At 71.4% G+C, this 56,186-nt stretch carries 55 protein-coding genes and 1 riboswitch (2 of these 56 only partly in view); of the genes, 7 read left to right on the top strand and 48 right to left on the bottom strand.

The window, feature by feature from the left end; all coding sequences use genetic code 11:
* The 4 genes from ACZ7L1_RS23720 to ACZ7L1_RS23705 all read right to left on the bottom strand — a co-directional run.
* Positions 1-267: the 5' end (the start) of a bifunctional 3,4-dihydroxy-2-butanone-4-phosphate synthase/GTP cyclohydrolase II gene (locus ACZ7L1_RS23720; RefSeq protein WP_471439897.1), read on the bottom strand. The gene continues 1,026 nt to the left of window position 1, outside the view; only the first 267 of its 1,293 coding nucleotides appear in the window; its start codon is at positions 265-267; its stop codon lies beyond the left edge, outside the window.
* The gene (locus ACZ7L1_RS23715) at positions 264-908 is read right to left on the bottom strand and encodes a nicotinamide mononucleotide transporter family protein (RefSeq protein ID WP_471439895.1); all 645 of its coding nucleotides are present in this window, start codon (positions 906-908) and stop codon (positions 264-266) included. The genes ACZ7L1_RS23720 and ACZ7L1_RS23715 overlap by 4 nt, the downstream gene beginning before the upstream one ends.
* On the bottom strand, positions 905-1,507 hold the full coding sequence (locus ACZ7L1_RS23710; RefSeq protein ID WP_471439893.1) for a riboflavin synthase: 603 nt from the start codon (positions 1,505-1,507) through the stop codon (positions 905-907). The genes ACZ7L1_RS23715 and ACZ7L1_RS23710 overlap by 4 nt, the downstream gene beginning before the upstream one ends.
* Before the next feature lie 146 nt (positions 1,508-1,653).
* A riboswitch (FMN riboswitch) is annotated at positions 1,654-1,784 on the bottom strand.
* A gap of 312 nt (positions 1,785-2,096) precedes the next feature.
* Positions 2,097-3,323 carry an ROK family transcriptional regulator gene (locus ACZ7L1_RS23705; RefSeq protein WP_471439891.1) on the bottom strand — a complete coding sequence of 409 codons (1,227 nt, stop codon included), beginning with the start codon at positions 3,321-3,323 and terminating at the stop codon, positions 2,097-2,099.
* A gap of 135 nt (positions 3,324-3,458) precedes the next feature.
* Between ACZ7L1_RS23705 and ACZ7L1_RS23700 the strand changes: the two genes are divergently transcribed.
* The gene (locus ACZ7L1_RS23700; RefSeq protein ID WP_471439889.1) at positions 3,459-4,664 is read left to right on the top strand and encodes an MFS transporter; all 1,206 of its coding nucleotides are present in this window, start codon (positions 3,459-3,461) and stop codon (positions 4,662-4,664) included.
* Here the strand turns inward: ACZ7L1_RS23700 and ACZ7L1_RS23695 are convergent.
* Positions 4,624-5,082, bottom strand: a complete 459-nt coding sequence (locus tag ACZ7L1_RS23695; protein ID WP_471439995.1) for an acyl-CoA thioesterase — start codon at positions 5,080-5,082, stop codon at positions 4,624-4,626. The genes ACZ7L1_RS23700 and ACZ7L1_RS23695 overlap by 41 nt on opposite strands.
* Before the next feature lie 126 nt (positions 5,083-5,208).
* Positions 5,209-6,474: an alginate lyase family protein gene (locus ACZ7L1_RS23690; protein ID WP_471439887.1), complete on the bottom strand. Its 1,266-nt coding sequence runs from the start codon at positions 6,472-6,474 to the stop codon at positions 5,209-5,211.
* 122 nt (positions 6,475-6,596) lie between these two features.
* Between ACZ7L1_RS23690 and ACZ7L1_RS23685 the strand changes: the two genes are divergently transcribed.
* The 3 genes from ACZ7L1_RS23685 to ACZ7L1_RS23675 all read left to right on the top strand — a co-directional run bounded on the left by ACZ7L1_RS23685 (position 6,597) and on the right by ACZ7L1_RS23675 (position 9,921).
* Positions 6,597-8,012: a uracil-xanthine permease family protein gene (locus ACZ7L1_RS23685; protein ID WP_471439885.1), complete on the top strand. Its 1,416-nt coding sequence runs from the start codon at positions 6,597-6,599 to the stop codon at positions 8,010-8,012.
* A 216-nt stretch (positions 8,013-8,228) separates the two neighbouring features.
* Positions 8,229-8,933: a DUF5995 family protein gene (locus ACZ7L1_RS23680; protein WP_471439883.1), complete on the top strand. Its 705-nt coding sequence runs from the start codon at positions 8,229-8,231 to the stop codon at positions 8,931-8,933.
* Between the two features lie 58 nt (positions 8,934-8,991).
* On the top strand, positions 8,992-9,921 hold the full coding sequence (locus ACZ7L1_RS23675) for an LLM class F420-dependent oxidoreductase (RefSeq protein WP_471439881.1): 930 nt from the start codon (positions 8,992-8,994) through the stop codon (positions 9,919-9,921).
* 16 nt (positions 9,922-9,937) lie between these two features.
* Here ACZ7L1_RS23675 and ACZ7L1_RS23670 read toward each other — a convergent pair whose 3' ends face one another.
* The 9 genes from ACZ7L1_RS23670 to ACZ7L1_RS23630 form a co-directional block, all read right to left on the bottom strand.
* The gene (locus tag ACZ7L1_RS23670) at positions 9,938-11,635 is read right to left on the bottom strand and encodes a flavin monoamine oxidase family protein (protein ID WP_471439880.1); all 1,698 of its coding nucleotides are present in this window, start codon (positions 11,633-11,635) and stop codon (positions 9,938-9,940) included.
* 57 nt (positions 11,636-11,692) lie between these two features.
* Positions 11,693-12,481 carry a carbon-nitrogen hydrolase family protein gene (locus ACZ7L1_RS23665; RefSeq protein ID WP_471439878.1) on the bottom strand — a complete coding sequence of 263 codons (789 nt, stop codon included), beginning with the start codon at positions 12,479-12,481 and terminating at the stop codon, positions 11,693-11,695.
* Positions 12,482-12,693: 212 nt separating this feature from the next.
* Positions 12,694-13,452 carry a DUF2182 domain-containing protein gene (locus ACZ7L1_RS23660; RefSeq protein ID WP_471439876.1) on the bottom strand — a complete coding sequence of 253 codons (759 nt, stop codon included), beginning with the start codon at positions 13,450-13,452 and terminating at the stop codon, positions 12,694-12,696.
* On the bottom strand, positions 13,449-14,063 hold the full coding sequence (locus tag ACZ7L1_RS23655; protein ID WP_471439874.1) for a DUF1326 domain-containing protein: 615 nt from the start codon (positions 14,061-14,063) through the stop codon (positions 13,449-13,451). Before ACZ7L1_RS23655 ends, ACZ7L1_RS23660 begins: the two co-directional genes overlap by 4 nt.
* Positions 14,064-14,169: 106 nt before the next feature.
* Positions 14,170-15,636 (bottom strand): HAD-IA family hydrolase, encoded by a 1,467-nt coding sequence (locus ACZ7L1_RS23650; RefSeq protein WP_471439873.1) that lies wholly within the window; start codon positions 15,634-15,636, stop codon positions 14,170-14,172.
* A 47-nt stretch (positions 15,637-15,683) separates the two neighbouring features.
* Complete coding sequence (locus tag ACZ7L1_RS23645) at positions 15,684-16,754, bottom strand: ABC transporter ATP-binding protein (RefSeq protein ID WP_471439993.1); 1,071 nt, start codon at positions 16,752-16,754, stop codon at positions 15,684-15,686.
* 5 nt (positions 16,755-16,759) lie between these two features.
* Positions 16,760-17,569, bottom strand: a complete 810-nt coding sequence (locus ACZ7L1_RS23640) for an ABC transporter permease (RefSeq protein ID WP_471439871.1) — start codon at positions 17,567-17,569, stop codon at positions 16,760-16,762.
* Entirely contained in the window at positions 17,557-18,456 is a 900-nt protein-coding gene (locus ACZ7L1_RS23635; RefSeq protein ID WP_471439869.1) for an ABC transporter permease, read from the bottom strand. Before ACZ7L1_RS23635 ends, ACZ7L1_RS23640 begins: the two co-directional genes overlap by 13 nt.
* On the bottom strand, positions 18,453-19,610 hold the full coding sequence (locus tag ACZ7L1_RS23630) for an ABC transporter substrate-binding protein (protein WP_471439868.1): 1,158 nt from the start codon (positions 19,608-19,610) through the stop codon (positions 18,453-18,455). Before ACZ7L1_RS23630 ends, ACZ7L1_RS23635 begins: the two co-directional genes overlap by 4 nt.
* A 215-nt stretch (positions 19,611-19,825) precedes the next feature.
* On the opposite strand from ACZ7L1_RS23630, the gene ACZ7L1_RS23625 reads away from it, so the two are divergent.
* Complete coding sequence (locus tag ACZ7L1_RS23625) at positions 19,826-20,566, top strand: GntR family transcriptional regulator (RefSeq protein ID WP_471439866.1); 741 nt, start codon at positions 19,826-19,828, stop codon at positions 20,564-20,566.
* 13 nt (positions 20,567-20,579) lie between these two features.
* Here ACZ7L1_RS23625 and ACZ7L1_RS23620 read toward each other — a convergent pair whose 3' ends face one another.
* The 10 genes from ACZ7L1_RS23620 to fmt all read right to left on the bottom strand — a co-directional run bounded on the left by ACZ7L1_RS23620 (position 20,580) and on the right by fmt (position 30,275).
* Positions 20,580-21,032: an Lrp/AsnC family transcriptional regulator gene (locus ACZ7L1_RS23620; protein WP_471439864.1), complete on the bottom strand. Its 453-nt coding sequence runs from the start codon at positions 21,030-21,032 to the stop codon at positions 20,580-20,582.
* Between the two features lie 10 nt (positions 21,033-21,042).
* Positions 21,043-22,536, bottom strand: coding sequence for an amino acid permease (locus ACZ7L1_RS23615; RefSeq protein ID WP_471439862.1), 1,494 nt, complete (start codon positions 22,534-22,536; stop codon positions 21,043-21,045).
* 185 nt (positions 22,537-22,721) lie between these two features.
* Positions 22,722-23,276 (bottom strand): GNAT family N-acetyltransferase, encoded by a 555-nt coding sequence (locus ACZ7L1_RS23610; RefSeq protein WP_471439861.1) that lies wholly within the window; start codon positions 23,274-23,276, stop codon positions 22,722-22,724.
* Between the two features lie 117 nt (positions 23,277-23,393).
* The gene (locus ACZ7L1_RS23605; RefSeq protein ID WP_471439860.1) at positions 23,394-24,836 is read right to left on the bottom strand and encodes a GuaB1 family IMP dehydrogenase-related protein; all 1,443 of its coding nucleotides are present in this window, start codon (positions 24,834-24,836) and stop codon (positions 23,394-23,396) included.
* Between the two features lie 140 nt (positions 24,837-24,976).
* A complete protein-coding gene (locus ACZ7L1_RS23600) occupies positions 24,977-25,297 on the bottom strand; it encodes a barstar family protein (RefSeq protein ID WP_471439858.1) in 321 nt (106 codons plus the stop codon).
* Positions 25,294-25,692, bottom strand: a complete 399-nt coding sequence (locus ACZ7L1_RS23595) for a guanyl-specific ribonuclease (protein ID WP_471439856.1) — start codon at positions 25,690-25,692, stop codon at positions 25,294-25,296. Before ACZ7L1_RS23595 ends, ACZ7L1_RS23600 begins: the two co-directional genes overlap by 4 nt.
* Before the next feature lie 40 nt (positions 25,693-25,732).
* Positions 25,733-26,776 carry a sugar-binding transcriptional regulator gene (locus ACZ7L1_RS23590; RefSeq protein ID WP_471439991.1) on the bottom strand — a complete coding sequence of 348 codons (1,044 nt, stop codon included), beginning with the start codon at positions 26,774-26,776 and terminating at the stop codon, positions 25,733-25,735.
* 78 nt (positions 26,777-26,854) lie between these two features.
* Positions 26,855-27,541 carry a ribulose-phosphate 3-epimerase gene (rpe, locus tag ACZ7L1_RS23585; RefSeq protein WP_471439855.1) on the bottom strand — a complete coding sequence of 229 codons (687 nt, stop codon included), beginning with the start codon at positions 27,539-27,541 and terminating at the stop codon, positions 26,855-26,857.
* A 244-nt stretch (positions 27,542-27,785) separates the two neighbouring features.
* The gene (locus ACZ7L1_RS23580) at positions 27,786-29,204 is read right to left on the bottom strand and encodes an RsmB/NOP family class I SAM-dependent RNA methyltransferase (RefSeq protein WP_471439853.1); all 1,419 of its coding nucleotides are present in this window, start codon (positions 29,202-29,204) and stop codon (positions 27,786-27,788) included.
* A 135-nt stretch (positions 29,205-29,339) separates the two neighbouring features.
* Positions 29,340-30,275, bottom strand: coding sequence for a methionyl-tRNA formyltransferase (gene fmt / locus ACZ7L1_RS23575; protein ID WP_471439852.1), 936 nt, complete (start codon positions 30,273-30,275; stop codon positions 29,340-29,342).
* 280 nt (positions 30,276-30,555) lie between these two features.
* On the opposite strand from fmt, the gene ACZ7L1_RS23570 reads away from it, so the two are divergent.
* The gene (locus ACZ7L1_RS23570; RefSeq protein ID WP_471439851.1) at positions 30,556-31,089 is read left to right on the top strand and encodes a hypothetical protein; all 534 of its coding nucleotides are present in this window, start codon (positions 30,556-30,558) and stop codon (positions 31,087-31,089) included.
* 105 nt (positions 31,090-31,194) lie between these two features.
* Here ACZ7L1_RS23570 and ACZ7L1_RS23565 read toward each other — a convergent pair whose 3' ends face one another.
* From ACZ7L1_RS23565 to pyrR, 14 genes are all read right to left on the bottom strand, one after another.
* Positions 31,195-33,345: a primosomal protein N' gene (locus ACZ7L1_RS23565; protein ID WP_471439849.1), complete on the bottom strand. Its 2,151-nt coding sequence runs from the start codon at positions 33,343-33,345 to the stop codon at positions 31,195-31,197.
* Between the two features lie 192 nt (positions 33,346-33,537).
* Entirely contained in the window at positions 33,538-34,746 is a 1,209-nt protein-coding gene (gene metK / locus ACZ7L1_RS23560; RefSeq protein WP_471439848.1) for a methionine adenosyltransferase, read from the bottom strand.
* A 239-nt stretch (positions 34,747-34,985) separates the two neighbouring features.
* Positions 34,986-36,188: a bifunctional phosphopantothenoylcysteine decarboxylase/phosphopantothenate--cysteine ligase CoaBC gene (coaBC, locus tag ACZ7L1_RS23555; RefSeq protein ID WP_471439847.1), complete on the bottom strand. Its 1,203-nt coding sequence runs from the start codon at positions 36,186-36,188 to the stop codon at positions 34,986-34,988.
* Positions 36,189-36,331: 143 nt separating this feature from the next.
* On the bottom strand, positions 36,332-36,604 hold the full coding sequence (rpoZ, locus tag ACZ7L1_RS23550) for a DNA-directed RNA polymerase subunit omega (protein ID WP_200421180.1): 273 nt from the start codon (positions 36,602-36,604) through the stop codon (positions 36,332-36,334).
* A gap of 51 nt (positions 36,605-36,655) precedes the next feature.
* Positions 36,656-37,213, bottom strand: coding sequence for a guanylate kinase (gene gmk, locus ACZ7L1_RS23545; protein WP_471439846.1), 558 nt, complete (start codon positions 37,211-37,213; stop codon positions 36,656-36,658).
* Between the two features lie 37 nt (positions 37,214-37,250).
* Positions 37,251-37,574, bottom strand: coding sequence for an integration host factor (locus ACZ7L1_RS23540; RefSeq protein WP_055492888.1), 324 nt, complete (start codon positions 37,572-37,574; stop codon positions 37,251-37,253).
* Positions 37,575-37,884: 310 nt separating this feature from the next.
* On the bottom strand, positions 37,885-38,730 hold the full coding sequence (gene pyrF, locus ACZ7L1_RS23535; RefSeq protein WP_471439844.1) for an orotidine-5'-phosphate decarboxylase: 846 nt from the start codon (positions 38,728-38,730) through the stop codon (positions 37,885-37,887).
* Complete coding sequence (locus tag ACZ7L1_RS23530) at positions 38,727-39,833, bottom strand: quinone-dependent dihydroorotate dehydrogenase (protein ID WP_471439989.1); 1,107 nt, start codon at positions 39,831-39,833, stop codon at positions 38,727-38,729. Before ACZ7L1_RS23530 ends, pyrF begins: the two co-directional genes overlap by 4 nt.
* An 83-nt stretch (positions 39,834-39,916) precedes the next feature.
* Positions 39,917-43,225 (bottom strand): carbamoyl-phosphate synthase large subunit, encoded by a 3,309-nt coding sequence (gene carB, locus ACZ7L1_RS23525; protein ID WP_471439842.1) that lies wholly within the window; start codon positions 43,223-43,225, stop codon positions 39,917-39,919.
* Complete coding sequence (gene carA / locus ACZ7L1_RS23520) at positions 43,218-44,360, bottom strand: glutamine-hydrolyzing carbamoyl-phosphate synthase small subunit (protein WP_471439841.1); 1,143 nt, start codon at positions 44,358-44,360, stop codon at positions 43,218-43,220. The genes carB and carA overlap by 8 nt, the downstream gene beginning before the upstream one ends.
* On the bottom strand, positions 44,357-44,917 hold the full coding sequence (locus ACZ7L1_RS23515; RefSeq protein WP_471439839.1) for a PH-like domain-containing protein: 561 nt from the start codon (positions 44,915-44,917) through the stop codon (positions 44,357-44,359). Before ACZ7L1_RS23515 ends, carA begins: the two co-directional genes overlap by 4 nt.
* Entirely contained in the window at positions 44,914-46,200 is a 1,287-nt protein-coding gene (locus ACZ7L1_RS23510; RefSeq protein ID WP_471439838.1) for a dihydroorotase, read from the bottom strand. The genes ACZ7L1_RS23515 and ACZ7L1_RS23510 overlap by 4 nt, the downstream gene beginning before the upstream one ends.
* Entirely contained in the window at positions 46,197-47,258 is a 1,062-nt protein-coding gene (locus ACZ7L1_RS23505; protein WP_471439837.1) for an aspartate carbamoyltransferase catalytic subunit, read from the bottom strand. Before ACZ7L1_RS23505 ends, ACZ7L1_RS23510 begins: the two co-directional genes overlap by 4 nt.
* A 103-nt stretch (positions 47,259-47,361) precedes the next feature.
* Positions 47,362-47,934, bottom strand: coding sequence for a bifunctional pyr operon transcriptional regulator/uracil phosphoribosyltransferase PyrR (gene pyrR / locus ACZ7L1_RS23500; RefSeq protein WP_389001069.1), 573 nt, complete (start codon positions 47,932-47,934; stop codon positions 47,362-47,364).
* Positions 47,935-48,199: 265 nt separating this feature from the next.
* Here pyrR and bldD point away from each other — a divergent pair, with 265 nt between their 5' ends.
* Positions 48,200-48,703 (top strand): transcriptional regulator BldD, encoded by a 504-nt coding sequence (bldD, locus tag ACZ7L1_RS23495; protein ID WP_103844821.1) that lies wholly within the window; start codon positions 48,200-48,202, stop codon positions 48,701-48,703.
* A gap of 166 nt (positions 48,704-48,869) precedes the next feature.
* Here bldD and nusB read toward each other — a convergent pair whose 3' ends face one another.
* The 9 genes from nusB to mltG form a co-directional block, all read right to left on the bottom strand.
* Positions 48,870-49,304, bottom strand: a complete 435-nt coding sequence (gene nusB, locus ACZ7L1_RS23490) for a transcription antitermination factor NusB (RefSeq protein WP_103844820.1) — start codon at positions 49,302-49,304, stop codon at positions 48,870-48,872.
* 2 nt (positions 49,305-49,306) lie between these two features.
* On the bottom strand, positions 49,307-49,873 hold the full coding sequence (gene efp / locus ACZ7L1_RS23485; RefSeq protein ID WP_388999383.1) for an elongation factor P: 567 nt from the start codon (positions 49,871-49,873) through the stop codon (positions 49,307-49,309).
* Positions 49,874-49,918: 45 nt separating this feature from the next.
* Positions 49,919-51,025 (bottom strand): M24 family metallopeptidase, encoded by a 1,107-nt coding sequence (locus ACZ7L1_RS23480; protein ID WP_471439835.1) that lies wholly within the window; start codon positions 51,023-51,025, stop codon positions 49,919-49,921.
* Positions 51,026-51,127: 102 nt separating this feature from the next.
* The gene (locus tag ACZ7L1_RS23475; protein WP_471439834.1) at positions 51,128-51,994 is read right to left on the bottom strand and encodes a Pro-rich N-terminal domain-containing protein; all 867 of its coding nucleotides are present in this window, start codon (positions 51,992-51,994) and stop codon (positions 51,128-51,130) included.
* 235 nt (positions 51,995-52,229) lie between these two features.
* The gene (aroB, locus tag ACZ7L1_RS23470; RefSeq protein WP_471439832.1) at positions 52,230-53,321 is read right to left on the bottom strand and encodes a 3-dehydroquinate synthase; all 1,092 of its coding nucleotides are present in this window, start codon (positions 53,319-53,321) and stop codon (positions 52,230-52,232) included.
* Complete coding sequence (locus ACZ7L1_RS23465; protein WP_453240278.1) at positions 53,318-53,836, bottom strand: shikimate kinase; 519 nt, start codon at positions 53,834-53,836, stop codon at positions 53,318-53,320. Before ACZ7L1_RS23465 ends, aroB begins: the two co-directional genes overlap by 4 nt.
* Entirely contained in the window at positions 53,833-55,017 is a 1,185-nt protein-coding gene (gene aroC, locus ACZ7L1_RS23460; protein ID WP_471439831.1) for a chorismate synthase, read from the bottom strand. The genes ACZ7L1_RS23465 and aroC overlap by 4 nt, the downstream gene beginning before the upstream one ends.
* Positions 55,018-55,186: 169 nt before the next feature.
* Complete coding sequence (locus ACZ7L1_RS23455) at positions 55,187-56,023, bottom strand: shikimate dehydrogenase (protein ID WP_471439829.1); 837 nt, start codon at positions 56,021-56,023, stop codon at positions 55,187-55,189.
* A 5-nt stretch (positions 56,024-56,028) separates the two neighbouring features.
* Positions 56,029-56,186, bottom strand: partial view of an endolytic transglycosylase MltG gene (gene mltG / locus ACZ7L1_RS23450; protein ID WP_471439827.1) — the 3' portion only. The gene runs 1,642 nt beyond the window's last position; 158 of the gene's 1,800 nt are visible here — the last part of the coding sequence; its start codon lies beyond the right edge, outside the window — the gene reads right to left on this strand; the stop codon is at positions 56,029-56,031.

Raw genomic sequence — 56,186 nt, 5'->3', positions numbered from 1 at the left:
GACCATCTGCGGCAGCCCCAGCCGGTCCAGCTCCTCGCCCTCCATGGGGGCGCAGATCAGGCCGCGGCACTCGCTCATCATGAAGGCGACGACCTCGGGGGTGACCTTCTCGGCGGCGATCACGAGGTCGCCCTCGTTCTCGCGGTCCTCGTCGTCGACGACCACGACCGGGCGGCCGGCCGCGATGTCGGCTATGGCCTGCTCGACCGGGTCGAGCGCGAAGTCCTCGATGGTGTCCGTGCTGTACAGAATCGGCGCCGTGCTCATACGGCGGCTCCTTCCAGGACGGGCCGCGCGGCCCTGCGGGAGCGCAGCCACCAGTCGCGCATGCCCCACAGGACGAGTGCGCCGTAGATGACGTAGACGAATCCGGAGAAGGCGAAGCCGTTGGCGAAGTTGAGCGGGACGCCGACGGCGTCGACGAGCAGCCAGGCGAACCAGAACTCGACCATGCCGCGCGCCTGGGCGTACATGGCGACGATCGTGCCGACGAAGATGTACGCGTCCGGCCACGGGTCCCACGACAGTGTCGGGAAGGCGGTGAACAGGCCGGCCACGGCGAGGGTGCCCACGGCCGCGGCGCCGGCCAGGATGCCGCGCTCCCGCCAGGTGGCGAAGCGCGGTGCGATGTGGCCGTCCTCCGCCCCACCCTTGCCGCGGTTCCACTGCCACCAGCCGTAGACGGCGACCACCATGACGACGACCTGCTTGCCGGCGCTGCCGGAGAGGTGGGCCGTGGCGAAGGCGGCGAAGAGGATCAGGCCGGACAGGAACTGCACCGGCCAGCTCCATATGGAGCGCCGCCAGCCGAAGGCGAGGCCGAGCAGACCGATCACGTTGCCGATCATGTCGGACCACTTGATGTGCTGGCCGAGCAGCGTGAACGCCTCGGAGTTCAGCCAGTTCACTTGGTGGCCCCCTGACCGGCGAGCAGACTCTCGACGTACTTGGCGATGATGTCGACCTCGAGGTTGACCGGGTCGCCGGGCTGCTTGAGGCCGAGGGTGGTCAGCGCGAGGGTGGTCGGGATCAGGCTCACGGAGAAGTGGTCGCCTCCGACCTCGACGACCGTGAGGCTGATGCCGTCGACCGTGATGGAGCCCTTCTCGACGACGTAGCGGGACAGGTCCGCCGGGAGCGAGATCTTCACGATCTCCCAGTGCTCGGAGGGCCGGCGCTCCAGGACCGTGCCGGTGCCGTCGACATGGCCCTGCACGATGTGTCCGCCGAGACGGGTACCGACGGCGGTGGGGCGTTCGAGGTTGACACGGGAGCCGACCGTGAGGGCGCCGAGGCTGGAGCGGTTCAGGGTCTCCGCCATGACGTCGGCGGTGAACTCGTCGCCCTCGTGCTCCACGACGGTGAGACAGACGCCGTTGACCGCGATGGAGTCGCCGTGGCGCGCGCCTTCGGTGACGACGGGTCCACGAAGCCGGAAGCGGGAGGAGTCGCCGAGATTCTCGACGGCGGTGACCTCACCCAGCTCTTCGACGATTCCGGTGAACACTTCCCGGGTCCTCCTGCCTCGATGGGGCACGGACTCCGGGGCCTGTCGATAGACGACAGCAGATACGAGCGACACCGGGGACGACGCCGGACGGGCCTCGTCCGCATGGACGAGCCGAGACGGCGGCGCGCACGAATGCCCGCCCGCCGCGCACTGCCTCCCATCCGGACTTTAACCGTCGGTCCAGGAATTCCACCTGGTCAACCGGCCGCTGGAAGCGACCGGGTCGCGGACTGTAACCGCCGGTTCGGACTTTCACCGACCCCGGAGTGCGCTGCTTCTGGTACAGGCTCAGTGTGCCACGACTGATCGCCGGTCAACCGGGTGAAGTACTGTGTGGTGCCTCACATGTTCACATGCTGGACATCTCCGGCGGCGGGCGCCTGCCCGCCCTTGTCGCCCCGACGACAACGCGCGCACCACGAGAGCTACTTGAGATTGGTCCATACCTATTGACCGGCCTGATCCCGCCCGCCTAGGGTCGGCCCTCGCGGCGCGGTGCGTCGCCCTCGAACGGCCCGGCGGCGGTGACGAAGGCCCTTGCCCGCCGCCGGGCCTGGGGATGGCATGGGCACGGCAGTACGGCCGCCTACCGCAGTACGGCCGCCTCGGGCGGCGCGAACAGCTCCTCCTGGGCTCCGTCCCGTGCCGTCAGCAGTGCTCCCCGCAGGACCGCGCCGCCGCCCAGGATGCTCGCGCGCACCTCGGTGGGCAGCGGTGACACGCGGGCCATCCGCTCCGCGACCCGCGCGGCGAGGACGTCCCCGCCGGCCTGCCCGATCTCACCCCCGAGCACGACACAGCCGGGGTCGAGGATGGCGGCGACGGAGGCGGCACCGATGGCGAGCCGGTCGGCGAGGGCGTCGAGGAATCGGCCGGCCCGCTCGGCCGGGGGCGCGTCCGTCACCCCACTGCCGCCGCCCGCCGCGACCGCCCTCCGCACCAGGGCCGCCGCCGACAGCTCGCGCGCTGCCCGCACCGCCGACAGGCCGTGCTCTTCCGCCAGTTCCACGATCGCCGCGGCCCCCGCCAGGGAGTGGAATCCGCCCTCGCAGTCCGACGCCGACGGCAGGGTGGCGGTGCCCGGGACCGGCAGGAAGCCGATCTCGCCCGTGCCGCCCGAAGCGCCGCGGCGCAGCGCGCCGTCCAGGACCACCGCCGCGCCCGTGCCGTGGCCCAGCCACAGCAGGACGAAGGTGTCGCGGTCCCGCGCCACGCCCTCGCGCTGCTCGGCCAGAGCCGCGAGGTTGGTCTCGTTCTCGACGATCACCCGGGCGGGCAGCCGTTCCTGGAGCGCGGCGACCAGGCGGCGGTGCCACTGCGGCAGGCCGGCGGAGTCGCGGAGTTCGCCGGTGGCGGGGTCGATGAGGCCGGGCGCCCCGATCCCGACCGTGTGCAGCCTGTCGGCGCCGGCCTCCTTCGCGGCACGCTCCACCAGCAGCACCGCCTGCTCGACCGCCGGCCCGGTGCCGATGTCGCCGCCGATCGGCACGGAAGCCTCCGCGAGCACCCCGCCCAGCAGATCGGACACCAGCACGGAAACGCTCTCGGTGCGCACGTCCAGGGCGGCGAGGTGGGCGCGGTCGGCGACGATCCCGTACAGCCGCGCGTTCGGACCGCGTCGCTGCTCGCCCGACTCCCCCACCACCGCGATCAGTCCGGCGGCCGTGAGCCGTTCGACGAGGTCGGCGACCGTGGGCCGGGACAGTCCGGTCAGCTGCTTCAACTGCCCTGCCGTCAAAGGGCCTTCCTGCTGCAGCAGGCGCAGGGCGAGCCGGTCGTTGATGGCCCGGGCGGTGCTCGGGGATGCGGGCATGCCGGGATCCTTCCAGATCGGCCACCGCGCTGCTCCGGCGCGGCCTCCGGTTCCCTATCTATCAGGCAGGGTTCCTGATAGTTTACGTCGGCGCGCAGGGAGGACAACGCCGGGAGGGGCCCGAGAATGAGCGAGATGAGCGAAGCGAGCCGACAAGAGGTGAGGCGCGCCCGGTACGCGGTGGCGGCGGTGTTCGCCGTGCACGGCGCCGTCACCGGCTCGTTCGCCACCCGCGTGCCCTGGATCCAGGACCACGCGCACGTCAGCGCCGGCCAGCTGGGCATCGCCTTGGCGTTCCCCGCGCTCGGCGCGTCCCTGGCGATGCCGCTGGCAGGCCGGATCAGCCACCGATTCGGCGCCCGGACGGCGCTGCGCGGACTGCTCTCCCTGTGGACGCTGTCCCTGGTTCTGCCCTCCCTCTCCCCTGATCTGCTCACCCTGTGCGTGGCCCTGTTCGTCTACGGCGCCTCGGCCGGCATGGCGGACGTCGCGATGAACGCGCTCGGCGTGGAGGTGGAGAACCGTCTCGGCAGGTCGATCATGTCCGGACTGCACGGCCTGTGGAGCGCCGGCGCCCTGGTCGGCTCGGCGGCCGGCACGCTCGCCGCCCACCTCGGCTCGGACGCCCGGCTGCACCACACCCTGGCCGCCGCGGTGCTGACCGTGCTGGGTGTCGTCGCCTGCACCTGGGTCCTCGACCTGCAGCCCGCCGAGGACGAGGAGCCGCCGCCCCGGTTCGCGCTGCCGCCCAGGTCGGCACTGCTCATCGGTGCGGTCGGCTTCTGCGCGGTGTTCGCGGAGGGCGCGAGCCTTGACTGGTCGGCGGTCTATCTGCGCGACCAGCTGGACAGTTCCGCGGGACTGGCCGCCGCCTGCACCACCGGTTTCACGCTCACCATGGCACTCGCGCGGATCGCGGGCGACAAGGTGGTCGACCGCTACGGGGCGGTGCGCACCGTACGGGTGGGCGGCGTCCTCGCCGCGCTCGGCGGGCTGCTCATCGTGGTGGCGAACCATCCGGCTCTCGCCATGGGCGGGTTCGCGCTGATGGGTCTGGGCATCGCGGTCGTCGTCCCGCTGTGCTTCGCGGCGGCGGGCCGCAGCGGCCCCAACCCGAGCCAGGCCATCGCGGGCGTGGCCACCATCACGTACACCTCGGGCCTGGTCGCGCCGGGCGCGATCGGCACACTGGCCCAGGCCACGAGCCTGGTCGCGTCGTTCGGCCTGGTGACCGTGCTGGCCTGCGGGCTCGCGGGGTTCGCGGGCGTCCTTCGGGCGGGCGACCGCGACCGCCCGAAGGTCAGTCCGCCGAACGCAGCAGTTCCCGGCCCGCGGCCCTGAACCGCTCGCTCCACGACGTCGGCCGCAGGGTCGCCGCGTCCAGCCGGACCAGGACCCGGGTACCGTGCGCGTACGTCGCCGCCCCGTCGGCCGAGCAGAACCGGAACCCGTACGTGAGCCCGGTGTTCCCGAGCCGCTCCAGCCACAGGTGCACGGCGTACGCGCCCGGCTTGGTGACCGGGGCCTCGTAGCTGATGCGCAGCTCCTTGACGGCGTTGCAGAAGTCGCCCGCCGCCTCCCAGTCGCCCTCGAAGCGGAAGCCGCGCTCCTGCCACAGGGTGGACCAGGCACGCTCGACCATGACCGGATAGCGTCCGTTGTGGAGCAGTCCCAGGGCGTCCAGGTCGTCGAAGTGGACGGTGACGGGGATCAGCCGGCCGTACGACAGGGCGGGCCCTGGCCGGGTCTCGGCGGTCACGGACGCGGAATCGGCTTCGACGGTCACGGGCGGGGCTCCTCGATCTGACCTGGTGAGGCGCTCGCGACGGTGCGGCGCTTGATCCCAGCCATGGTAAGCGCTCGCTCAGGACGCCCCGCCCACGGGTCAGCCGGCGATCGAGTCCAGCTGCTCGGCGGCCGGCCTCAGCGCCCACAGGTCACCGCCGGGCGGTGCCTGAAGCAGGGGTACCGCCTTCTGCGCCTGCGTGTCCCCCGCGTCCGCCGCCGCGTGCACCACGTCGGTCGCCGCGTACCGGTGAAACTCCAGCTCCGGGTGCGTCCAGGGCGCGGCGCCGGTCGCGGCGGGCAGCAGGTAGTCGACCGCCTTGAACAGGCTCTGTCCTTGGGACCCCTGATACGCCCACAGGTTCACGCCGACATGGCGTCCGATGGCCGCGAGTCGTGTGTAGGCCACCAGGTCGAAGGTCGAGTAGTGCCAGCTGCGCGTGCGGGCGAGCTCCTGGGGCTGGCCGCCGTCACCGGCGATCTGCACGTCGATGCGCTTGGCACGGGCGTCCAGGACGGTCTGCCGGGCGAGCTGTTCGTCGCCGGTCGCGTAGGCGAGGGCGGCGAGCTGCATGTCGTAGAAGGTGCCGTGGTTGTTCTTGGCCGCGCCCTCCTCCTTGCCGAAGCCGCTGTCCGTCAGCCAGTCGCGGTAGGCGACGTTCCAGTCGTGCATGCGGGTCCGGTCCCCCTTGCTCCAGCCGGGGGCGCCGGTGTTCAGGATGGCGATCGCGTCGAGGACGCTGGTGTAGGACTGCGAGAAGTCGATGATGCCGATGGCACGGCCGTCGTACTTGCAGGGGATGAACTGCCCGTGGTTCAGGTTGGGGTTCATCTTCGTGGCCGGGTCGAGGAACCAGGTGCGCAGGATCCGGGCGGCCTTCTCGGCGTAACTCCTCCGGCCCGTGTAGTACCAGGCGAGCGAGAGGTCGTAGGTCGAGTCGAAGACCTTCTCCACGTCCTGGCGGTCGGTGCCGGTGTCGACCTCGGGGTTGCGCTGTCCGTCGCGCTGCTCGTAGGGGCAGCCCCAGGGGTTGTCGGCGGTCCTGGGCTGGGTGGGCCACCAGTAGGGGGCCTGGCTGAGGTAGTCGTGGACGTCCCCGCCGGGGGCGGGCTTCGGCTTGTCGACGACCGTCCAGGGGCCCTGGTCGAGCCAGGCGTCGGCTCGCGCGGTCAGGTCCTCGACCGCGCCGCGCAGCCGGGCGTCTCCGTGGTCGAGCCGGATTCTGTTCTGCTGGAGCCGGGTGCCGTCGAGGACGGCGGTCCGGGGGACCTTCGGTGCCTCGTGGGCGGAGGCGGCGGGAGTCAGGACGGCCGCGAAGGCGGTCGCAGCGGCCAGCAGGGTGGCCAGGCGGGGACGTGCACTCATCAAGGCTCCGATCATCCATGTGAACGCAGTTCATGAGTGGAACCGTGTGAGCGTAGGACCGCCTGGTGCCGGTGACAATGGTCCGGACAGTTCTTCATGTACAGAGAAAGAGAAGCTGCACCATGGATCTCGGCGTGCGCTGGAAGCTGCACGGTGACGGGCGCACGCCCGCGCCCGGGGCGGTCGTCCGTCCCGACGAACGCCTCTCCTGGCCCCGCACGGTGGGGCTCGGCGCCCAGCACGTCGTGGCCATGTTCGGTGCGTCGTTCGTGGCGCCCGTGCTCATGGGCCTGGACCCCAACCTGGCGATCATGATGTCGGGCGTCGCCACCGCGCTCTTCCTGCTGGCGACACGCGGCCGGATACCGAGCTACCTCGGCTGTTCACTGTCCTTCGTGGGTGTCGCCGCGGTGATCCGGGCGCAGGGCGGCACCAGCGCCACCGTGACCGGCGCGGTGTTCGTCGTGGGCATCGTGCTGTTCCTCGTCGGCCTCGCGGTCCAGCGGTTCGGGGCGCGGATCATCCATGCGGCGATGCCGCCGATCGTGACCGGCGCGGTCGTGATGCTGATCGGCTTCAACCTGGCGCCGGTGACCGCGTCGACGTACTGGCCGCAGGACCAGTGGACCGCACTGCTGGTGATGCTGTTCACCGGGCTGGCCGTGGTGTGCCTGCGCGGCTTCTGGTCCCGGATCGCGATCTTCCTCGGGCTCGTGTTCGGGTACGGGATCTCATGGCTGTTCGACCGCGTCTTCGGGAAGATCCACTCGGTGGACGCGAGCGGAAAGCCCACCGACCACTGGCGTCTGGACCTGTCCGGCGTCGGCAAGGCGGACTGGATCGGCCTGCCCCACTTCCACGGACCGTCCTTCCAGTGGTCCGCGATCCTGGTGGCCCTGCCCGTGGTGATCGCACTGGTCGCGGAGAACGCGGGGCACGTCAAGGCGGTCGGCGAGATGACCGGCGATCCGCTGGACGACAGGCTGGGCACGGCGATCTCCGCCGACGGCGTCGCCTCCATGCTCTCGACCGCGGTCGGCGGCCCGCCCAACACGACGTACTCCGAGAACATCGGCGTGATGGCCGCCACCCGCGTCTACTCGACCGCCGCCTACTGGGCCGCGGCCGGTTTCGCCCTGCTGTTCGGGATCTGCCCCAAGTTCGGCGCGGTCGTGGCCGCCATCCCCGGCGGAGTGCTCGGCGGCATCACCGTCATCCTCTACGGCATGATCGGTCTGCTCGGCGCGCAGATCTGGCTCCACGCCAAGGTGGACCTGCGCAACCCGCTGAACCTGGTACCGGCCGCCGCGGGCATCATCATCGGTGTCGGCAACGTCACCATGAAGTTCACCGACCACTTCTCGCTCAGCGGCATCGCACTGGGCACGTTGGTCGTCATCACCGGCTACCACGCGCTACGGGCGTTCGCCCCCGCCCACCTCAAGGCCCAGGAGCCGCTGCTGGACTCGGGCACCTCCGCCTACGACGAGGAAGCCGACAAGGAAGCCGACGCGAAGGCTCACCGCGCCAAGTCGTAGACGTACGACCACCGACGCCACCGCCACCATGGCGGCGCGTCGCGCGGCGCGCCTGCGGGCGGCCCGCCGCTCGGCCGGCCGCCGGATGCGTAAGCCGGACACCTACCGGTCCCCGGTCCCCTGTCCCCCTCATGGCCCATCGGTGCCATCCCCCGTTCCGGGGAAGCCCGCGGGCCGGTGGTGCTCCGGTCGGCGCAGGGCTGGAACTCTGCCCTCATGGTGCGGTTGGAGCAGTTCACGACGGAAGTGGACACGGTCGTCACACGCATGCGCGCGCTCGGCGGGACCTGGCCGGAAGACGACGGCGTCGCGGTCTTCAACCGCGTCTACCTCGCCGTCACCGAGGAGATCGACCGGCGCCTGGACGAGGGGTACTTCGCCGACCGACGGCAGGCGGTCACGCTGGACGTCCGGTTCGCCGAGCGGTACCTGTCCGTGGCCGAAGGGGCACCGGTCCCGGCCTGTTGGCGGCCGCTGTTCCAGTTCCGGCGCCATCCCGGCGTACGGCCGCTGCAGTTTGCGCTCGCCGGCATCAATGCGCACATCGGGCACGACCTGGCGCTCGCCGTCGTGGACGCCTGTCGTACGCTCCGCTGCGAACCGGCCGACCTCGAGGACGAGTTCGACCACGTGGGCGACGTCCTCGTCGCGCTGGAGGAGCGCATCCGGGAAGATCTCATGCCCGGTCCCGACCTGCTCGAGATCGCCGACCCGCTCACCCATCTCATCGGCGCCTGGAGCCTGGAGCGGGCACGCGAGGCGGCCTGGTCGGCGGCGAGGTCCCTGTGGGCGCTGCGGGAGCTGGCGGACGTGGCCGAGGAGTTCGAACGGCGCCTTGACGCCGCGGTGGGGTTCGCGAGCCGGATGCTGCTCACGCCACTGCCGCGCCGATCCGGCCATCCCTGCCCGTCGTGCCGGTAACTCCCTTGAGATCGCTGTACGTTGACCCGCGCAGACCCCTTTGCGAAGGAGCACAGGCATGGCGACCCGGCTCGGACTCGGCCTTCCGCAGAACCAGCAGTACCACATCGGCAAGGACGTGCCCGACGTGGCACGCACCGCCGAGCAGATCGGCTACGAGAGCCTGTGGGTGTACGAGCGGGCCCTGTACCCGGAACCCGCCGGTCAGGGCCTGTACGGCATCGAGGGCCTCCCCTGGCCGGACTCGTATCGCAACGTGGCCGACCCCCTGGTCACCCTCACTCTGGCCGCGGCGGCCACCGAGCGGGCCCGGCTCGGCTCCAGCGTGCTGGTCGCCCCGCTGCACCAGCCGTTCCAGCTGGCCAAGGCCCTGGCCTCGCTGGACGCGGCGAGCGGCGGCCGGGTGATCGCGGGCTTCGGCACCGGCTGGTCCCTGGACGAGTACGCGGCCGCGGGCATCCGCCCGATCAAGGAGCGCGGCCAGGTGCTGGACGAGGTGATCGACGTGTGCCGCGCGGTGTGGGGCCCGGACCCGGTGCGCTACGAGGGCCGTATCACGAAGATCACGTCCGCCGTGGTCGGCCCCAAGCCCGCACGGCCGATCCCGATCCTGCTCGCCGCGAGCAACAGGAAGGCCCTGACCCGGCTCGTCGACCACGCCGACGGCTGGCTGCCGGTGGGCATGGGCGTCGAGCAGATCGCCACCCAGTGGCAGGAACTGCAGGACCTGGCGGCCGAGCGCGGCCGTCCGGAGCCCCTCCAGACGGTCCTGCGGGTGAACGCCGAGTACCGGGCCAAGGCCTACGACGGCGCCGACCGCCGCCCCTTCCAGGGCAGCGCCGACCAGATCGTCGAGGACCTGGTCGCGCACGCGTCGATCGGTCTGGAGGAGATCCTCGTCGACCTCCAGGCCACTTTGCGGGACGCCCAGGAGCTCAAGGACGTCGCCGCGGAGGTGTACGAGAAGGCCCGGGCGGCCGGGGTGTGACGACCCTCGGGAGGGCTCAGTCCTCGGGGAGTTCGACGGGTGCGATCTCGTCGTAGACGTCACCGGGGCCGGGGTTGGCCCGGTCGGTCGCGCCGCCGAGGTGGTGCATGACGCCCCACACGGCGTTGAGCGCGGTCTGCACGGCGCCCTCGGCCCAGCCGGCCGTCCAGGAGATGTCGTCGCCGGCGAGGAAGATGCCCCGCTTGTCGGCGGGCAGCCGGTCCTGCATGAAGTGCGTGAACAGGCGCCGCTGGTAGCGGTAGTGGCCGGGCAGGTTGGCCTTGAACGCGCCCATGAAGTACGGCTCGTTCTCCCAGGAGACCGTGACCGGGGTGCCGATGATGTGCTTCCTGATGTCGACCTTCGGGTAGATCTCGCCGAGCGACTTCAGCATGACGTCCATCCGCTCGTTGGCGGACAGCGGCAGCCACTTCAGGCTGTCGTCGCACCAGGTGTACGACAGGCAGATGACGGCGGGCTTGTCGGGTCCGTCGTCGAGCAGATAGGTCCCGCGGGTCATCCGGTCGGTCAGCGTCATCGACATGACGTCGCGGCCGGTCTCCTCGTCCTTGTCGAGCCAGAACGGCCGGTCGACGGGCACGAAGAGCTTGCTGGACTCCATGTAGTGGGTGCGCTCGATGGCCGTCCAGTGGTCGATCGGGAAGAGGGCGTCGTCACACTGGATCTTGGACAGCAGCATCCAGGACTGCGCGGTGAAGATCGCCGCCCGGTAGGTGCGGATGTCGCCGTTCGCGTCCGTCACCGTGATCCGGTTGCCCGCGGTGCGGTGCAGTCGCGTCACGGCGGGGCGGGGCTCGCCGTTCACGTGCAGGGACTTCAGGGAGGTCCCGTGCGGCCAGTGCACGATCTTCTCCGGCTCCCGCTCCCACAGACGCAGCGGCAACTGCTGGGAACCGCCGACGATGCCGCGGTGGTGGTCGTCGGCCTCGGTGTAGACGACCCGCAGGATCTCCAGGATGGAGTTCGGGAAGTCGGTGTCCCAGCCGCCGGTGCCGAATCCGACCTGGCCGAAGATCTCGCGGTGCCGGAAGGACTTGAAGGCCTCGGATTCGCAGAGGAAGCCGTAGAAGGTCTGGTTGTCGAGCTTCTCGACCAGCTTCGACCAGATCTCACGGATGCGCTCGACGTCGCGCTCGCGCATGGCGCGGTTCATGTCGGAGAAGTCGGCGCCCTCCTCCAGGCACCGGTTCCAGGCGCTCGCGACGTCGCGGTAGACCTGCGGCAGGTCGTCGATCGTCTCGGCGTAGTGCGACTCGCCCTTGAGGTCGACGACGGTCGACGGGGTGGCCTCGGCGAGCGGGTTGGGGAACGGCCTCGTCTCCAGGCCCACCAGATCGATGTAGTGCTGCAGGGCCGTCGAGGACGGCGGGAAGCGCATGGCGCCCATTTCGGCGGTCAGCGACGGGTCGCACCCGTCGAAGCCCACCGTCCGCAGCCGGCCGCCGATCTGATCGGCCTCGTACACGACGGGCTTGAGGCCCATCTTCATCAGCTCGTACGCGGCGACGATGCCGGACAGGCCGCCGCCGACGACGGCGACCTCGGTGCCGTGCTCGGTCGCGGGTATCTGGCCGAGGCCCGCCGGGTGGGCGAGGAAGTCGTCGTACGCGTACGGGAAGTCCGGGCCGAACATGGTGATCGGCGGCTGCTGCTCGTCTGCGTGCTCGACGGCGTTGGGCACCGTGGACGTCATGGGGTACGGACTCCTTGCGCGGAAAGAACTCGGTGGAGGCTCGGGGAGGGCCGGGGGTCAGACCAGGGACCCGTAGAGGCCGGGGCGGCGGTCCTTCAGGTACGGGTTCGCCTCGCGGGAGGCGGCGAGATGGACCGGGTCGACGTCGGCGAGGACCAGCTCCTCGACACGGCCGGCCCTGACCCGCGCGACCCCGTCCGGACCGGCCAGGGTGGAGAGCCCGACGAACTCGAACTCCCCTTCCTGTCCGACCCGGTTGACATAGGCGACGTACATCTGGTTCTCGAAGGCCCGCACCGGCACGAGGGACTCGGCGACGAACTGGAACGGATGCATCTGCGCCGTGGGCACGACCAGGAGGTCGGTGCCGGCCAGGGCGTGGGCGCGGACGTTCTCCGGGAACTCGACGTCGTAGCAGATCATGATGCCGACGCGCAGACCGTGGAGTTCCGCCTGTACGACCGGCTGGTCGCCCGGGGTGAAGTGGTCGCGTTCGAAACAGCCGAACAGGTGGGTCTTGCGGTAGTTCGCGAGGCGGGTGCCGTCGGCGGAGATCAGCTGGGCTGAGTTGAAGACCCTCTCGCCGTCCCGCTCGGGGTAGCCGTAGGCGACCGCGAGACCGTGCCGGGAGGAGATCTCGGCGATCGCGTCCGCCGACTCGCCGTCGGCGGGCTCGGCGAGGCGGGCGATGTCATCGCCGATCGCGTACCCGGTGAGGAACATCTCCGGCGCGACGAGCAGTCCCGCGCCCGCGGCGGCGGCACGCCCCGCGGCCTGGTCGAGGACCTTGAGGTTCTCGCCGACCGATCCGGGACGTCCGGAGCTCTGGAGCAGGGCGGTGCGCATGCGTGTTCTCCACCGGTACGGAAGGGGGTTCGGGGGTCGATTAGACGGTACGGTCGGCGCCTCGGGCCCGACAAGAAGGAGCCGTTGCGCGCCGATGAGCGAATCGTTGCGTCCGGCAGGGGTGGGACGGCGATTCGTTGCGCATCACCACCCGCCCTGCTGCCCGCAGCTCCCGATGGCCGGCTCCGACCTGCCTGTGCGGGCGGGCCGGATCAGCCCGCTCCCATGCGGCCGCCGACCAGTGCGGGCGCCAGCTGCGGGACCCACACGACGGCGATGGCCAGGGCGATGGAGGCCATCCCCACGAACCTGGCCGTCCGGAGACCTGCCGGAGCGAGTTTCTCGGTGGTCAGGACCGCCGCCAGGCCCACCATGGCCCACAGGTTCATGATGCCGAACGCCGCCAGCAGCGCCATGAGCGACCAGCAACAGCCCAGGCAGAAGGCGCCGTGGCGCGCTCCGGCGCGCAGATCGCGGCCCGCCCCCGGGTGTGAGGTGCAGCGAAGCATGAGCCCGATCGGCGAGCGGCATCTGGCCAGGCAGCGGTCCTTCACGGGGGTCAGCTGGTAGACGCCGTTGACCGCGAAGACGGCGGCGGCGACCGCGGTGGCGGTGGACGCGTGCGCGGCCGCCGCCCGGCCGGTGACGGCCGCCAGTGCGTAGGCGGGCAACCCGGCGAGAGCCCACACCAGCAGATAGCCCACAGTGAACGTGATCACGCGCAAAGTCCGGTGCGCGCGGATCGTGCGCCCGTACAGGGCGGTGACGGGGGCGGTGGCGGGCAGCATCATCGCCGCCGTCATCACCGTCCACACGGGCAGGAAGGCGACCAGGTCCAGCCCCATCGTGCCGGGCATCGCCCCCATGCCGCGCCAGCGCCCCACGATCCATGCCCAGGCGCCGGCCGCCGCGAGCAGCAGCAGCCCGGCAGGGCGCAGCCTGCGGCGCTGAGCGGTGGCAACAGCCGTCACGCGGACCATGTGAAGGGGGCCGCGTGCCCGTTGCCGCCGGTGAAGTCCCATGACCGACCGTACACGCCCTCGCCGATCGCCCGGGTGGAGCGGGCGATCGTCAGCGTGCTGTTCGCCGGGTGGAACATGCCGGTCAGCCGCATCACCGGTCCGTCCTCGCCGAACTGCGGGGCGACCTGGTCCTCGACTTCGATGTCGATCACATCGGCCACCCGCGCCGAGTGACGCCGGCCGTCGTCACGGTAGGCGATGGGGACTCGCTCGACGCCGAGAACCTCGCCGATGAGGGGGACGAGTGCCGCCATCGGCCCGCCCACCTGTCCGGAGAACACCCTTCCCAGAGCCTCGGCTTGGCCGTCGTCGGCCGACTGGTCGACATACAGCGCCACCTGCCAGCCGCCGTCGGCCATCACCCGGGGCGCGTCGATGAAGACGGCGACGCTGCGGCCGGACACGTCCACTGCGTCGACCTGCCCGCGCTCGACGTGGAAGGCGAACGTCACCTGGCACCGCTCGTGGTCGGCGGGTGCCGTCAGGCCCGACGTGGTGCACGGGCACACCACGTCGCAGTTGCAGCTTTCCAGGTAGGTTCCGTTCAGGCTCCAGGGCATGGTCCCCACCTCCCTGGTCCGGTCTTCTCCAGCCTAGCCCTGGCAACGGCGACCGGCAGGAGGTGGCGTGTGGGGGCGGTGACGGTGGCCCGGGTCCGCTTTTGGGTCAGGCGGTCCGCGGCACGGCGAAGGTGGTGAGCACCGCCGCGTGGTCGGACGGCCAGTCGTTGCCGGCGACGTCCGGCCACGGGCGCGGAGTGCCGGTGACGACCGTGCGTGAGTCCAGGACCGTGAGCCCCCGGTGCAGCACGTAGTCGATGCGGTCCTGCGGTTCGGGGCGTCCGCTGCCGTCCTCGTGCACGTGGTGGATCGGGGACCACGTGTGGCCGGGGTCGCGGACCGGGTCGGGGTGCGCCTCGCGGTAGGAGTCGCTAAGGCCCGCATCCTCGGCCGCCTTGGTCACCGGCCAGGCGACGTCGGGCCGGTCCAGGTGCGAGGGGCAGTTGAAGTCGCCGACGAGCACCACCGGAACGCCGCTGTCCGCCGACTCCTCGATCCGCCGCAGGGTCTCCCGCATCTGAGCCAGCCGTACCCCCTCGTGGGTGATCAGCCCGGCTGCCGCAAGGCCGTCGAAGGCTGACTCGTACGGCCCGTATGGCGTGTAGTCCAGGTGGGCCGTCCAGACGTCGACCTCGCACCCCCGGCCGAGGCGGATACGCACGCCCGCCGCCCCGTAGAAGCCCACGTCGGGATCTCCGAAGCGGGCTGTGATCGGGTGGCGGCTGATGACGCCGAGGTTCTCGCCCGCCCGGTGGTGGTACCAGCCGAGTGCCTCGGCCAGCTCCTGGGCCGCGGTGCCGCCCGTCTCCTGCAGACCGACCACGTCGGCCCCGGTCTCCAGGACGGCCTTGAGCTGCTTGGCCCGATGATCGTCGACCATGCTCCCGCCGAGCCAGAGGTTCCAGCTCATCACGCGCAGTTCGCAGGTCGGCAGGGACCGCAGTCGCTCGGGCGTGACCTCCTCCAGGCTGGCCAGCACGGTCCGACCGGGAGCCGGCTCGATCGGCGCGAGCGACGGTACGGCGAGCACCGCGCACCCGGCCGCCTCGGCGGAGGCGACGCCCGTGGGGGTGTCCTCGACGGCGACGCAGGCGCCGGGGTCGACCCCGAGAGCACGGCACGCGACCAGGTACGGGTCGGGCGCGGGCTTGGTGCGCTCGGTGTCGTCGGCGGTGACGGAGACCGCGAACCGGGCGGGACCCAGCACGTCGAGGACGGTCTCGGCGACGGCCCGGGGGGAGGCGGTGACCAGCGCGGTGGGGATGCCCTCGCGGGCGAGGGCGTCGAGCAGGTCGAGCGCGCCCGGGCGGGGCACCACGCCCCCGCGGACCCGGTCGGCGAACTCTCGGTGCAGGTCGGCGGCCACGTCCGCCGTCGGGGCGCCGGTGAGCCCGGCCAGCCAGTCGGCCGTGTGTTCCACGGGGCGGCCGAGCACGTCCGGCCGGTCGTCACCGCCGAGCGGTCGGCCGAGTCCGGCCGCGACCCGCTCCACCGCCTCCCACCACAGCCGCTCGGTGTCGACGAGCGTGCCGTCCATGTCGAACAGGACGGCTTGGAGCGGGAGTCGGGTCACGGTTCTCTCTTTCCTGTGGGGGTTCGTGGGAGTTCGGTTCTCAGGGGTCAGTGAGCGCGCCCGGCGACCAGGACCGGGCGGTCCGGCAGGGTCACCGTGACCGCGGCACCGGCGCCGAGGGCGACGGCCTCGTGCGCCGGCAGGTCGGCCTTCGCCTCGGTGCCGTCGGCCAGGCGTACGGTCAGCCGGACCGCAGCCCCGAGGAAGGTGGTCGCGATCACCCGCGCGTTCCCCTCGTCGTCCGCGGCCACCCGTACCGCCTCCGGCCGCACCAGCACGTCCACCTCGGTCGCGGCGGGCGCGTCGCCGTCGACGGGCAGCCGCTGCCCGAGCACCTCGACGACGTCCGAGGAGAGCCGCCCGGGGATCCGGCTCATCGTGCCGACGAACTCGGCGACGAAGGCGGTGGCCGGGCGGCCGTACAACTCGGCGGGCGGTGCGCACTGTTCGAGCTTCCCGGCCCGCATCACCGCGACCCGGTCCGCCATGGACAGCGCTTCCTCCTGGTCGTGCGTGACGAAGAGGGTGGTGATGCCCAGTTCCTGCTGGAGGCGGCGGATCTCCTCGCGCAGGGTGAGCCGCACCTTGGCGTCGAGGGCGGACAGCGGCTCGTCGAGCAGCAGGACGCGGGGGCGCAGGGCGAGCGCGCGGGCCAGTGCGACGCGCTGCTGCTGGCCGCCGGAGAGCTGGTGCGGAAAGCGCTCGCCCTTGTCGCCGAGGCCGACGAGGTCGAGCAGTTCGGCCGCGCGGGCACACCGATCGGTGGTGCGCGCCTTGCGCATGCGCAGCCCGAAGGCCACGTTGTCGAGTGCGGTCAGGTGCGGGAAGAGGCTGTAGGACTGGAAGACCATCCCGGCGTCGCGGCGGTGGGCCGGAATACGGGTGACGTCCTCGCCGTCGACGAGCACGGCACCGGAGTCGGGGTGCTCGAACCCGGCGAGCATGCGCAGCGCGGTGGTCTTGCCGCAGCCGGACGGGCCGAGGAGGGCGAGGAGTTCGCCGGGCCGTACGGTCAGGTCGAGTCCGTCCAGCGCGAGGGTCGGGCCGAACTCCCGGCGCAGTCCCCGGAATTCGACTGTCGCTGCCTTTGCTCGGGTTGCGGCCATGTCGAGCGTCATGTGGTTCATCCCTTGGCGGTACGGGAGCGCCCGCCGAAGACGGCGAGCGAGAGCAGGAGGGCCCAGCTGACGAGCAGGCTGAGCACGGAGACGGCGACGGACAGCTGGGCCTGCGAGCCGCCGACGCTGTAGATCCACACGGCGAACGGCGTGAAGCCCAGCAGCTGGGCGACCGTGAACTCGCCGAGGACCAGCGCGAGCGTGAGGAAGGAAGCGTTCAGCAGGGCTCCGCGCAGATTGGGCAGCACGACGTGGACCAGCGCCTGCGGCCGGCTCGCCCCGCAGCTGCGCGCCGCCTCGACGAGGGTGCGCACGTCGATGGCGCGCAGGCCCGCGTCCAGGGCCCGGTACGCGAACGGCAGCGCCATCACGACGTAGGCGAGGACCAGCACGAACGGAAAGCCCGGGTTCTGGATCGCCACGAACGTCTGGAAGAGCGGCGTGCGCGAGAGGTGGTCGGGCCCCCACTTGAGCACCGTGGCGATCCCCGCGACGAACGCGATCGGCGGCACGACCAGCGGCAGCGAGCACACCGTCTCGACGACGGGCCGCAGCCGGGGCGCACCGAGCCGCAGCGCGACCATCGCGGGCACCATCAGCATCAGGACCAGGGCGATCGTGGCGGCGGCCAGCTCCAGCGACAGCAGCAGGCTGGAACCGAAGCCGGCAGTGGAGACGATCTGGGTGTAGGCGTCGAAGGTGACGCCCCGGCCGGGTACCTCAACCGTGAAGAACACGGACGCGGCGAGCGGGACCAGGAAGTACAGGCCGGCGCCGGCCAGGACGGCCCAGCGCCACAGGTTCAGGCGAGCCATCGCGCACTCCGTCGTTGCAGCGGCAGGTACACGGCCATGACAAGGCCCGCGACCAGGACCATGTCGAGGCTGAGGGCGAGCGCCACGTTCTCCTGGCCGACCAGGACGTTGCCGGAGATGGCGTCGGCGATCTGCAGGGTGACCAGCGGGACGGCGCTGCCCACCATGGCCGCGGCGGTGGCGTACGCGGCGAAGGCGCTGCCGAAGAGCAGCACGAATCCGCCGAGCAGTGAGGGCAGCAGGACGGGCAGAGCGACATGGCGCCAGTACTGGACGGTGGTGGCGCCGTTGTTCTGCGCCGCCTCGCGCCACTGGACGCGCAGTCCGTCGAGGGCCGGTGTGATGGTGAGGACCATCAGCGGGATCAGGAAGTACAGATAGACGATCACCAGACCCCAGAAGCTGTAGAGGCTCCAGCCCTTGTCGGTCAGGCCCAGATGGCGGGTGAGCACGCCGGAGTTGCCGAGCGTGGCGACGAAGGCGAACGCCAGCGGGACGCCGCCGAAGTTGGCGAGGACCCCGGACGCGGTGAGCACGGCCTCACGCAGCACAGGGAAGCGGGAGGTCACCACGGCCTGGGCGAACAGCAGCCCGAGTACGGTGCCGATGGCGGCGGAGACGGCGGAGAGCTTGACGCTGCCGACCAGGGCCGTGAGGTAGGCGCCGTGCAGCGAGGCGGTGAGGTTGGCCGTGCTGTACGAGGTGGCGCCGGTCGTCTGGTCCTTCACGGTGAAGGCGCCGTTCAGCATGGCGAGGGCGGGGATCCCGAAGGCGACCGCCGTGAAGGCGAGCAGCGGGAGCACGGCGAGCGCGCCGGAGGCGGGGCGCCGCCGCTGCTGAGGAGCAGCGGCGGTCGCGAGCTCGGCCTCGGTGAGGACGGCGGTCATCCGGAGACGGCCTTCCCCCAGCCCTGCGCGATGGCCGTCTTGGCCTTGCTCTGCTGGGCCTCGGTCGGGAAGGACGGGGTGCCCGAGACCTCGGGCAGCTTGGCCGCCGCGGTCTTGTCCAGGGTGCCGGCCTTCTCCATCGCGGCCATCAGGGCCGGGCGGGCGTAGCCCTTGAGCCAGAGGTTCTGGCCCTCGGCGCTGTAGAGGTACTCCTGCCACAGGCGGGCGGCCGCCGGGTGCGGGGCATCCTTGTTGATGGCCTGCGAGTAGTACTGGGAGAACTTGCCGTCGGTGGGGACGGCGACCTTCCAGTCGAGGCCCTTGGACTTGAACTCGTCGGCGTAACCGGCGTTCAGATAGTCCCAGTCGATGCTGATCGGGGTCTCGCCCTTCTCGACGGTGGCCGGGGTCGACTCGACGGGCGTGTAGTTGCCGTTCTTCTTCAGCTTGGTGAAGAAGTCGAGGCCGGGCTGGATGTCGTCGAACGAGCCGCCGTTCGCGAGCGCCGCCGCGTACACGCCGGCGAAGGCCGAACCCGACTTGGTGGGGTTGCCGTTGAGCGCGACCTGGCCCTTGTACTGCGGCTTGAGCAGGTCGGCGAAGGTCGTCGGACAGGTCTTCACGCGCTTGGCGTCGCAGCCGATGGAGATGTAGCCGCCGTAGTCGTTGTACCAACGGGCCTGGGGGTCCCTCTGGCCGGCCGGGATGCCGGCGTAAGAGACCACCCGGTACGGGGCGAGCAGTCCCTGCTGGGCGGCGCTGAGCGCGAAGGAGCTGCCGAGGTCGAGGACGTCGGGCGCGCGGTCCTGGCCCTTGCGCGCGGTGACGGCGCTGATCTCGTCCTGGCTGGACCCGTCCGGGTTCTCCACCTCGATCTTGATGCCGTACTTCTTCTGGAAGCCGTCGATCAGGGCGCCGTAGTTGGCCCAGTCGCGGGGCAGGGCGATCGCGTGCAGCGTGCCCTCCTTCTTGGCGGCCTTGACCAGGGCGCCGAGGCCGCCGAGGTCCGCGGCCGAGGTCGCGGTGGCCGCGCTCTTGCCGTTCGCGGTGGTCGACGCGTTGTCGGGGGCGGCGCCGCAGGCGCTGAGGGCGAGCACGGCGGCCACGGCGAGGCCACCGGTGAGCACGGCGGTTCTCGGCGGGAAGACTGTCACTGTCACTCCAGGGGTACGCACGAGCGAGGAGACGAGACGGGGACAACTTGTCTGAACAAGTTGCGTCACAGTACGCCCGTCGCCGGTGTCCTGTCCGTAAACCGTGGCGAAACTTTGAGCCTTTGTTGTCTGCACAATCCAGACCGTTGCAGATCACGCTCAGGTCTCGATTAGGCTGCTCACGCTGTGCACAGTGACCGACCCAGAGAGGAAACATGGCTGCGCGACACGAAGAGATCGCCGACGAGCTGCGGCGGGCGATCGACCGCGAGGAGTACACAGTCGGCAGTCGGCTCCCCTCGGAGACGGAGCTGGCTGCGCACTACGGCGTCTCGCGCGGCACCGTTCGCCAGGCCGTCGCGACCCTCACCGCCGAGGGGCTCATCGGCTCCCGTCAGGGTGCCCGAAGGGTGGTCCTGGCCAGCCGCCGCAGCCAGAGCTTCGAAGAACTGCGCAGTTTCGCGCAGTGGGCGCGGGCGATGGGCCGGGAGGCGACGGGACACGTCGTGGCGCAGGAGCACCGCCCGGCGACGAAGGAGGACGCCGTCCGCCTGCAACTGCGCGCCGGAACGCCCGTGCTGCACGTCCTGCGGGTGCGCGGTCTGGACGGTGAGCCGGTGCTGCTGGAGCGGACCGTGTACGCGGACTGGATCACCCCGGCGGTCGAGGCCATCGAACCGGACTGCCCCTCCGTCACCCAGCGGCTCTTCGACGACACTGGCCTGGTGTTCGCATACGGTGAGCACGTCATCGACGCGGTCGCTGCGGGCGCCCTGGACGCAGACCTGCTCGGCATCCGCCGCACCAGCCCGCTGCTGCGGGTCCGCCGGATCACGACCACCCGCGAGGGCCGCCCGGTGGAGTGGTCGGACGACCGCTACCGCTCGGACGCCGTGAGCTTCAGCGTGCACAACTCGATCGGCAACAACGCCCTGGCACGCAAGACGGCCGAGTGACCGCTCGCCCGGATCACGTGGGCGAGCCCGAGGAGAAGCGGCGCAGCAGCGGGGACAGGACCAGGACCGACTTCGTCCGTTCGACGAACGGCTCGCCCGCGATGCGCTCCAGCACGCGCTCGAAGTGGCGCATGTCGGCGGCGAAGACCTGGGCGATCGCGTCCGCCTCACCCGTGACGGTGGAGGCGGCCACGACCTCCTGGTAGCGCTCCAGGCCCCGCTGGATGGTCTCCGGCGAGGTGTTGCGCCGGCAGTAGATCTCGACGAACCCCTCGGTCTCCCAGCCGAGGGCCCCCGGGTCCACCCGGACGGTGAACCCGGTGATGGCGCCGGTCGCGCGAAGCCGGTCCACGCGCCGCTTCACGGCGGGCGCGGACAGGCCTACCAGCTGCCCGATGTCCGCGTAGGAGCGGCGGGCGTCCTCGGCGAGGGCGTGCACGATGCGTTCGTCGAGATCGTTCAGCAAGGCGGGTGGTTCACTTCTCTGTGACGACTTCGGTTCCCGCGGGGTCCGCGGCGGCCAGCCGGGACCGCCGGTGGCCATACAGGAAGTAGAACACGAGCCCGACGGCCATCCAGACCCCGAAGACCACCCAGGTGACGGCCGAGAGGCTGCCCATCATCCACAGGCAGAAGGCGAAGCCGAGTGCGGGCAGCACCGGCGACAGCGGCACCCGGAAGGTGCGGGTCATGTGCGGACGCGTCCGGCGCAGCACCACGACCGCGACATTGACCAGCGCGAAGGCGAACAGGGTGCCGATGCTGGTGGCGTCGGCGAGCTGGCCGAGCGGGATCGCGGCGGCGAGCACACCGCAGAAGATGGACACGATGAGCGTGTTGGCGCGGGGCGTGCCGGTCTTCGGGTGGACCCGTGAGAACACCTTGGGCACCAGACCGTCGCGGGACATCGCGAAGAGGATGCGGGTCTGGCCGTAGAGCACGGTCAGGACCACGCTCGCGATGGCGATGACCGCGCAGGCCGCGAGGAGGGTGCCCCAGAAGGTCTGCCCGGTGACGTCCTTCATGATCTGGGCGAGCGCGGCCTCCGAGTCGTTGAACCGTCGCCACGGCTTCGCGCCCACGGCCACGGCCGCGACGACGACGTACAGCGCCGTGACGATGACCAGCGACAGCATGATGGCCCGCGGCAGGTCGCGCTGCGCGTTCTTCGCCTCCTCACCGGCCGTGGAGGCGGCGTCGAAGCCGATGTAGGAGAAGAAGAGCGTGGCCCCCGCGGCGCTGACGCCGGCCATGCCGAGCGGCATGAAGTTCGCGTAGTTGCCGGAGCGGAAGCCCTGGATGCCGATCAGGCAGAAGAGCAGCAGAGCGGCGATCTTCACGGCGACCATGATGGTGTTGGCGCGCGCGGACTCCTTGGCGCCGCCGAGCAGGAACGCCATGGCGAGCAGGACGACGATCAGCGCCGGCAGGTTGAACACCCCGCCGTCCCCGGGCGGCGCCGACAGTGCGGCGGGGATGGTGACGCCGATGGTCCCCTCCAGCAGCTCGTTGAGGTACTGGCCCCAGCCGACCGCCACGGCGGCCACCGACACGCCGTACTCGAGGACCAGGCACCAGCCACAGATCCAGGCGATCAGCTCGCCCATCGTTGCGTACGCGTACGAGTACGAGGAGCCGGAGACCGGGATCGTGCCCGCCAGCTCGGCATACGACAGGGCGGAGAAGAGGGCGGTGAGACCGGCGATCACGAAGGAGAGGGTGACGGCGGGCCCGGCCTTCGGCACGGCCTCGCCGAGGACCACGAAGATGCCGGTGCCGAGCGTGGCACCGATGCTGATCATGGTGAGCTGCCACAGCCCGAGGGACCGCCGCAGGGTCCCTCCCTCGCCCTGGCCACCCTCGGCGACCAGGCGTTCCACCGGCTTGCGGCGCATCAGACGCGCGCCGAGGCCGGGGCCGGCAGGGGCTGGATGACTGCGGGACTGCGGGGGTGCGCCTTGGTCGAGCACGCGTGGGCTCCTTATCGCTGCCGGTCAAGGGGGCGTGCGGGACCGGCGGCACCCCCGGGGGGCGGGGACCGCCGAGCGGGGTCCCTGCCACGCCACGTACAGCGCAGACCCTATGAGCCGCGCCTTCACGGGCGTAATGCAGCAACCTTGCGCATCTCCGCAAGATCGTTGCGTTCATTCACCACTCACGCGGATTTGTTGCGCCGGACCTTTGATGTTTGCACCGCCGGGCTCTCGGCTGCCGCCTGCAGCTCCTTGATCAGGAAGGTGCACGGGTCGGCGCACTCGTGCGCCACACCGTCGGCGTCCTCGTACGACCAGCGGTCCACATAGCCGGTGAGGGGCCGGTAGCCGAGCCGCGCGTACAGGGCCGCCGCGCGCGGGTTGTCCGCGGCGACACCCATGCCGATCACCGAACGGCCACGACCGCGCGCCAGGTCTTCGGCCGCGCGGATCAGCGCGCTTCCGATGCCCCGGGAGCGCAGCTCCTCGGGCCATACGCCGAGCCCGTTGATCTCGGGGCAGCCGGCCCGTGCCGCCCGTACCTCCGACGCCGCACAGCCGTTCCAGCGGACCTCGGCGTGCCCGACGGGCCGCCCTTCGGCCCAGGCGACGAGGTAGGTGCTCTGCCCCGTCTCCTGCCGTGCGAACCGCCGGGCGTGGAACGAGACGGCCCCGGCGGAGCCGATGTACCGGTCCAGCAGCGCCACGTCGGCGGCCCGGCAGACGGTGATCTCCATGCTTCCGACCGTAGGTGAGCCGGCCGCCGCGGTCTCCCGGTTTTCCCACCCGTACACGCCGACGGCTTCCACTCTTCCGCCGACGGTGCAACAGGGTCCGCGCGCAAGGGAGTCGTGTCAGCTCCAGCTGGCGTGCAGCGGCTTGCCCTCGGCGTAGCCCGCCGCGCTCTGGATGCCGACGACGGCCCGCTCCGCGAACTCCTCCAGCGAGCCGGCACCGGCGTAGGTGCAGGAGGACCGGACGCCGGCGATGACCGAGTCGATCAGGTCCTCGACGCCCGGGCGGGCCGGGTCGAGGAACATCCGGGACGTCGAGATGCCCTCCTCGAACAGCCCCTTGCGGGCGCGGTCGTACGCGGACTCCTCCGACGTGCGGTTGCGGACCGCGCGCGCCGAGGCCATGCCGAACGACTCCTTGTACAGCCGGCCGTTGGCGTCCTGCTGGAGGTCACCGGGCGACTCGTACGTGCCCGCGAACCAGGAGCCGATCATCACGTTGGACGCGCCCGCCGCCAGCGCCATCGCGACGTCGCGCGGGTGGCGGACACCGCCGTCGGCCCACACGTGCTTGCCGTACTTCTTCGCCTCGGCGGCGCACTCCAGGACGGCGGAGAACTGCGGACGACCGACGCCGGTCATCATGCGCGTGGTGCACATGGCACCGGGGCCCACACCGACCTTGACGATGTCCGCTCCGGCCTCGATCAGGTCACGCACGCCCTCGGCGGCGACGATGTTGCCCGCCACGAGCGGCACCTGCGGGTCCAGCGCACGTACGGCCCTGAGGGTAGTGATCATCGACTCCTGGTGGCCGTGCGCGGTGTCGATGACCAGCGTGTCGACGCCCGCGTCGAGCAGCTGCTTGGCCTTGCCGACCGCGTCGCCGTTGATGCCGACGGCGGCGGCGACGCGCAACCTGCCGTGTGCGTCCGTGGCCGGCGTGTAGAGCGTGGCCCGCAGGGCGCCCTTGCGGGTGAGGATGCCGGCGAGCCTGCCGTCCTCGTCGACCGCGGGCGCGTAGCGACGGTTGGCGGTGTCGAGGACGTTGAAGGCCTCGCGCGGGTCGATCCCGGCGTCGAGCAGCAGCAGGTCCTTGGACATGACCACTTCGAGCTGGGTGAAGCGGTCCACGCCGGAGAGGTCGGCGTCCGTGACCACGCCGATCGGCCGGTGCCCCTCGTCGACCACCACACCCGCGTTGTGCGCGCGCTTCGACAGCAGCGCGAGGGCGTCGGCGACGGTCTGGTGCGGGGCCAGCACGATCGGGGTGTCCAGCACCAGATGACGGCCCTTGACCCAGGAGATGACCTCGGTGACCACGTCGATCGGGATGTCCTGCGGTATGACGACCAGGCCGCCGCGCCGGGCCACCGTCTCCGCCATGCGGCGGCCGGCGATGGCGGTCATGTTGGCGACGACGATCGGAATGGTCGTGCCCGTGCCGTCCGGGGAGGCGAGGTCCACGTCCTGGCGGGAGCCGACGGAGGAGCGGCCCGGCACCATGAAGACGTCGTCGTAGGTCAGGTCATAGTCAGGCTGGATGTCATTGAGGAAACGCACGTGCTGCACATCCCAGTCGATCAGAGGCGGCCCCCGGACAGGTCAGCCAGGGGGAAGAGCACGTACTTCATTCTCCCATGACGGCCGCTCCACGAACCCCGGGCGAATCATCCAGGCAGGTCAGAGGGGCTTTCGGAGGTTCATCCAAGTGTCAGCGCCACGGACAGGCCCGGCATCTGGTCCGCCGCCTCGGTGAACACCTCCCGGGCGGTCTCCCACTCCTCGGGGCACGCCCTCGCGTACTCCTCCCAGCCACGGACGACGAGCAGCAGGCCCCGCTGGACGGCCTGCTCGGGCCAGACGGTGTCGTCGGTGAGCGAGTCGGCGAGCGCGTCCCAGTTGCGGCCGAACCAGTACGGCAGGTCCAGGGCGCGCACGACCCGCTCCATGAACGCCGCCTTGTCGGCGACACCGTCCAGATCGAGCGTGACCAGGAACCGGTCAGCCAGGTCGTCGGTCATCTCAGCACCGCCCGGAACGTGTTGTAGTGATCGTCGGTGTAGTAGGTCTCCCCGCCCTGCCCGGTGACGATGCGCCGGGCTCCGCGGCCGTGCGCGCCGGGGGTCGGCACCGTGTACTCGTGGTAGTAACCGCGCGGGTGTGCCGGCAGCCGGTGCTCGAAGTTGCCGAAGACCGTGCCGTCCTGCGCGTAGGGGTAGGGGCCGCCCTTGTCGACGAGGGCGAGGGTGTGCCGGGCCTCGGCGGGGAGCCGGCTCTCCTTGACCGTGGCCATGTGCCCTGCCCCCGACGGGGCGGGCGCGCGGGTGCCGGTGTCCGTGGCCGAGCACCCGGTGAGCAGGACGGTCAGACAGACGAGGAGCCCCACGAGCAGGCGGGGGACGGACCGGGGCAGCATGATCCCGATGCTGCCACAGCCGCCCCGCCGGGAGGTCCTGTCAGGGCCCGTCCGGGTCCGCCCGATGCAGCGCAGGCGTCGGCGTCGGCCCCGCCGTCATGAGGTAGTCCGCCGCCGCCGTGTCCGTCACAAGGCTGGTGACGAGCCCGGAGCGCAGCACCGCGTCGATGGCGGCCGCCTTGCGCTGCCCGCCCGCGATCGCGACGACCTCGGGGATACGGCGGAGCTGGTCCGCCTTGACGGTGATGCACCGCTCCCCCAGGTCCCGTCCGACCCGGCGGCCCTCGGTGTCGAAGAGGTGCGCGGCCATCTCGGCGGCGACACCGAGGGAGGCGTAGTGGGCGCGCTCCTCCTCGGTGAGCATGTCGTGCACCGTGGAGATACCGGGCTCCCAGGAGCCGATGGAGACACAGGCGACCGTCACCTTGTCGAAGTACTCGAAGGCGCGGGCGATCCCCGTCTGGTTGCGCAGGGCCGCCGCGGTCGCCGCGTCCGGGAGCAGCATCGGCGCGTAGATGGGGTGGGCGTCGCCGCCCGAGACCTGGGCGGCACGGCGCACCGCCTCCACCGAGCCGCGCTCGGAGGTCCCCGCGTCGTACACGCCCGTCAGCTGCACCACCGTGCACGGCGGCAGCCGGTCGAGGGCCGCCGCCATGTGGATGGTGGAGCGGCCCCAGGCCAGGCCCAGCACATCCCCCTCGGTGACCAGCTCGCCGAGCAGGTCGGCGGCCACCTCGCCGAGGTTCTCGGGGTCGGGCGACTCCTCGGCCTCGGCCGGGGACTCGACCACGACGGCGTGCCTGAGGCCGTAGCGGGCGCGCAGCGCGTCGGAGCGCTCGGCGTCCAGCTCGGCCGGAACACGGATCTCGATGCGCACGAGATCCCGTTCGAGGGCGGTCTCCAGGACCCGGGCCACTTTGAAGCGGCTGACGCCGAACTCCTCCGCGATCTGGATCTTGGACTTGCCCTCGAGATAGAAGCGACGGGCCATGGCCGCCGCCTGCACCAGCTCAGCGGGTCCCATCCGCATGGCTGACCGGCCCGCCGACATACCCGACACGGCCATCTCCTCACTGCTGTTCACACTCTGCATTCGCCGTTCATCCTTGCAGATCCGGCGTGGTCGATCAGCCCGGACGGTCGGCGTTCAGGTTCCGTTGTCTCACTCGTCGCACGCCCACGAGGCCCGGGCCGTCGCCCGCTCCGCCTGGGTGCGCAATGCACGTACCGCGGCGGCCGGGTCGGCCGCCCCGTACACCGCCGAGCCGGCCACGAAGACGTCCGCTCCCGCCTCCGCGCACTGTTCGATGGTGGAGGCCGAGACACCGCCGTCGACCTGCAGCCACAGCTGAAGACCGTGCTTGCCGATCAGCTCACGGGTGCGGCGGATCTTGGGCAGCATGATGTCCAGGAAGGCCTGGCCGCCGAACCCGGGCTCGACCGTCATGATCAGCAGCATGTCCAGCTCGGGCAGCAGGTCCTCGTACGGCTCGATCGGCGTCGCGGGCTTGAGGGCCATGGAGGCCCGGGCGCCCTTGGCGCGGATCTCCCGAGCGAGCCGCACCGGGGCCGCGGCCGCCTCGACGTGGAAGGTGACGGAGGAGGCACCCGCTTCGACGTACTGGGGTGCCCACCGATCGGCGTCCTCGATCATCAGATGGCAGTCCAGCGGCGTGTCCGTCGACCGGGCCAGGGACTCCACGACCGGCACGCCGAGCGTGAGGTTGGGGACGAAGTGGTTGTCCATCACGTCGACGTGGAGCCAGTCGGCGCCCTCCACGGCCTTCGCCTGCTCGGCGAGGCGGGCGAAGTCGGCGGACAGGATGCTGGGGTTGATCTGCACGGCCATGCCCCAAGCCTGCCATGCCCTGCTCCGGTTGCTCGCGCCGGTACCCGGCCAGAACTCATCGCTCGGCGCCGCGTGACCGGACGGCGCGGCCACCGTCATGTTCGGCCGCACCCGCCGGGCACTCACCAGCATGGTCCCGCACCACATCACCGGGCCGGTCGGGGCAGGTCCTGCCGTTCCTCACCGTCACCCGCGGCCGGACCGTTGACTCCCGGCCCGGCGAGCGGCACGGGCCGTCCCGCGTTCAGCCGGTGCGGCGGATGAGGGCCAGGTACATCGCGTCCGTGCCGTGGAGATGCGGCCAGAGCTGGATGTCGGGGCCGTCGCCCAGGTCCGGCACGCCGGGCAGCAGCGGCCGGGCGTCGATGAGTTCGGCGTCGCGGTACTGCTTGAGGACGTCGTCGACCACCGCGCGGGTCTCGGCCAGGTGCGGCGAGCAGGTGGCGTAGCCGACGACGCCTCCGACCCGTACGGATTCAAGGGCCGTGCGCAGCAGGGAGCGCTGCAGCGGGGCGAACCCGTCGAGGTCCTCGGGCCGGCGGCGCCAGCGCGCCTCGGGGCGGCGGCGCAGCGCGCCGAGACCCGTGCAGGGCACGTCCATCAGGACCCGGTCGAAGGTGCCGGGCCGCCACGGCGGCCGGGTGCCGTCGGCGGCGAGCACCTGGTACGGGCCGGGATTCCCGGCCAGCGCCTTCGCCACCAGGCCGGCCCGGTGCGGCTGCTTCTCGGAGGCCAGCAGCACGGCTCCCCGCTCGGCGGCGAGGGCGGCGAGCAGGGCGGCCTTGCCACCGGGCCCGGCGCACCCGTCCAGCCACGCCCGGTCGGGCCCGTCGAGGGGCGCGCCCGCGAGGGCGAGCGCGACGAGCTGGCTGCCCTCGTCCTGGACGCCCGCACGGCCTTCGTGCACGGCCTTGACCGAGCCGGGCTCACCACCCTCGGTGAGCCGGACGGCGTACGGCGACCAGCGGCCCGGCAGCGCGGCGGGCTCGCCGAGGAGTTCTTCGGCGGTGGAGCGGCCGGGCCGGGCGACGAGGGTGACCTCGGGGCGCTCGTTGTCCGCCGCGAGGAGTTCCTCGATGCCGGCGCGTCCGCCGCCGAGGGAGTCCCACAGGGCGGAGACGACCCAGCGCGGGTGCGAGTGCACGACGGCGAGGTGGTCCTCGGGGTCCTCGTCGTACGGGGGTGCCACCCGCTCCAGCCAGGCGTCGAGGTCGTCCTGGGCGACCTTGCGCAGAACGGCGTTGACGAACTTGGCCCGCCCGTCGCCGAGCACCACGCGCGCCAGTTCGACGGTCGCGGACACGGCGGCGTGGGTGGGGATCCGCGTACCGAGCAGTTGGTGGACGCCGAGGCTCAGCACGTCGAGCACCGGCGGGTCGACGTCCCGCAGCGGCCGGTCGACGCAGGCGGAGAGTATGGCGTCGTACGTGCCCTGCCGGCGCAGTGTCCCGTACACCAGCTCGGTGGCGAGCGCCGCGTCCCGCCCGTCGATGTCGCCCTTCTCACGCGCCTTGCGCAGCAGCGGCGGCAGGACGAGGTTGGCGTACGCGTCCCGTTCGTCCACCGCCCGCAGGGCGTCGAAGGCGAGGATACGGACGGGGTCCTTCTGGGGCCGGCGGTAGGGCTTGCCGGGCTTGCGGGGACGGCGGGACTGCTCGGTCACGAAAAAGGTGCTCCGGTTGTGGGACGGCGTGCGCTTACAGCGTACGTCCGGGAAACATGGGGCCGACGCGGAGGTCGGCGGGGGCTGCCGCCAGGGGGTGTCCGACCATTCGCGTCACGTCCCCGGCGGATGGTGTCAGACACCCCCCAGGGGTTCCGCGGCGCCGATCCGCACCCCGCGCGCCCAGTCCGCGGCCTTCATCGGCTTCTTGCCCTGGGCCTGCACCCACACCAGTTCTACCGCATGCGAACCGGTGCCGACGTACACGTTGTTCTTGCCGACGGACAGCCGCCCGGGTGCCAGGTCCTTCACCTCGGGCCGGGGCGTGACCTGGATGAGCTTGAGCCGTTCGCCGCGGAAGGTGGTCCAGGCGCCGGGCGCGGGCGTGCAGGCGCGCACCACGCGGTCGACGCGCAGCGCGGGCGCGGACCAGTCGACCTGCGCGTCCTCGACGGTGATCTTCGGAGCGAGCGTGACGCCCTCGGCGGGCTGCGGCACGGCTTTGAGGGTGCCGTCCTCGATGCCGTCCATGGTGGCCTCGAGGAGTCCGGCACCGGCGAAGGCGAGCCGGGTGAGCAGGTCGCCGCTGGTGTCGGTGGGCCGGATCCGCTCGGTGACGGTGCCGTAGACGGGACCGGAGTCCAGGCCCTCCTCGATGAGGAAGGTGGAGGCGCCGGTGATCTCGTCGCCCGCCATCACGGAGTGCTGCACGGGGGCGGCGCCGCGCCAGGCGGGCAGCAGGGAGAAGTGCAGGTTGACCCAGCCGTGGGCGGGGATGTCGAGGGCGACACGGGGCAGGAGCGCGCCGTAGGCGACGACGGGGCAGCAGTCGGGCGCGATCTCCCTGAGGCGTGCGAGGAAGTCCTCGTCCCGGGGCCGGTTCGGCTTGAGGACCTCGATGCCGGACTCCGCCGCCCGCTCGGCGACGGGGCTGGCGACGAGCCTGCGCCCGCGCCCGGCCGGTGCGTCGGGCCGGGTGACGACGGCGGCCACCTCGTGCCGGTCCGACGCGATCAGAGCGTCCAGCGCGGGAACGGCGACCTCGGGGGTACCTGCGAAGACCAGCTTCATGGGTGGGTGACGGCCTCTCGGGCGGCAGTTCTGACGGACCCACAGCTCCCGGCCGGACCGGGCCTGCGGGCGGCGGCACCAGTCTAGGACGTGGCGGGGCGCGCCCGGCCCCAGGCAGGGGCTCGCAGCGCACGCCATCCGCCGGGGGCGTACGCATATGCTCTTACGCCCCCGCAGCGTGACCACAGGACCGAATGCGCGTTGGTCAAGAAAGAGTTGACCACAAGCGGGCCGCTGCAGCGGCCCGATCCTTTTCAACGCCGGTTCGAGAGGCTTGTTCATGGCCGACCACGCAACCCACGACGCCCAGGCCCGGGCCAGCCTGCACTTGCTGGTGCGGGACATCGAGCGGGTCCGCCGGCAGGTGGACGCGCTGCGCACCCTCACCGCCCAGTTGGGCAACGTCTACCGCCCGCGGCGCTCCGGCCCGTCCACGGGCTTCGTCGTCTACGGACGCGCTCCCGCCCCGACCGTCCGTCTCGCCCAGGAGCTGCGGGACAGTGTCGAGACCCTGGTCACCGCGGCCGTGGACTTCGACCGCTCGCTCGGCTTCTCGTGGGACGCCGTGGGCTCGGCGCTCGGAGTCACCAAGCAGGCGGTCCACCGCCGTTACGGCGCCCGCCGTGCCGCCACCCAGGCGGCCGCCGAGGCCGATCGCGCGACGGAACCGTCCGGTACCCGCACGATCAACGTCGGCTCGGGTATCCCCACGGTGCCCGCGGCCCGCTCGATGCCGACCCAGCCGACGGCGGGCAGCCCCACCCTCCGCGACGAGGCGCGGCCCACTGCCTTCCCCGGACCGCGCAACGGCTGAGGCCCCCCCTTCTGCTCTGCCTCCCGGCCGCACCGGGAGGCAGTCCCGCCCGAGCCGCACGACCGGTCGGCTCCGTCCTCCGGTGCCCCTGCCCGATGGCGGCCGTCACCCGATGTCCGGCGGATCGATCCGGATCCGTACCGCGTCGCCGCCGGCCCGTGCCGTCCGGGTGGCCAGCGCGGTCTTCAGGGCGGTCGCCAGTGCGGCCCCGCTCCCGGGCGGTACGCGGACCAGTGCCTGCTCCCAACGCTCCCCCGGGGGCGGCCCCCCCACCCTGCGGGGCCGCCCGGCTTCGGTGACCGGCAGCGGGACGGGCCCCAGCACCTCGGCGCCGGGCGGGAGATGGGCTGCTGCGAGGAAGTCCGCGACGGCCTCGGCCGGTCCCGACACCGCCGCCATTCGCGACACCGGTGGAAACCCCAGCTCCGCCCGCTCGGCCAGTTCGCGCACCGCGTGCCCGACGGGATCCCACCGGACGAGCGCCTGCACGGGCCGCAGCGTCGGCTCGGCGACGATCACGACCGTGCCGCCAACGGACTGCGGCTTCACCAGCGCGCTCGCGCCGATCCACCGCCGCAGAGCGTCCTCGCCCGCGCGCAGATCGGGCCGCCCCAGCATGGCCCATCCGTCCAGCAGCAGCGCCGCCGCGTACCCGCCCTCGGCGACGGGCTCGGCCCCCGGGGTGCTGACAACCAGGGCCGGTGTCCCCGGCACCGTGTCCAGCACCTGCTCGCGCCCCGAGGTTCGCACCGGAACGGCCGGGAAGGCCCGTCCCAGCTCCTCGGCGGTCCGCCGCGCCCCCACGATCTGGGCCCGCAGCCGGAACCCCCCGCACTCCGGACAGTGCCAGGCGCTCTCCTCCCGCCCGCACCAGCCGCACCTCAGCTCCCCTGCCTCCTGCCCCGCCAGCGGCCCGGCGCAGTGCCGGCAGCGCGCGGGCGCCCGGCACTGCACGCAGGCCATCCGGGGCACATAGCCGCGCCGGGGTACCTGTACCAGAACCGGTCCGTGCCGCAGTCCCTCCCGTGCGACCTCCCAGGCGAGCGTGGGCAGCCGTGCGGCCCGCGCCGCCTCGTCGCGTGCGAGGTCCCCGTCGCCCACCGTCCGTACGAGCGGTGCGGTGGCGCGCACCTGCTCGCGGTCGGCGACCAGCGGTGCGGCCCATCCGCTCTCCACGAGCTGGGCGGCCTCGACGGTGCAGGTCCAGCTCCCCAGCAGGAAGCCGCACTTCTCGCGGGTGGCGCGCAGCTCCAGCACCTCGCGAACGTGGGGGAAGGGGGCGTGGTCGTCGCTGTGACTGGCGTCCCCGTCGTCCCACACGACGACGAGCCCCAGGTTCCATACGGGTGCGAACATGGCGGCCCGCGTCCCGACGACGGCCCGCACGGCCCCGCGGCGCACGGCGAGCCACTCCCGGTACCGCCGCTCCTGTCCGGCGTCGGCGGTCAGCACCGCATGCTGCCCCTCACCCATCAGCTCACGCAGCGCGGTGTCGACCCGCGCCACTGCCCGCCCGGCGGGCACGACGACCAGGGCGCCCCGCCCGGAGGCGAGCGTGGCCTGCACGGCCCGGGCGATCTCCTGCGCCCACTGGGGCCCGGGCAGGGCGGTCCACACGGCCCGGGGCACGCCGCCGGAGGCCAGCGACCGCAGGAAGTCCGCGCCCCGCCCGTACCGCCGCCACGATCCGGGCTCCGGCGCGGCCGGAGGCGCCGGCGGCGTGCCCCACTCAGCGGCCTCCGCGCGCGCGTGCCGTGGCGGGACCGCGAGCTGGAGCACGTCCGCGAGGCTGCCGGCATAACGGTCGGCGACGGCGCGGGCGAGGCCCAGCAGTTCGGGCGAGAGAACGGGCTCGGGTGACACGACCTGCGCGAGCGCCGCGAGGGGCCCCGCGTAGTCGGACTCGGCCACCCGCTCGACCAGAAACCCGTCGATGAGCCCGCCGCCCTCGCGCCGTCCCTCCCGCACCGTGCGCCGGCCGGCCCCGAACCGTACCCGGACCCTGACCCCGGGCCGGGCGACGGCGTCGAGCTCCTCCGGTACGGCGTAGTCGAAGTAGCGGTCCAGATGCAGCACGCCCTTGTCGACCACCACCCGCGCGACGGGCAGTTCCCTCGCCAGCGAGGCCCCCCGCCAGGTCCGCGGCTTGGCCCGGGGCGCCTTGGCCTTGCGCACGGCGTCCCGCAGCAGGGCAAGCTGCTCGGGCGGCGATGCGTCTGACCCGCCCGCCCGCTGCTGCCCGTTCTCGCTGCTCACGCTTGCATTCTTACCAAACGCCACTGACACCGACGTACCGCCGAGACGACGCCGCCCAGGGTCTGTCTTCGGTCAGGTCGGCTGCGAAACAGGCCTCAAGGCCCACATCTCCGCTCTGACGCGCCCTTTTCCACGCGCCGAGGCCCGCCACCCCGAAGGGTGCCGGGCCTCGTGACAACCGTGCTGGAAGGCTTACAGACCCGCCGCCTTGCGCAGGGCCTCCACCCGGTCCGTGCGCTCCCAGGTGAAGTCGGGCAGCTCGCGGCCGAAGTGTCCGTACGCCGCGGTCTGGGAGTAGATGGGGCGGAGCAGGTCGAGGTCGCGGATGATCGCGGCCGGGCGGAGGTCGAAGACCTCGGTGATCGCACTCTCGATCTTCTCGGCGTCGACCTTGGCCGTGCCGAAGGTCTCCACGAACAGACCCACCGGCTCGGCCTTGCCGATCGCGTACGCCACCTGGACCTCGCAACGGGAGGCCAGGCCCGCGGCGACCACGTTCTTGGCGACCCAGCGCATCGCGTACGCGGCCGAGCGGTCCACCTTGGACGGGTCCTTGCCGGAGAACGCGCCGCCGCCGTGGCGGGCCATGCCGCCATACGTGTCGATGATGATCTTCCGCCCGGTCAGGCCCGCGTCACCCATCGGGCCGCCGATCTCGAAGCGGCCGGTGGGGTTGACCAGCAGGCGGTAGCCGTCGGTCTCGAGCTTGATGCCTTCGTCCAGCAGCGCCTTCAGCTCCGGCTCCACCACGAATTCGCGGATGTCGGGAGCCAGCAGCGAGTCCAGGTCGATGTCGCTCGCGTGCTGCGAGGAGACGACCACCGTGTCCAGACGGACCGCCTTGTCACCGTCGTACTCGATGGTGACCTGCGTCTTGCCGTCCGGGCGCAGGTAGGGGATCGTGCCGTTCTTGCGGACGTCGGACAGGCGCTTGGACAGGCGGTGCGCCAGGAAGATCGGCAGCGGCATCAGCGTCGGCGTCTCGTCCGACGCGTAGCCGAACATCAGGCCCTGGTCACCGGCGCCCTGTCGGTCCAGCTCGTCGTCGTCGCCCTCGACCCGGGTCTCGTACGCCGTGTCCACACCCTGCGCGATGTCCGGGGACTGCGCACCGATCGACACCGACACACCACAGGACGCGCCGTCGAAGCCCTTCTTCGACGAGTCGTAGCCGATCTCGAGGATCTTGTTGCGAACCAGCGTCGCGATGTCCGCGTACGCCTTGGTCGTGACCTCACCGGCCACGTGCACCAAGCCGGTCGTGATCAGCGTCTCCACGGCGACCCGGGACGTCGGGTCCTCACGCAGAAGCGCGTCGAGAATGGTGTCGCTGATCTGGTCAGCGATCTTGTCGGGGTGACCCTCGGTCACGGACTCCGAGGTGAACAGGCGACGGGACACAACGCTCCCTGGGGTTGCAGCGGCTGCTGGCTGATCATGGGCGGACGGGACGGGGGCTGCGCCCGGCGTCGTCCGAGAAACAGTTTATCGGTCGCGCTCTGCCACCGGCCCAGGTGTCTCGCTTCTCGGGAGCCCTGTGACCTGCGGCACGGGCATTCTGCCGAATGCCCAGCGCTGTTTCCAGGGTCGCCACGCGGCAATGTCCGGGGCTTGAACGGGCCGTGAAGTGCAGGACATGTTCAGGTGAGGCGGTGAGAGACGAGGTCCCACACCGTCTCGGCGAGCGCTTCCTTGGGCCCGTGCGGCACCGGGGTCTCGCTGCCGTCGGCGCCCAGCACGACCGCCTCGTTCTCCTCGGAGCCGAAGGTCTTGCGCTCCCCCACCTCGTTCACCACGAGCAGGTCGCAGCCCTTGCGCGCCAGCTTCGCCCGGCCGTTCGCCAGCACGTCGTCGGTCTCCGCGGCGAAGCCGACGACGATCTGGTCCGGGCGGGCGCGGTCGGCCGAGATCTCCGCCAGGATGTCGGGATTCCTGACCAGGGTGATGGGCTCCGGGTCCTGTCCGTCCTTCTTCTTGATCTTCCCCGGTGCGTAGGTCGCCGGGCGGAAGTCAGCCACCGCCGCCGCCATCACGACGGCGTCGGCGTCCGCGGCCGCCTTGAGGACCGCCTCGCGCAGCTGTACCGCGGTCTCCACCGGTATGACGTCGACTCCGGCCGGGTCGGGCAGACCCGTGTTCGCGGCGATCAGGGTGACGCGGGCGCCCCGGGCCGCGGCCGTGCGCGCGAGGGCGTAGCCCTGCTTGCCGGAGGAGCGGTTGCCCAGGAAGCGGACGGGGTCGAGGGGCTCACGGGTGCCGCCGGCGCTGACGACGACGTGCCGCCCCGCGAGGTCGGGCTCGCCGACGCCTCGGGCGAGCACCCGGCGGCAGATCTCGAAGATCTCGGCCGGTTCGGGCAGTCGGCCCTTGCCGGTGTCGACGCCGGTGAGCCGGCCGACCGCCGGTTCGATGACGACGGCGCCGCGGCGGCGCAGCGTCGCCACGTTCTCCTGTGTGGCCGGGTGCTCCCACATCTCCGTGTGCATGGCCGGGGCGAAGACGACCGGGCAGCGGGCGGTCAGGAGGGTGTTGGTGAGGAGGTCGTCGGCGAGGCCGTGGGCGGCCTTGGCGAGCATGTCGGCGGTGGCCGGCGCGACCACCACCAGGTCGGCGCTCTGGCCGATGCGGACGTGCGGGACCTCGTGGACGTCGTCCCAGACCTCCGTGGAGACCGGGTTGCCGGAGAGGGCGGACCAGGTGGCGGCGCCGACGAAGTGCAGCGCGGAGGCGGTCGGCACGACGCGGACGTCATGCCCGGACTCGGTCAGTCTGCGCAGCAGCTCGCACGCCTTGTACGCGGCAATGCCGCCACTGACCCCCAGAACGACCTTCGGCTTGCCCACCGGGCCTCCCCGCACTCGACACCTGTACGCCGCGGCTCATCGGCGTACGCGTCTATGAGACACCACAGGCCCGACAGTCGCGCTGCCGGGCCTGTGGAAAAGCCTACTGCGATCAGTAGATACTACTTTTTGTCACCGCAGGGTCACTGGGCCGGGCCCTCGACGGACTCGGAGGTCAGCAGACCCGCGTTGATCTCGCGCAGAGCGATCGAGAGCGGCTTCTCGTGGACGTGGGTGTCCACGAGCGGACCGACGTACTCGAGGAGGCCCTCACCGAGCTGCGAGTAGTACGCGTTGATCTGGCGGGCCCGCTTGGCCGCGTAGATCACGAGGCTGTACTTCGAGTCGGTGGCCTCGAGGAGCTCGTCGATCGGCGGGTTGATGATGCCCTCGGGCGCGGTGATGGAAGAGGACACGCTCTACCTTCCGAAAGATGGGAAAGATCAGACCTGATCACACAACCCTGATCACACAACGTTCATCAAGGCTAGCAGCTCGCGCGCCACGTCCTTGACCGAGGTGTTGACCAGGGTCTCGTCGAACTCGGGCTCGGCCGCCAGCTCCGTCCTCGCCGCCTCCAAGCGGCGCTCGATGACCTCGGGCGGCTCGGTGCCCCGCCCGGTGAGTCTGCGCACGAGCTCCTCCCAGGAGGGAGGAGCCAGGAACACGAGCTGTGCCTCGGACATGGATTCACGGACCTGCCGGGCGCCCTGAAGGTCGATCTCCAGCAGGACCGGCACCCCGGCCTCCAGGTGCTCGATCACGGCGGCCCGCGGCGTCCCGTAACGGTTGCCGGCGAACTCGGCCCACTCCAGCAGCTCACCGTTGGCGATCAGCTTGTCCATCTCGTCGTCCGTGACGAAGAAGTAGTGGACTCCGTGCCGTTCACCGGGGCGGGGCGCGCGGGTCGTCGCCGACACCGAGAGCCAGACCTCGGGGTGTTCCTTGCGCATATGGGCGACGACCGTGCTCTTGCCGACCCCCGAGGGGCCGGAGAGCACGGTCAGCCGCGGACGTTCACTCATGCAGCGATTATTCCAGCAATCCCGGAGTGCCCCGGACTCAGCTGGCGGCGCCGCCGAACTCGCGCTCGAGAGAGGCGATCTGGTTGGAACCGAGGCCCCGCACGCGGCGGCTCTCGGAGATACCGAGTCGCTCCATGATCTGCTTGGCGCGGACCTTGCCCACGCCCGGCAGGGACTCGAGGAGGGCGGAGACCTTCATCTTGCCGATGACGTCGTTCTCCTGGCCCTGCTTGATGACCTCGTGAAGGGAGGCGCCGGAGTGCTTGAGTCGATTCTTGACCTCGGCCCGCTCCCGGCGAGCCGCGGCGGCCTTTTCGAGCGCGGCTGCGCGCTGTTCGGGGGTAAGGGGCGGAAGAGCCACGCCTACGTCACCTCGGATGTCGAACTGTCGGATACGGACCGGTGAGGAACCTAGTCGCCCCACACCTGGGGAGCCACGAGCAACACGCTTGCCCGCCCTCCCCCATCTGTCTTGAGGGCGTGGGAGGTGCCCTCACTCGTCGGAGACTAGCGGGCAAGTCCGCCAGAGTCAGCGAGAACAGCGGAAAAGTCCTGGTCAGCCTCTGTTGAGACGGACCTTTCGGACATACTGCCCCGGATTTGAGGATGTATCCAGACCTCGAGCCGTCCTGGAAGGACTCTTCCGCGCGCTCACGCGTCCCCGCGAGGCGCTACTGTGCGTCCAGGGCGCCCCGGATCTCGTCGGCGAAGCGTTGCGCGGCGTCACGCAGCGCGACGACGTCGGGACCGTGACGAAGAACACCCCGGCTGACGTTCGGGACGACATTGCGCACCGCCGCGCCGAACACCTCCGGAAGATCGGCGGGAGTGGCTCCCTGGGCACCGATGCCGGGGGCGAGGAGCGGCCCGTTGATGTCCAGGTCGTACGACGACAGGTCGCCGAGCGTGGCGCCGACGACCGCGCCGAAGGAGCCGAGAGGCTCCTCCCCCGCGTTCTCGGCCGCGAGGTAGGCGAGCATCGTCGCTCCGACGTTCCGTCCGTCGGACCGCAGGGCGTGCTGCACCTCGCCGCCCTCCGGGTTGGAGGTCAGGGCGAGCACGAAGAGCCCGGCTCCGCTCTCCCGCGCCAGCTCCACGGCCGGCTTCAGGGAGCCGTAGCCGAGGTACGGCGAGACCGTGAGCGCGTCGGAGAACAGCGGGGCGTCCTTGTGCAGGAAGGACTCGGCGTACGCGGCCATGGTCGAGCCGATGTCGCCACGCTTGGCGTCCATGACGACCAGCGCCCCGGCCGCCCGCGCCTCGGCGACCGCCTTCTCCAGAACGGCGACGCCGCGCGACCCGAACCGCTCGAAGAACGCGCTCTGCGGCTTGAGCACGGCCACCCGGTCGGCCACGGCCTCCACGACCGTGCGGCTGAACCGCTCCAGCCCGGCGACATCGTCGTTCAGGCCCCACTCGGTGAGCAGCGAGGCGTGCGGGTCGATCCCGACGCACAACGGGCCGCGCTCGTCCATGGCGCGGCGCAGACGCGTGCCGAAGGGCTCCAGAGGACTCATGCGGCCTTCCTTACGTCGGCGCCGACCGCGTCGGCGAGGGTGGCGTACGGGCTCGTACGGAGGCGGGCGAGGAGCCCCTTGTGGATGGCGCGGCTCCAGAAGGGCCCCTCGTAGATGAAGGCGCTGTAGCCCTGCACCAGCGTGGCACCGGCCAGGATGCGCTGCCAGGCGTCCTCGGCGTTCTCGATGCCGCCGACGCCCACCAGGGTGATGCGGTCGCCCACGCGCGCGTAGAGGCGCCGCAGCACCTCCAAGGAGCGCGTTTTCAGCGGCGCGCCCGACAGCCCCCCGGTCTCCTTCACAAGTGCGGACTCCGACCGCAGGCCGAGGCCCTCGCGCGCGATGGTGGTGTTCGTGGCGATGATCCCGTCCAGGCCCAGCTCCACCGCCAGGTCGGCGACGGCGTCGATGTCCTCGTCGGCGAGATCCGGGGCGATCTTCACGAGGAGCGGTACGCGCCGCGCGCGGACCGTACGGTCCGCGGCCTCGCGGACGGCGGTCAGCAGCGGGCGCAGCGCCTCGGTGGCCTGCAGGTTGCGCAGGCCGGGCGTGTTCGGGGAGGAGACGTTGACGACCAGGTAGTCGGCGTAGGGCGCGAGCCGCTCGGTCGACTTCACGTAGTCCTGGGCGGCCTCGGCCTCCGGGACGACCTTGGTCTTGCCGATGTTGACGCCCACCACCGTCTTGAACGCCGGTGTACGGGTCGCCAGGCGCGCGGCGACGGCCAGCGACCCCTCGTTGTTGAAGCCCATGCGGTTGATCAGGGCGCGGTCTGGGACGAGGCGGAAGAGCCGCTTCTTGGGGTTGCCCGGCTGCGCCTCCCCGGTCACCGTGCCGATCTCGACGTGGCCGAAGCCCAGCATCGACATCCCGTCGATCGCGACGGCGTTCTTGTCGAAGCCGGCGGCCAGCCCGAAGGGGCCGTGCATGCGCAGCCCGAAGGCCTCCGTGCGCAGCTCCTTGTAGCGGGGCGCGAGGGCGGCCGCCAGGAAGGTGCGCAGCACGGGGATGCGGGCGGCGAGGCGGATCCAGCGGAAGGCCAGGTAGTGGGCCTGCTCAGGGTCCATCCGCTGGAAGACCAGGCGGAAGAAGAGCTTGTACATGTCTTGGGAGTCCTCAGGAGTCCTCATGAGGGTGGGAGTCCTCATGAAGAGGGGGACACCGTTTCCGGTGTCCCCCTCGTCGGCTAGTCGCGGGCCGCGGTCAGGAATTCGGCGTGTTCCTGGAGCGAGCGGACGCCGACGTCGCCGTGGTTGAGCGCGTCAATGCCCTGAACCGCCGCGGCCAGCGCCTGGACCGTCGTCAGACACGGCACGGAGCGGGCCACCGCCGCCGTACGGATGTCGTAGCCGTCGAGGCGGCCGCCGGTGCCGTACGGGGTGTTGACGATGAGGTCGACCTCGCCGTCGTGGATCATCTGGACGATGGTCTTCTCGCCGTTCGGGCCGGGACCGTCGGACTGCTTGCGCACGACCGTCGCGTTGATGCCGTTGCGCTTGAGGACTTCGGCCGTGCCGGAGGTGGCGAGCAGCTCGAAGCCGTGCGCGACCAGCTCACGCGCCGGGAAGATCATCGAACGCTTGTCGCGGTTGGCGACCGAGATGAACGCGCGGCCCTTGGTCGGCAGCGGACCGTAGGCGCCCGCCTGCGACTTGGCGTACGCCGTGCCGAAGACGGAGTCGATGCCCATGACCTCGCCGGTGGAGCGCATCTCCGGGCCGAGGACGGTGTCGACACCGCGACCGTGGATGTCGCGGAACCGCGACCACGGCATCACGGCCTCCTTGACGGAGATCGGCGCGTCCAGCGGCAGCTCGCCGCCGTCGCCGTTCTTCGGCAGCAGGCCCTCCTCGCGCAGCTCGGCGATGGTCGCGCCCAGCGAGATGCGGGCGGCGGCCTTCGCGAGCGGCACCGCCGTCGCCTTCGAGGTGAAGGGCACCGTGCGGGAGGCGCGCGGGTTGGCCTCGAGGACGTAGAGGATGTCGCCCGCCATCGCGAACTGGATGTTGATCAGTCCGCGGACGCCGACGCCCCGCGCGATGGCCTCCGTGGAGGCGCGCAGGCGCTTGATGTCGAAGCCGCCCAGCGTGATCGGGGGCAGCGCGCACGCGGAGTCGCCGGAGTGGATACCGGCCTCCTCGATGTGCTCCATCACGCCGCCGAGGTACAGCTCCTCGCCGTCGTAGAGGGCGTCGACGTCGATCTCGATCGCGTCGTCGAGGAAGCGGTCGACGAGCACCGGCCGGGAGGGGCTGATCTCGGTCGACTCGGCGATGTACGCGGCGAGGCGGGCCTCGTCGTAGACGATCTCCATGCCGCGCCCGCCGAGGACGTAGGACGGCCGGACGAGGACCGGGTAGCCGATCTCGTCCGCGATGGCCTTGGCCTCCTCGAAGGTGGTGGCGGTGCCGTGCTTGGGGGCCGGGAGACCGGCCTCCGCGAGCACCCGGCCGAACGCGCCGCGGTCCTCGGCGGCGTGGATCGCCTCGGGCGAGGTGCCCACGATCGGCACGCCGTTGTCCTTCAGCGCCTGCGCGAGACCCAGCGGGGTCTGGCCGCCGAGCTGGACCACGACGCCTGCGACCGGCCCGGCCTGCTGCTCGGCGTGGACGATCTCCAGCACGTCCTCGAGCGTCAGCGGCTCGAAGTACAGGCGGTCGGAGGTGTCGTAGTCCGTGGAGACCGTCTCCGGGTTGCAGTTGACCATCACCGTCTCGTACCCGGCGTCGCTGAGCGCGAAGGAGGCGTGGACGCACGAGTAGTCGAACTCGATGCCCTGGCCGATGCGGTTGGGGCCGGAGCCCAGGATGATCACCGCGGGCTTCTCGCGGGGGGCGACCTCGCTCTCCTCGTCGTAGGAGGAGTAGAAGTACGGCGTCTTCGCGGCGAACTCGGCGGCGCAGGTGTCGACCGTCTTGTACACCGGGCGTACGCCGAGCGCGTGCCGCACCTCGCGCACCACGTCCTCGCGCGAACCCCGGATCTCGGCGATCTGCTGGTCGGAGAAGCCGTGCCGCTTGGCCTCGGCGAGCAGGTCGGCGTCCAGGCGGTCGGCAGCGGCCAGTTCGTCCGCGATCTCCTTGATCAGGAAGAGCTGGTCGACGAACCACGGGTCGATCCTGGTGGACTCGAAGACCTCCTCGGGCGTGGCACCCGCGCGGATGGCCTGCATGACCGTGTTGATCCGGCCGTCGGTGGGGCGGGCGGCCTCACGCAGCAGCTCGTCCTTGTCCCCGGGGTCGCCGACGAACGTGAACTGGCTGCCCTTCTTCTCCAGCGAGCGCAGCGCCTTCTGGAACGCCTCGGTGAAGTTGCGGCCGATCGCCATGGCCTCGCCGACCGACTTCATGGTGGTGGTCAGCGTACTGTCCGCGCTCGGGAACTTCTCGAACGCGAACCGCGGCGCCTTGACGACCACATAGTCGAGGGTCGGCTCGAAGGAGGCCGGGGTCTCCTGGGTGATGTCGTTCGGGATCTCGTCGAGGGTGTAGCCGACGGCAAGCTTGGCCGCGATCTTCGCGATCGGGAAGCCGGTCGCCTTGGAGGCCAGTGCGGACGAGCGCGACACGCGCGGGTTCATCTCGATGACGATCACTCGACCGTCCTCGGGGTTCACCGCGAACTGGATGTTGCAGCCGCCGGTGTCGACGCCGACCTCGCGGATCACGGCGATGCCGACGTCCCGGAGGATCTGGTACTCGCGGTCGGTCAGGGTCATCGCCGGGGCGACGGTGATGGAGTCGCCGGTGTGCACGCCCATCGGGTCGAAGTTCTCGATGGAGCAGACGACCACGACGTTGTCGTGCTTGTCGCGCATCAGCTCCAGCTCATACTCCTTCCAGCCGAGGATGGACTCCTCCAGGAGCACCTCGGTGGTCGGGGAGAGCGCGAGACCGGTGCCCGCGATGCGGCGCAGCTCCTCCTCGTCGTGCGCGAAGCCGGAGCCGGCGCCGCCCATGGTGAAGGAGGGGCGGACGACGACCGGGTAGCCGCCCAGCTCCTCGACGCCGGCGAGGACCTCGTCCATGGAGTGGCAGATCACGGACCGGGCGGACTCGCCGTGCCCGATCTTCTTGCGGACCTCCTCCACGACCTCCTTGAACTGGTCGCGGTCCTCACCCTTGTGGATGGCCTCCACCTTGGCGCCGATCAGCTCGACGCCGTACTTCTCCAGGACGCCGTTCTCGTGCAGCGAGATCGCCGTGTTGAGCGCCGTCTGGCCGCCCAGGGTGGGCAGCAGTGCGTCGGGGCGCTCCTTGGCGATGATCTTCTCGACGAAGTCCGGGGTGATCGGCTCGACGTAGGTGGCGTCGGCGATCTCCGGGTCGGTCATGATCGTCGCCGGGTTGGAGTTGACGAGGATGACCCTGAGGCCCTCGGCCTTCAGGACCCGGCACGCCTGGGTGCCGGAGTAGTCGAACTCGGCGGCCTGGCCGATGACGATCGGGCCGGAGCCGATGACCAGGACGGACTGGATATCGGTGCGCTTAGGCACGCTGGCCCTCCATGAGCTTCACGAAGCGGTCGAACAGGTACGCGGCGTCGTGGGGACCGGCGGCCGCCTCGGGGTGGTACTGGACGCTGAAGGCCGGCTTGTCGAGGAGCTGGAGGCCCTCCACCACGTTGTCGTTGAGACAGACGTGGGAGACCTCGGCGCGGCCGTAGGGGGTGTCGGAGACCTTGTCGAGCGGGGCGTCGACGGCGAAGCCGTGGTTGTGCGCGGTGACCTCGACCTTGCCGGTCGTACGGTCCTGCACCGGCTGGTTGATGCCGCGGTGGCCGTACTTCAGCTTGTAGGTGCCGAAGCCCAGGGCGCGGCCGAGGATCTGGTTGCCGAAGCAGATGCCGAACAGCGGGGTGCCGCGCTCCAGGACGGCCTGCATGACCGAGACGGCGTGGTCGGCGGTGGCGGGGTCGCCGGGGCCGTTGGAGAAGAACACGCCGTCCGGGCTCACGGCGTAGACGTCCTCGGCGGTAGCCGTGGCGGGCAGCACGTGGACCTCGATGCCGCGCTCGGCCATGCGGTGCGGGGTCATGCCCTTGATGCCCAGGTCGACCGCCGCGACCGTGAACTTCTTCTCACCGATCGCGGGGACGACGTACGGCTCGGTGGTGGCGACCTCGGCGGAGAGGTCGGCGCCCTTCATCTGCGGCGCCTGGCGCACCTCGTCGAGCATCGTGGCCTCGTCGGGCAGCGCGTCGCCGGAGAAGATGCCGACGCGCATGGCACCGCGCTCGCGCAGGTGGCGGGTCAGGGCCCGGGTGTCGATGCCGCTGATGCCGACGACGCCCTGCGCGCGCAGTTCGTCGTCGAGCGAGCGCTTGGCCCGCCAGTTGGAGGGCTTGCGCGCGGGGTCGCGTACGACGTAGCCGGCGACCCAGATCCGCTTGGACTCGGGGTCCTCGTCGTTGACGCCGGTGTTGCCGACGTGGGGGGCGGTCATGACCACGACCTGGCGGTGGTAGGACGGGTCGGTGAGGGTCTCCTGGTAGCCGGTCATGCCGGTGGAGAACACGGCTTCGCCGAAGGTCACCCCCACGGCCCCGTAGGCGCGGCCGCGGAAGATCCGGCCGTCCTCCAGGACGAGTACGGCGGGAACCTTGTCAGCTCCCCTGGTGGAGGTCGTCATCGTGCGCCTTCCGTCTTGTGGATCATCTGGTTCAGGGTGTCGACCCAGTCGTTGTGCTCGGCCGCGCGGTCCGAGCGGAATCCCGAGTCGATCAGCTTGTCGCCGTGCGACCAGGTCACCACCAGCAGTCCGCCCTCGGTGAGGACCTTGCCGGCGATGCCCTTGTCGAGCCGGACTTCGCGCAGCCGCTCGGCCGGGACGAAGAAGTCCGTTGCTCCGGGGCGTACGACGTCCAGGCCCGCGTCCGTCAGCGTCAGCTCGACACGGCTGCGTGTGCCCAGGCCGTGGGCCACGATGCGGTCGAGCCACTGCCCGGCGGTGGTGGAGCCGTGGTAGCGGCCGCTCATCGTGAGCTTCGCCTCGCCGGGCTCCTCGGGAGCGGTCGGCAGCTCCGGCAGGTCGCTCTGCAGGGTGCCGCGCCACTTCCAGCCCTCGCGCATCAGCCAGTAGACGAGCGCGACGAACAGGGCGAGTCCGACGAGCCAGCCGATGCGGTCGGTCCAGTCGGTGACCTGGGCCGATTTCTTCTCGGCTGCGAACAGGAGTACAGGTGTCACGTGAGCTTCCCGTCGACGAGCGTGGCCTTGCCCCGCAGCCAGGTGTGCGTGACACGGCCCGGCAGCTCACGGCCCTCGTAGGGGGTGTTGCGGCTGCGCGAGGCGAAGCCCGCGGGGTCCACCTGCCCACGGTATGCCGTGTCGACGAGCGTGAGGTTGGCGGGCTCACCTGCCGAGACGGGGCGGCCGTGGCCGGTGGCCCCGCCGATCTTCGCCGGCTTGAAGGACATGCGCTCGGCGACGCCCGCCCAGTCGAGCAGACCGGTGTCGACCATCGTCTCCTGGACGACGGACAGCGCCGTCTCCAGGCCGACCATGCCCATGGCGGCGGCGGCCCACTCGCAGTCCTTGTCCTCGTGCGGATGCGGGGCGTGGTCGGTGGCGACGATGTCGATCGTGCCGTCGGCGAGCGCCTCGCGCAGCGCCAGCACGTCGCGCTCGGTGCGCAGCGGCGGGTTGACCTTGTAGATCGGGTTGTAGGTGCGCACCAGCTCGTCGGTGAGCAGCAGATGGTGCGGGGTGACCTCGGCGGTGACGTCGATGCCGCGGGACTTGGCCCACCGGACGATCTCGACGGACCCGGCGGTGGACAGGTGGCAGATGTGGACGCGGGAGCCGACGTGGTCGGCCAGGAGGACGTCGCGCGCGATGATCGACTCCTCGGCGACGGCCGGCCAGCCGCCGAGGCCCAGCTCGGCGGAGACGACGCCCTCGTTCATCTGGGCGCCCTCGGTCAGCCGCGGCTCCTGCGCGTGCTGGGCGACCACGCCGCCGAAGGCCTTCACGTACTCCAGCGCCCGGCGCATGATCACCGCGTCGTCGACGCACTTGCCGTCGTCGGAGAAGACGGTGACGCCCGCCGCCGACTCGTGCATGGCGCCCAGCTCGGCGAGCTTCTTGCCCTCCAGGCCGACCGTGACCGCGCCGATGGGCCGCACGTCGCAGTAGCCGTGCTCCCGCCCCAGCCGCCAGACCTGCTCGACGACACCGGCTGTGTCGGCGACCGGGAAGGTGTTGGCCATCGCGAACACGGCGGTGTAGCCGCCGCTCGCGGCGGCCCGCGTACCGGTCAGGACGGTCTCGGAGTCCTCGCGGCCGGGCTCGCGCAGGTGGGTGTGCAGGTCGACCAGGCCGGGGAGCAGCACCTTGCCGCCGGCCTCGACGACCTCCGCTCCCTCGGCGGACAGACCGGCGCCGATCGCCTCGACGACCTCACCGTCGATCAGCACGTCCTGCGGCTGGCCGCCGAGCACCTTCGCACCACGGATCAGGGTCCTGCTCATCGGTTCTGGTTCTCCTCGGCCGCAGAAGGGGAGTGCGCGGAGCGCTCGTTGGAAGGGTGGTGATGGGAGACGGGCGGGCGGGCGTCGGTGACGGCGGGCGCGGTCTTGGGGTCGAACACGGCGCCACCCAGCAGCAGGTACAGGACCGCCATGCGGATGGAGACGCCGTTCGCCACCTGTTCGACGGCGGTGCAGCGGTCGGAGTCGGCGACCTCGGCGGTGATCTCCATGCCGCGGACCATCGGGCCGGGGTGCATCACGATCGCGTGCTCCGGCATCTTCGCCATGCGGTCGGCGTCGAGGCCGTAGCGCCGGGAGTACTCACGCTCGGTCGGGAAGAAGGCGGCGTTCATGCGCTCCCGCTGGACGCGGAGCATCATCACCGCGTCGGACTTGGGGAGGGTGCTGTCGAGATCGAACGAGACCTCGCACGGCCAGGAGCCGACGCCGACCGGCAGCAGGGTGGGCGGGGCGACGAGCGTGACGTCGGCGCCGAGGGTGTGCAGCAGGTCGACGTTGGAACGGGCGACCCGGCTGTGCAGCACGTCACCGACGATCGTGATGCGCTTGCCGGCGAGGTCACGTCCCAGGCCGGCGTCCCGGCCGACCAGACGGCGGCGCATGGTGAAGGCGTCGAGCAGGGCCTGGGTGGGGTGCTGGTGGGTGCCGTCGCCGGCGTTGATGACGGCGGCGTCGATCCAGCCGGAGTTGGCCAGGCGGTAGGGGGCTCCGGAGGCGCCGTGCCGGATGACGACGGCGTCGACACCCATGGCCTCCAGGGTCTGGGCGGTGTCCTTCAGGGACTCCCCCTTGGACACGCTGGACCCCTTGGCGGAGAAGTTGATGACGTCCGCGGACAGACGCTTCTCGGCGGCCTCGAAGGAGATCCGGGTGCGGGTGGAGTCCTCGAAGAAGAGGTTGACGACGGTGCGGCCGCGCAGGGTCGGCAGCTTCTTGATCGGCCGGTCCGCGACCCGGGCCATCTCCTCGGCGGTGTCGAGGATCAGGACGGCGTCGTCGCGGGTGAGGTCGGCGGCCGAGATGAGATGACGCTGCATCTTTCAGGCTCCGTAAGGCGGTTCATTCGGGAGATTTGGTACAGACGGGCGCGCGTCGGTGCGCACTCGCGGGGCGTACGGCGGCTCGCCGTACGCCGGAGTGCTAGTGCTGTGCGCCGTGACCGGTCTGCTTCGCGCCGAGCAGCACGGTGTCGCGACCGTCCTCCTCGGCGAGCTGGACCTTGACCGTCTCCCGCAGCGACGTGGGGAGGTTCTTGCCGACGTAGTCGGCGCGGATCGGCAGTTCGCGGTGGCCGCGGTCGACGAGGACCGCGAGCTGGACCGCGCGGGGGCGCCCGATGTCGTTCAGGGCGTCGAGGGCGGCGCGGATCGTGCGGCCGGAGAAGAGCACGTCGTCGACGAGGACGACGAGGCGGCCGTCGATGCCGTCACCGGGGATCTCGGTGCGGGCCAGCGCACGCGGCGGCTGCATGCGCAGGTCGTCGCGGTACATGGTGATGTCGAGGGAGCCGACCGGGACCTTGCGGCCGGTGATCTCCTCGAGCTTGTCGGCGAGCCGCCGGGCGAGGAAGACCCCTCGGGTCGGAATGCCGAGGAGCACCACGTCGTCGGCGCCTTTGGCGCGCTCGACGATCTCGTGGGCGATGCGGGTCAGCACCCGCGCGATGTCAGGACCTTCGAGGACGGGCCGAGCATCGGAATGCCGCGTGTCCATACGAAAAGGACCTCCTTCTCCGCCTCACGGGACGGACCTTAAAGGACGTCGGAATTGCGCCATACACGCTACCAGCCCGCGGGCGGAGCCCGGTCACCCCCCTGGCTCATTGCGTCACCCGTCCGGCGGCCCCGCACGCCGTCTACCACGGAAGGGTCGGTCCGGACCATTCGGCTTGACGGGGAAGAGTCACGCTGCGTAACCTCACAGTGAGTCACCAGCCGCGCGGCCGAGCCGCACGTCGACACCGTGTCCGGGGAGCTATATGTCCAGCGAATACGCCAAACAGCTCGGGGCCAAGCTCCGGGCGATCCGCACCCAGCAGGGCCTTTCCCTCCACGGTGTGGAGGAGAAGTCCCAGGGACGCTGGAAGGCGGTCGTGGTCGGTTCGTACGAGCGCGGCGACCGCGCCGTCACCGTGCAGCGCCTGGCCGAGCTGGCGGATTTCTACGGGGTCCCGGTGCAGGAGCTGCTGCCCGGCACCACCCCCGGTGGAGCCGCCGAGCCGCCGCCGAAGCTGGTTCTGGACCTGGAGCGCCTGGCCAACGTGCCGGCGGAGAAGGCGGGCCCTCTCCAGCGGTACGCGGCGACGATCCAGTCGCAGCGCGGTGACTACAACGGCAAGGTGCTGTCGATCCGCCAGGACGACCTGCGCACGCTCGCGGTCATCTACGACCAGTCGCCCTCCGTCCTGACCGAGCAGCTGATCAGCTGGGGCGTCCTGGACGCGGACGCGCGCCGCGCGGTGGCCTCCCACGAGGAGAGCTGACCGCCCAGGTCCCAGCAGAAACGTGCCGCCGGGGTGGCCGGAACCGCATGACTCCGGCCACCCCGGCGGCGCTTTAGGCCAGGCAAGACCACCGACCTCGCTGAGAACGCCGGAGGGCCCGCAGCACATGCGCTGCGGGCCCTCCGGCGTTTTCGGGCGCTTCTCTTCAGCTCTCGTCACGGCGCAACGACGGCTTCAGGTCCTTCAGACGCCCGAGGAGGCCGTTGACGAACGAGGGGGACTCGTCCGTGGAGAACTCCTTGGCGAGCTGCACCATCTCGTCGAGCACGACGGCGTCCGGCGTCTCGTCGACCCAGATCAGCTCGTAGGCCCCGAGGCGCAGGATGTTGCGGTCGACCACCGGCATCCGGTCCAGCGTCCAGCCGACCGCGTACTGCGCGATCAGCTCGTCGATCCGCTTCGCGTGCTGCGCGTAGCCCTCGACCAGCTGCATGGTGTACTCGCTCACCGGCGGCTGCCGGGTGTCGGTCCGCGAGTGGCGGATCCAGTCCGCCAGGACCGTCACGACGTCGGCCCCGCGCTGGTCGCCTTCGAAGAGGATCTGGAAGGCGCGCTTACGGGCCGTGTTACGGGCAGCCACGGTTAGCTGTTCACCCGGCCGAGGTAGTCGCTCGTGCGGGTGTCGACCTTGATCTTCTCACCGGTGGTGATGAAGAGCGGGACCTGGATCTGGTGGCCGGTCTCCAGCGTGGCGGGCTTGGTGCCGCCGGTGGAGCGGTCGCCCTGGACGCCCGGCTCGGTCTCCGCGATGGTCAGCTCGACGGCGGCCGGGAGCTCGACGAAGAGCACCTCGCCCTCGTGCTGCGCGACGGTGGCGGTGAAGCCCTCGATCAGGAAGTTGGCGGCGTCACCGACGGCCTTGCGGTCGACGTGGAGCTGGTCGTAGGTCTCCAGGTCCATGAAGACGAAGTACTCGCCGTCCATGTACGAGAACTGCATGTCGCGCTTGTCGACAGTGGCCGTCTCGACCTTGACACCGGCGTTGAACGTCTTGTCGACGACCTTGCCGGAGAGCACGTTCTTGAGCTTGGTGCGCACGAAAGCGGGGCCCTTGCCGGGCTTGACGTGCTGGAACTCGACGACGGACCAGAGCTGGCCGCCTTCGAGCTTGAGCACCATGCCGTTCTTGAGGTCGTTCGTGGAAGCCACGGTTGCGGAATCTCCTGGACTGACGTACGACCCCGGGGCAGGCACCTACAGCGCCAGCAGCTCCTTGGTCGTGATGGTGAGTAGCTCGGGTCCGCCGTCCGCCTCGGGGCGTACGACGAGCGTGTCATCGATCCGGACACCGCCCCGGCCCGGGAGGTGGACCCCCGGTTCGACGGTGACCGGCACGCAAGCGTCCAGTTTACCCATGGCCGCGGGGGCCAACTGAGGGTCCTCGTCGATTTCGAGTCCCACACCGTGCCCGGTCAGCGGCGGCAGTGCCCGGCCGTACCCCGCGGAGTCCAGCACCTGACGTGCGGCCCGGTCCACGTCGCGGTACGCGGCGCCGGGGGCGAGGGCCTGGCGTCCGGCGCGCTGGGCTGCGAAGACCAGGTCGTACAGCTCGATCTGCCAGTCGGCGGGCGAGGTGCCGATGACGAAGGTGCGACCGATCTCGCAGCGGTAGCCGCGGTAGGCGGCGCCGAGACAGACGGAGAGGAAGTCGCCCTCCTCCACGCGCCGGTCGGTCGGGCGGTGGCCGCGGCGGCCGGCGTTCGGGCCGGTGGCGACGGAGGTGGCGAAGGCGGGTCCGTCGGCGCCGTGGTCGACGAGGCGACGCTCCAGCTCGAGGGCGAGATGGCGCTCGGTGCGGCCGACGAGGATCGACTCCAGCAGCTCGCTCAGGGCCTGGTCGACGATCTCCGCGCCGATCCTGAGGAGGGCGATCTCCTCCTCGTCCTTGACGACCCGCAACTGCTCGACCGCGCCACCGAGGTCCGTGAGCCGCAGCCTCGGCGCGACCGAGCGCAGGGAGCGGTGCCGGGCCACAGTGAGGTGATGCTCCTCCACCGCCAGCGACTCGGCACCCTGCGCCGCGGCCAGGTCGGCGGCGGCGACGGCGGGGTCGCCGCCGGTCACCGGCAGAACGCGCACCCGCAGCGCCTCGTCGGGCCGCCCGTCGGCGGGGTGATCGTCCGGCGGTCCGGCGCACACCAGCACGTCCTCGCCCATGCCCAGCAGCAGGACGGCGCCCTTGGGCGCGGCGCCCGCGAGATACCGGACGTTGGCGGGGCGGGAGACCAGCGCCGTCCCACCGCCACCCGCGCTGCAGCGTTCCCTGAGCCGCTCCCGGCGGGCCGCGTACACCTCTGACATGACCCGAGCCTACGAGCGGTGGCCGAATATCGCCGGTCCAGAGGGCCGGACGGGCGGCGGGGACGACGATCCGTGGACGGGGACGCCTGTTGCGCTACCGCGTCACCACTTCGGCGGGCTCGCGATGGCGCGGGCCAGGACCTCGTCCAGGACGCGGGCCGTGCCCTCCACATCGAGCTGGGAGTTGTCGATGATCGGCAGGCCGGAGCCGTACCAGCCGGCCATGCGGCCGTGGATGCGGGCGACCTCCTCGTCGGTGAGCCGGCGGTTGCCCGTACGCTCCGCGTTGCGCTCCAGGACGACCTCCAGGCCGGGCAGCAGGACGACCGGCAGCAGTCCGGGGCCCACATGCCGTTTCCAGCCACCGAGGCCCACCACCGGGCGGTCGGGGAAGACGGCGTCGTCGAGGATGCACGAGATGCCGTTGGCCAGGAAGTTGCGGGCCGCGAAGCCGCAGGTGCGGCGGGCGAGACGGTACTGCGCCTCCGAGTTCTCGTTCCACCCCGACTGCGGGTCGGCGAAGCCCGAGCGGACCCATTCTCGGACGTCGTCCAGGCTGATGTGGGCGGTGGGAACCCGGCGGTGGTCGGCCCAGTACTTGGCGACGCTGGTCTTGCCGGCGCCCGCGGGGCCGATGAGCAGCACGGCGAGCGTGGCGGACGCGGGGTCGGGCGCGCCGGCGGCGGGGGGTGCGCTCGGCACACCGACCGGGGCGCCCGGCGGGAGCCGCATCTGCCCGGTGGGGTCCGGCGGGGGCGGGACGGACGTGTGCTGCGGCGGCCGATGGGCGGGAGGTGCTGCGGGGGGCACCGGTGGCGCCGTGAAGCCCGGTGTGGGCGTGGTCCGCGATGCGGGGCCCGGATGGGCGCCAGGCTGTCCCGGCTGGTGGGCGGCCGGTGACCAGGTGGTCGCCGGGCCGTGCCCCGGCTGGTGGGGCGGCGGCAGCGGAGCTCCCACTGCGTGCTGCATCCGGTGGCCACTCCGTCTCGTGTTGGGGCTCGCAGGCGTTCGACACTGGCAGCGGGGGTGACCCCCGCTCCCTACCGAACGGTACCGTCCCCGACCGCCGTTGTGTGAACGGCCGGGAGCGCCCCGAAGTGCCCATCCCCGCAGGCGAATCGGGGCAACGGGCCCCGAGCGGAACGAGTCGCCCGCCGCCCGGGACCGACCGGATGGAGCTACTGCCCGACTTCGCGGTACGCGACTACTGCCCGACTTCGCCGTACGCGGCGAGCAGAACCGCCGGGTCGGGGCCTTCCAGCACGGTGGGCTTGGCCAGGCCGTCCAGGACGATGAAGCGCAACAGGTCGCCGCGGGACTTCTTGTCGACCTTCATCGTCTCCAGCAGCTTGGGCCACTGGTCGTAGCGGTAGTGCAGCGGCAGCCCCACCGCCTCGAGGATCGTGCGGTGCCGGTCGGCGGTCGCGTCGTCCAACCGGCCCGCCAGACGCCCGAGTTCGGCCGCGAAGTGCATGCCGACGGCGACGGCGGCGCCGTGACGCCACTTGTACCGCTCGTTCTTCTCGATCGCGTGGCCGAGCGTGTGCCCGTAGTTGAGGATCTCCCTCAGGCCCGACTCCTTCAGGTCGGAGGAGACGACCTCCGCCTTGACCCTGATGGACCGCTCGATCAGCTCCGCGGTGTGCGGCCCGGCGGGGGTGCGGGCGGCCTCGGGGTCGGCCTCGATCAGCTCCAGGATCACCGGGTCGGCGATGAAACCGGCCTTGATGACCTCGGCGAGCCCGGAGACGTAGTCGTTGACCGGCAGGGAGTCCAGCGCCGCCAGGTCGCACAGCACGCCGGCGGGCGGGTGGAAGGCGCCGACCAGGTTCTTGCCCTCGGCGGTGTTGATGCCGGTCTTGCCGCCGACCGCGGCGTCCACCATCGCCAGGACGGTGGTCGGGATGGCGATCCAGCGCACCCCGCGCAGCCAGGTCGCGGCCACGAACCCGGCCAGGTCGGTGGTCGCTCCGCCGCCGACCCCGACGATGACGTCGGTGCGGGTGAATCCGGACTGGCCCAGCGCCTTCCAGCAGTAGGCGGCGACCTCGGCGGTCTTGGCCTCCTCCGCGTTGGGTACCTGGACGGCGACGGTCTCATAGCCCTGCTCGGCCAGGTCGGCGCGCAGCGCCTCGCCCGTCTCGGCCAGCGCCTCGGGGTGGATCACCGCGACCCGCTTGGCCCTGTGCCCGATCAACCCCGCCAGCTCGCCCAGGAGTTGGCGGCCGACCAGGACCTCGTAGGGGTCGGTGCCCGCGGTGCCGGCGACCTGGATCCGCGTCACTGCCTCGCTCATGCTTCTTTCCACTCCAGTGCGTCAAGGACCGCTTGGGCGACCTCTTCGGGGCTGCGACCGTCGGTGGCCACGACGGCCGTCGCGACCTCCTCGTACAGGTGACGGCGGGCCTCCATCAGCTCCCGCCACTGCCGGCGCGGGTTGACCGCCAGCAGCGGACGGGCCGTGTTCAGTCCGGTGCGCTTGACCGCCTCCTCGACGTCCATCGAGAGGTAGACGACACGGTGCGAGGCGAGCAGCGCGCGGGTCTCGTCGTCGAGGATCGCTCCGCCACCCAGGGCGAGCACGCCGTCGTGCCCGGACAGGGCCTTGTGAACCGCCGCCTTCTCCAGAGCACGGAAGGCCGGCTCACCCTCGTCCACGAAGATGTCGGCGATGGACCGGCCCTGCTCGGCCACGATGTCCTGGTCCGTGTCCCGGTAACCGACACCCAGCCGCTCGGCGAGCAACTGCCCCACCGTGGATTTGCCGACCCCCATCGGGCCGACCAGCACGACCACAGGCACCGCACTCACCGGATCGCCAGGCTGTCGAGGTAACCCCGTACGTTGCGGCGGGTCTCGGTCACGCTGTCACCGCCGAACTTCTCCGCCACCGCGTCCGCCAGGACCAGGGCGACCATCGCCTCGGCGACGATCCCGGCCGCCGGGACCGCGCACACGTCCGAGCGCTGGTGGTGGGCCTGCGCCGGCTCACCGGTGGAGACGTCGACCGTCTGCAGCGCCCGCGGCACCGTCGCGATCGGCTTCATCGCGGCGCGGACCCGCAGCAGCTCACCCGTGGACAGACCACCCTCGGTCCCGCCGGAGCGGCCAGTGGCCCGCTTGATGCCCTCGGGGGTCGTGACGATCTCGTCGTGCGCCTTCGAGCCCGGCACGCGCGCCAGCTCGAACCCGTCACCGACCTCGACGCCCTTGATCGCCTGGATCCCCATCAGCGCGGCCGCGAGCCGCGCGTCCAGCCGCCGGTCCCAGTGCACATGCGAGCCGAGCCCCACCGGGACGCCGTACGCGAGCACCTCGACCACGCCACCGAGCGTGTCGCCGTCCTTGTGCGCCTGGTCGATCTCCGCGACCATCGCCTTCGACGTGTCCGCGTCCAGGCACCGCACCGGATCCGCGTCCAGCTTCTCGACGTCGGCGGGGGTCGGGTAGACGCCGTAGGGGGCCTTGGCGGAGGCCAGCTCCACCACATGGGAGACGATCTCGATCCCGGCCGTCTCCTTCAGGTACGACCGCGCCACCGCACCCAGCGCCACACGCGCCGCGGTCTCCCGCGCCGACGCCCGCTCCAGTACCGGGCGCGCCTCGTCGAACCCGTACTTCTGCATACCCGCCAGGTCCGCGTGCCCCGGACGCGGCCGGGTCAGCGGCGCGCTGCGGGCCAGTCCCTCAAGCACCTCGGGGTCCACCGGGTCGGCCGCCATGACCTGTTCCCACTTGGGCCACTCCGTGTTGCCGACCATGATCGCCACCGGGGAGCCCAGGCTGAGACCGTGCCGGACACCGCCCAGGAACGTGACCTCGTCGCGCTCGAACTTCATCCGCGCACCGCGTCCATAGCCCAGCCGCCGCCTCGCCAGGTGGTCCGCCACCATGTCGGTGGTGATCGGCACGCCGGCGGGAAGGCCCTCCAGCGTCGCGACAAGTGCGGGACCGTGGGACTCCCCCGCGGTCAGCCAGCGCAACCTGCTCAACGATGCTCCTCAGTGCTCGCGCCCTGGTACTGCCCTGCGTACGCGCGTCCTCGCGTACGGCGACGGCGCGACCGGGTGCGCGGCCCCTGTCCCGCCACCTCCGATCCTCCCACGTCCGGCGGCGTGACCGGCCCCGGGTCCATCAGGCGGACGGGCCGGGGGGCTTCTTCTACCGGGCCGCCAGGGCGTGCTCCCCCGCCTTGCGCATGGCGTCCAGCGGGGCCGGGGCACGGCCCGTCATCTGTTCGACCTGGAGGACGGCCTGGTGCACCAGCAGGTCGAGGCCGCTGACGACGGCACCGCCGTAGGCGGACCAACGTGCCGCGAGGGCCGTGGGCCAGGGGTCGTAGAGCACGTCGAACAGGGTCGCCGGGCGCTCCGGGACGGCGGCGGCCAGCACGTCCGTCGTCCCGGTCGGCGTGGTGGCGACGACCAGCGGCGCGCGCAGCGCCCGGTCGGCGTCCGCCCAGTCGGCGGTGCGGATGTCGACGTCGAGCCGCTCGCCCCACTGCCGCATCTCGGCGGCGCGGGCCTCGCTGCGGACGTAGGCGACCACGGGACCGGTGCAGATCCGGGCCAGCGCCGCCAGCGCGGAGGAGGCGGTGGCGCCCGCGCCGAGGATCGCGGCGGAGTCCACCTCCTCGATGCCGCGCTCCCGCAGGGCGGCGACCATGCCGGGGATATCGGTGTTGTCCCCGACGCGCCGCCCGTCCTCGGTGAACACGACGGTGTTCACCGCTTCCACCGAGGCCGCCGTGTCGCTGACCGAGTCCAGCAGCGGGATGACGGCTCGCTTGAGCGGCATGGTCAGCGACAGTCCCGCCCACTCGGGCCCGAGGTTCGCGAGGAAACCGGGCAGCGCCTGCTCGTCGACCTCGAACCGGTCGTAGGACCAGTCCTTCAGCCCCAGCTCCTGGTAGGCGGCGCGGTGCAGCACCGGGGAGAGGGAGTGGGCGATCGGGGAGCCGAGGACGGCGGCCCGGCGCCTGCCGGCGGTGCCCGTCATGAGCCTTACTGACCCTTCTTCTGCTCTTGCAGGTACTTCTCGCGGTTGCGGTTCTGCTCCTCGTTCGTCTCGGCGAAGAGCGTCTCGTTCTCGTTGATCGAGACGAAGTAGTACCAGTTCCCCTTGGCCGGGTTGAGGGCGGCCTTGATCGCCACCTCCCCGG

Source organism: Streptomyces sp. NPDC107546 (genome assembly GCF_055639175.1).
The sequence above is the reverse complement of the archived record's forward strand: the minus strand, read 5'-3'. Positions and strand labels throughout refer to the sequence as shown.

What these genes read in the sequence shown, in the direction of transcription:
- ACZ7L1_RS23635 (WP_471439869.1), bottom strand. Translation starts at nt 18,456, where the DNA reads ATGACCGCCGTCCTCACCGAGGCCGAGCTCGCGACCGCCGCTGCTCCT.
- ACZ7L1_RS23700 (WP_471439889.1), top strand. Translation starts at nt 3,459, where the DNA reads ATGAGCGAAGCGAGCCGACAAGAGGTGAGGCGCGCCCGGTACGCGGTG.
- ACZ7L1_RS23570 (WP_471439851.1), top strand. Translation starts at nt 30,556, where the DNA reads ATGGCCGACCACGCAACCCACGACGCCCAGGCCCGGGCCAGCCTGCAC.
- ACZ7L1_RS23685 (WP_471439885.1), top strand. Translation starts at nt 6,597, where the DNA reads ATGGATCTCGGCGTGCGCTGGAAGCTGCACGGTGACGGGCGCACGCCC.
- ACZ7L1_RS23640 (WP_471439871.1), bottom strand. Translation starts at nt 17,569, where the DNA reads ATGGCTCGCCTGAACCTGTGGCGCTGGGCCGTCCTGGCCGGCGCCGGC.
- carA (WP_471439841.1), bottom strand. Translation starts at nt 44,360, where the DNA reads ATGACGACCTCCACCAGGGGAGCTGACAAGGTTCCCGCCGTACTCGTC.
- ACZ7L1_RS23675 (WP_471439881.1), top strand. Translation starts at nt 8,992, where the DNA reads ATGGCGACCCGGCTCGGACTCGGCCTTCCGCAGAACCAGCAGTACCAC.
- ACZ7L1_RS23600 (WP_471439858.1), bottom strand. Translation starts at nt 25,297, where the DNA reads ATGACCGACGACCTGGCTGACCGGTTCCTGGTCACGCTCGATCTGGAC.
- ACZ7L1_RS23475 (WP_471439834.1), bottom strand. Translation starts at nt 51,994, where the DNA reads ATGCAGCACGCAGTGGGAGCTCCGCTGCCGCCGCCCCACCAGCCGGGG.
- ACZ7L1_RS23530 (WP_471439989.1), bottom strand. Translation starts at nt 39,833, where the DNA reads ATGTACAAGCTCTTCTTCCGCCTGGTCTTCCAGCGGATGGACCCTGAG.
- gmk (WP_471439846.1), bottom strand. Translation starts at nt 37,213, where the DNA reads ATGAGTGAACGTCCGCGGCTGACCGTGCTCTCCGGCCCCTCGGGGGTC.
- ACZ7L1_RS23645 (WP_471439993.1), bottom strand. Translation starts at nt 16,754, where the DNA reads ATGACGCTCGACATGGCCGCAACCCGAGCAAAGGCAGCGACAGTCGAA.
- ACZ7L1_RS23625 (WP_471439866.1), top strand. Translation starts at nt 19,826, where the DNA reads ATGGCTGCGCGACACGAAGAGATCGCCGACGAGCTGCGGCGGGCGATC.
- ACZ7L1_RS23680 (WP_471439883.1), top strand. Translation starts at nt 8,229, where the DNA reads ATGGTGCGGTTGGAGCAGTTCACGACGGAAGTGGACACGGTCGTCACA.
- ACZ7L1_RS23705 (WP_471439891.1), bottom strand. Translation starts at nt 3,323, where the DNA reads ATGCCCGCATCCCCGAGCACCGCCCGGGCCATCAACGACCGGCTCGCC.
- aroB (WP_471439832.1), bottom strand. Translation starts at nt 53,321, where the DNA reads ATGAGCGAGGCAGTGACGCGGATCCAGGTCGCCGGCACCGCGGGCACC.
- ACZ7L1_RS23690 (WP_471439887.1), bottom strand. Translation starts at nt 6,474, where the DNA reads ATGAGTGCACGTCCCCGCCTGGCCACCCTGCTGGCCGCTGCGACCGCC.
- ACZ7L1_RS23670 (WP_471439880.1), bottom strand. Translation starts at nt 11,635, where the DNA reads ATGACGTCCACGGTGCCCAACGCCGTCGAGCACGCAGACGAGCAGCAG.
- pyrF (WP_471439844.1), bottom strand. Translation starts at nt 38,730, where the DNA reads ATGAGTCCTCTGGAGCCCTTCGGCACGCGTCTGCGCCGCGCCATGGAC.
- bldD (WP_103844821.1), top strand. Translation starts at nt 48,200, where the DNA reads ATGTCCAGCGAATACGCCAAACAGCTCGGGGCCAAGCTCCGGGCGATC.
- ACZ7L1_RS23480 (WP_471439835.1), bottom strand. Translation starts at nt 51,025, where the DNA reads ATGTCAGAGGTGTACGCGGCCCGCCGGGAGCGGCTCAGGGAACGCTGC.
- ACZ7L1_RS23505 (WP_471439837.1), bottom strand. Translation starts at nt 47,258, where the DNA reads ATGCAGCGTCATCTCATCTCGGCCGCCGACCTCACCCGCGACGACGCC.
- ACZ7L1_RS23665 (WP_471439878.1), bottom strand. Translation starts at nt 12,481, where the DNA reads ATGCGCACCGCCCTGCTCCAGAGCTCCGGACGTCCCGGATCGGTCGGC.
- pyrR (WP_389001069.1), bottom strand. Translation starts at nt 47,934, where the DNA reads ATGGACACGCGGCATTCCGATGCTCGGCCCGTCCTCGAAGGTCCTGAC.
- rpe (WP_471439855.1), bottom strand. Translation starts at nt 27,541, where the DNA reads ATGGCCGTGCAGATCAACCCCAGCATCCTGTCCGCCGACTTCGCCCGC.
- fmt (WP_471439852.1), bottom strand. Translation starts at nt 30,275, where the DNA reads ATGAAGCTGGTCTTCGCAGGTACCCCCGAGGTCGCCGTTCCCGCGCTG.
- ACZ7L1_RS23455 (WP_471439829.1), bottom strand. Translation starts at nt 56,023, where the DNA reads ATGACGGGCACCGCCGGCAGGCGCCGGGCCGCCGTCCTCGGCTCCCCG.
- ACZ7L1_RS23610 (WP_471439861.1), bottom strand. Translation starts at nt 23,276, where the DNA reads ATGGAGATCACCGTCTGCCGGGCCGCCGACGTGGCGCTGCTGGACCGG.
- ACZ7L1_RS23595 (WP_471439856.1), bottom strand. Translation starts at nt 25,692, where the DNA reads ATGCTGCCCCGGTCCGTCCCCCGCCTGCTCGTGGGGCTCCTCGTCTGT.
- ACZ7L1_RS23510 (WP_471439838.1), bottom strand. Translation starts at nt 46,200, where the DNA reads ATGAGCAGGACCCTGATCCGTGGTGCGAAGGTGCTCGGCGGCCAGCCG.
- ACZ7L1_RS23655 (WP_471439874.1), bottom strand. Translation starts at nt 14,063, where the DNA reads ATGCCCTGGAGCCTGAACGGAACCTACCTGGAAAGCTGCAACTGCGAC.